Origin of the sequence: Sinorhizobium saheli, from assembly GCF_001651875.1 — a bacterium.
Lineage (GTDB): Bacteria > Pseudomonadota > Alphaproteobacteria > Rhizobiales > Rhizobiaceae > Sinorhizobium > Sinorhizobium saheli.
Map to the genome: position 1 here is coordinate 1 of NZ_LNQB01000052.1, position 52710 is coordinate 52710.

A 52710-nucleotide genomic window follows, 5' to 3' on the forward strand; every position below is an offset into this window, starting at 1 on the left:
AAACTGCTAGAAACTACCTCGCCGTCGTCACTATCGCAGCCATCGTCTTGTGGATCAGATAATTGTCCACACGACCTAGAGCATTTTGCAGTCAGGTGGAATCACCTGACGTCGCACAAATGCGGCAAAAACGTCGGAAAGACTTTTGAACGAAGTCGGGGCCGGGCAACCGGCCCCGACTCTTTTTTGTGGTACGTCAACCGGACGTTGTGCGAGTATGTGAATGATTGCTGCAGCCCTTCTGGAGGGGAAATGAAATCCAGATCAGCAAACTTCGGTTTGATTGTTGCAATTGCGCTCGCAGCCGCAGGGCCGATAACGGCGGGCGCGCAGGAGCGGGCCGCGTTGCAGGACGCGCGACTGGCGCTCGCGGTCGAGGGCGACCCTCAGGCGCAGGTTGTTCTCGGATCGATGTACTACAAAGGCAGCAGTGGGGTACGGCGCGATCATGCCATGGCGGCAAAGTGGTACCGCACGGCCGCCGAACAGGGGCACGTCAACGCTCAGGTCAATCTCGGAAGCCTATACTTCGATGGCGAAGGTGTTCCGCAGGATTGCGCCGAGGCCGTGCGGTGGTATCGCAGGGCGGCCGATCAGGGCAATGTCGCTTTGGCCCAGTATAACCTGGGCGTGATGTATGCTCATGGCAAAGGCGTGGCCCGGGACCAGGGCGAAGCGGCCCGGTGGTTTAGAAGGGCTGCCGATCAGGGCGAAGCGGTAGCGCAGCTGGCGCTGGCACTGATGTACGAAAGAGGCGAGGGCGTTCCCCGCGATCAGGCGCGTGCGGTCGAGTGGATGCGCAAGGCGGCAAAAGAGCTGCCGGAGGCGAGAGAGCATCTGGACCGCTTGCAGAAGGATTAGTAGAGCGGGATGCGCTCACATGCGTTCGGGCCACCGCTCTATTCTTTTGTTTTTGCCGCGTTTGTGTATGCGCCAGGTGATTCCACCTGACTGCAAAATGCTTTAAGGCCGCAGCCCGGTCGCCCGCTCGACGAAATCGGCGATCGCCGCCGTGTCGTCCAGGTCGAAGACGGGAAGGTCGGTGTCCGTGACCGCGTGATCGGCGGCGATGGCAACGATGTGCGGGTCGGTTGGTGCGAGCGGCTCCCGGTTCACCGATTCCTGCCGGCGGGCTTCGATCTTCGGAATGGGCTCGCGCTTGTAGCCCTCGATCAACACGAGGTCGCATGGTGCGAGGCGCGACAGGATCTCTTCGAAGCTCGGTTCGGGCGCGCCGCGCAATTCATGCATGATCGCGAAGCGGGTCGAGGACACGATGGTCACCTCATGCGCGCCCGCCTCGCGATGGCGGTAGCTGTCGGCGCCGACCTTGTCGATGTCGAAGTCGTGATGGGCGTGCTTGACGGTCGAGACCACATGGCCGCGCCGCGTCATTTCGCTGACGAGGCGGACCATCAAGCCGGTCTTGCCGGAATTCTTCCAGCCGGCAATGCCGAATATCTTCGGTTGGCGCATCTTTTCGTTCATGGGTTGCGATCCTCGACATGGTGCAGCCATGCTTCAGCTTGCTGAAGCTCATCCGGCGTGTTGATGTTGAAGAAGGGGTCGAGCGGTCCGGCCCTCGTCGCGATCAATGGAAAGTCCACCGCGGTCGATCGGTGCCGCGCGATGAAGGCGCGCACGCGCCGCTTGTCGTCGGTGCGGATCCATGTCTCGAGGTCATCGGCGAGTGCGACCGGCCACAGCGCGAAGAGCGGGTGCATCGCGCCGTCAGACCATGCGACGGCAATCTCCTCGCCGCTGGTGAGGGCATTGGCGAGCCCGGCCGCAAGCTCGCTAGGGAAGAAGGGCGTATCGGTCGGCACCGTCAGGACGTGCATGGCGTTCGGCGCCGTGCGTTGAACATGCCGCATCGCCGTAAGGATACCGGCAAGCGGTCCGAAAAAGCCCGGAATCGTGTCGGCAATGACCGGGAGGTCGGCAGACAGCGCCGTGGCTGGTTCGGTGTTGAGGTTGAGGGCGAGGCTCGCCACCTGCGGCGCCAGCCGCGCGACGATCCGGTCGAGCATCGGCCGTCCGCCAAGGATGAGCCCCGGCTTGGCGATCCCCATGCGCGAAGACCGACCTCCGGCAATGATGACGGCGGGCGGGGGCGGGTGGCGCCTTTCGGACGGCTTCGCGGGCATCGCCTGAGATCCTATTCGAGCGGGCCGGTGACAGAGCGCTGCGCAACCGCCTGCCGGCCGCGCTTGCTCTCACGATAGAAAGTGTAAAGCCCGGAGGCGACGATGATGGCAACACCGACAAGCATCCAGCGGTCCGGTCTTTCGGCAAAGAAGAAAATGCCGAGCGTGATCGACCATATGAGGCTCGTATAGCGGAACGGCGCGATCACCGAGATATCGCCTTCGCGCATCGCGAGCACGATCGTCTGGTAGCCCAGCATCAGCAGTACGCTGGCGCCGGCGATATGGGTGAAGGCGGTCGTCGACATCGGTTGCCAGCCGCCGAACGGCACGATCAGCGCGGCGCCGAGCAGCGTGGTCACGAATGAGGTCGTCACCGTGATGAACAGCGACGGCACCTCGGTGCCGATGCGACGGGTGCACAGGTCGCGCGTCGCCGTCCAGACGACGCAGGCGACGACGGTCAGCGCCGCCGGGGTGAAGCCCTCCGGTCCGGGGCGCAGGACGACCAGGACACCGATGAAACCGACGAAGATCGCCGACCAGCGTCGCCAGCCGACGGGTTCTCCGAGGAACAGCGCGGCGCCGAGCGTCACGGCGAGCGGCAGCGCCTGCATGATCGCCGCGGCATTGGCGAGCGGTATCTGGCCGAGCGCCGAGATATAGGTCAGCGACGCAAGGGCCTCCATGGCGATGCGCAGCAGGATGGCGGGCCGCAGGATCGTGCGAATCGGCCTGAACGCCTGGAACCGGTAGGCGAGGGCGACCACCATCAGCGTCGTCAGCAGGCCGCGCACGAACATGATCTGGCCGGTGTTCATCGCGCCGGTCACGGACTTGACCAATGCGTCGTTGCAGGCGAATCCGACCATCGCGAGGCACATGAAGACGATGCCGCGGAAGTTGGCTGACGAGCCCATAGGTCGTTCCTGGTGATATTTGTGGCCGATCGGCATCTACCTGATTCGGCGGGTGGCGAATCCCCTATAGGGGCCGCCCTGTTTAAGCATTGGCCGCGGACGCGAGCAAACCTATTCTGATCTGAGCGCGCTCTCTGCGGCGACTCGGCGCAGCCGCTGCACTGGCGATCGACACGTATGTTCGTGGAATCTTAAGTTTCGCTTCCTATCGTCACTACCCATCCGCTGTCCAATCGCATGATGCGATCGGTAGACGACGGCCGTTTGGCCTGATCGTCAATCCGGACGGCGCCTGTCGAAGCCTGGAGGTTGCTTCGGCCGGCCGTCGTTCCAAGGCTTCCCAAAAGCGGAAGCCGACCGTGCGGACATGATCTTCCATAACAAGAATCCGGGGTTCGCAATGTCTGTCATCGATCGTCTTCTGCAGCGCCTGCGTATCGTCACAAAGGTCCTCCTCTTCGTGATCCCGCTCGTGGCGCTGATCGCCGGGATCGGACTGGTCGGCTTTTTCACCGCCCGCACCCTCAATGGCCACATGACCGTGACGCGCGAGACGATCAACAATCTCTCCGACTTCCAGGCCCTGCGCAGCGCGCTCCAGAGCTTCATCGACGATCCGAACGAGGAGACGCGCAAGGCGCTCGCGATGGGGATCGACGACCAGGAGAAGGGTGTGACGGCGCTGGAGGCCCTGCTGACGCGCGAGGCCGACAAGGCGCAGATCGCTTCCGTGGTCGCTCTCGGCGGCACGATGCGCAGCCAGGCGGAGAAGCTCTGGGCCGTGAAGGTCGAGCAGGATGCAGTGACCACGTCGCTGTCGTCGGCGCTTGCCGAAATGACCAAGAACGGCAACAACGCCTACAAGCAGATCGACATCCTGCGTGAGGAATCGGGCGAGAAGGAAAGTTTCGCCAAGGCGCTGCTCTTCGATGCGGCCGCCTACCAGGGGCTCGCCGAGCGGATCAAGAAGTTCCGCCTGCCGGTGACCATGGCCGTCAATCCCGAGGCGAAGATCGAGCAGGCGACCAAGCTGCTGCCGCATCTCATGAAGCAGATCGCGGAATCCGAGAAGATCGCGTCCGACAAGGTCAAGAAGCCGATCAGCGAGCTCAAGGCCCAGGCGGAGAAGATCCAAACGATCCTGGCCGGCACGGAAGACAACGAAAAGAAGAAGAATGCGCTCGTGCCGATCCTCAGCAAATTCTCGAAATACGAGGCCGATTTCGCCAAGGAGGCCGCCAAGAACTCCGATACGGCCGCCAAGCGCTTCGTCAGCATGGACGGCGAAATTTCCACGTTGAAGACCTTGATTGCGCTCATGGACGATACGTTCAAGGGCTTGGACAATACCCGGTTCCATATCAGCGAGTTGCACCGTCAACGCGACCAGGCGAGCCGCGACCTCGTGATGAGCGACGTGAACGTGGTGCGGGAAGCGGCCGGCAAATTGTCTGCGCTTGGCGCCAAGAACGCCGCGCTGCGCGATCTGCCGGCAAAGCTCGGGCCGTCGCTCGACAATATCGAGAAGGGGACCGCGGCGCTGATCGACGTCGGGGCACGCTGGCAGACGGCAAAGAGCGAGGCCGCGGCCCTCGTTGCGGAAGCCAGCGGCACGCTGGAAGGCTTTGTCAGCAACGCCCAGGAAGCCGGCAAGCAGGACAGCCAGCGCTCGGCGACCGTTTCCATCATCGCCATGGTCGCGGGGACGCTGCTCGCCATCGTCGGCGGGCTGATGCTGGTCGAGACGCTGCGCGGCCCGCTGAAGCGCGTCACCGAAACGATGACGCGTCTCGCGAATGGCGACCTCGAGATTCAGATCGAGGGCCGCAATCGCGGCGACGAGATCGGCGACATGGTGCGCTCGGTTGCGGTATTCCGCGACAATGCCTTGGAAAACGTGCGGCTGGAGCGGGAGGCGGAAGCCGCCCGCTCGCTGTCGGCCCAGGAAGAGGCGCGCCGGGCGCAGGAGCGCGCCCGCATCGAGGCCGAGCAGATGCAGGCCCTCAACGCGCTCTCCGACGTTCTCGCCGAGCTTGCGGCCGGCAATCTGGAGGAGGGCATGGCGGAGGACCTGCCGGCCGACTACGTCGTCATGGCCCGGACCTACAACAACGCCGTCGAGGCGCTCCGCGCGACGCTGATGGAGGTGCGGCTCGTGACCGAGGAGATCACCGGCGGCACTGGCAATCTTTCCGCAGCCGCCGACGATCTGGCGCGACGGACGGAGCAGCAGGCGGCGGCGCTCGAGGAAAGCTCGCGGGCACTCGGGCAGCTCACCGAGATCGTTCGCGCTACCGCCGAGAGCGCCCGGCAGACCACCGTCTCGGTCGACGAGACCAATTCCTACGCCCAGCACTCCGGCGAGGTCGTCGCCAAGGCGATCGACGCCATGGCGGAGATCAACCGCTCGTCCGAGAAGATCGGCACCATCATCGGCGTGATCGACGAGATCGCCTTCCAAACCAACCTTCTGGCGCTGAACGCGGGCGTCGAGGCGGCGCGTGCGGGCGAGGCGGGCCGCGGTTTCGCCGTCGTGGCGCAGGAAGTCCGCGAACTGGCGCAGCGCTGCGCCGGTGCCGCGCGCGAGATCAAGGGGCTGATTTCGGCGAGTTCGGCACAGGTGCGCAACGGCGTCGCGCTCGTGCAGGAGACCGGCGATGCACTCACCGTCATCAACAATCACATCGCAACCATCCACCAGCTCGTCAGCAATATCGAGGCGGCGGCCGCCGACCAGTACACCGGCCTCAACGAAGTCAACGCGGCCGTGCACGAGGTCGAACTGATCACGCAGCAGAACGCCGCTATGGTGGAGGAGAACACCGCCGAGATCCACGGCCTGCGCCGCCAGGTGGAGGTGCTCAACGAGCGGATCGAGCGATTCAAGACCGGAACGAGCGGCCAGGGCGCCCTGGACCATGGCGCCTATCGGCCGACCTACGCGGCGTGACTGAGGCCCCTCTCCTCGGATTTAACCCGAGGACTAGCCCCGTTAGGGCACGCTAGGAGAGAGGGGACTGAGGCGGCATCGCGAGTCCCCTTCGCCCCGCCTGCGGGGGAAGGTGCCAGCAGGCGGATGAGGGGCATGATTACAACGTCGGTTGATGGCGCTCAGCCGCCGGTCACGCTCATGTGGCGGGCGACGGCGGGGCGGTTGTGTTCGCGGTCGATGATGAAGTCGTGGCCCTTCGGCTTGCGGCCGATCGCCTCGTCGATGACCCGGCCGAGATAGGCGTCGTCGTCGGTGGCGCGCAGCGCGGCGCGCAGATCGGCCGCGTCGTTCTGGCCGAGGCACATGTAGAGCGTGCCGGTGCAGGTGAGCCGGACGCGGTTGCAGCTTTCGCAGAAATTGTGGGTGAGCGGCGTGATGAGGCCGAGGCGGCCGCCGGTTTCCGCGACCTCGACATAGCGCGCGGGTCCGCCGGTACGGTAGGGGATGTCACTCAACGTGAATTCGCTTCCCAGTCGCTCGCGCATCTCGGAGAGCGGCAGGTAGTGGTCGGTCCGATCCTCGTCGACCTCGCCCATCGGCATGGTTTCGATGAGCGTCAGGTCCATGCCGCGCCCGTGCGCCCAGCGCATCAATTCGGGTATCTCGGCATCGTTGAAGCCCTTGAGGGCGACGGTGTTGATCTTGACCTTGAGACCGGCGGCCTGGGCCGCATCGATGCCTTCGAGCACTTTCGACAGGTCGCCCCAGCGGGTGATCTCGTGGAACTTGTCGGGATCGCGAGTGTCGAGCGAGACATTGATCCGGCGCACGCCGCACTCCGCAAGCTCGGCGGCGAACTTCGACAGCTGCGAGCCGTTGGTCGTCAGCGTCAGTTCATCGAGTCGCCCGGCCGCGACCTCCTTGCCGAGTTCGCGGACAAGAAACATGATGTTCTTGCGCACCAGGGGTTCGCCGCCGGTGAGGCGCAGCTTGCGCACGCCCTTTGCGATGAAGGCGGAACAGAGGCGCTGGAGCTCCTCGAGCGTCAAGAGGTCCTTTTTCGGGAGGAAGGTCATGTGCTCCGCCATGCAGTAGGTGCAGCGGAAGTCGCAGCGGTCGGTGACCGAGACGCGCAGATAGGTGATCGCGCGGCCGAAGGGGTCGATCATCGGAGCGGTCATCCTGTCGAGCGGTTGCGCGTTGGCTTGGTCTATCGCGGCGGTTTTCAAGTCTTTTCTCCCGGGGGCCTCAATGTCGTGGGCAAAACGGGTCGCGTCAAGGCGCATACTGTCGCAAACTGTTTCAAGATATCGGGAAAGTTCTTCCGGGGAGATTCCCGTCGGTTCAATTCTGCTTTACTGGAACGGTGACGAACAGGGAGCAAGACGATGAGCGAAATCTGGCCGACCGAACTGCGCGTATCGAAGGATCGCCACCGGCTGACCGTCAGCTTCGACGACGGCGCTTCATTCGATCTCTCGGCGGAGCTCCTGCGGGTGCTCTCGCCCTCGGCGGAAGTGCAGGGCCACGGGCCGGGGCAGCGCGTGACGGTGCCCGGCAAGCGCAACGTGCAGATCATCTCGGTCCAGCCGACGGGGAACTATGCGGTGCGGATCGGCTTCGACGATTTCCACGATACCGGCATCTATACCTGGACCTACCTGCGGGAACTCGGCGAAAAGGGTGAGGAGCTCTTCCGGGCCTACGAGCAGGAACTGACCGAAAAGGGCATGTCGCGCGACAAGTCCGAAAAGCCGCGCTGACGCGCAGACCTCGATTGCCTCGGCGCCTCAGCTTTCCTCGCCATCTTCCTTGAGCAGCGCGGTGATGATCCGCTCCATAGACTGCGCGATCTTCATGCAATCGTCGAGCGGAGCGCCGCCAAGCGAACTGTCGATCAGTGCCGTCTGGATTTCCATCGCCTCCTCGGTCAGTGCGCGGCCCGTCCCGGTCAAGGACAGCCGGAGCACGCGCTTGTCGCGTTCATCGCCGCGCCGCTCGATAAGCCCGCGCTTCTCGAGTTGCGGCAGCAGCATGCTCATGTTGGAGCGGCCGACCAGCAGCTTGCGGGCCAGTTCCTGCTGCGTGATGCCGTCGAAGCGGTAGAGATTGATCAGGATGTCGAGATGTGGCGGCTTCAGGTCGAGATGGGTGAGTCGCCGCGTCAACGTCTGCTGCATGAGCTGGCAGGCCCGCGCTACGGCGATCCAGCTGCGAAAACGCGGATGATCCCAGGGAAAGTAGTGGTGCTCTGTGGTCACTTGCTTTTTGTTCATCGTTGTACAATTATGTTCATAGTTGAACATTCGAAGAGAGTTTCACTATGGCATCCTTTGCGACCCAGGTCATCCGTCTGTCGCTGAAGGCCGTTTCCGCGATTTCGGCCGAGGCGGCCGGCAAGACAGCGTTCTGGATCTTCTGCCGAACGCCGAGCCGGAGACCGAGAAACGGCAAGGAGGCGGCCCTGCTCAAAGCCGCGGCGCCGGTCATGGCACGGTCGCGAAAGGTCACGCTGTCCTTCGCCGGCGGCTGGGTGGCCGCCCGTCACTTCGAGCGGCGTCCGGGAGGCCGCGGTCCGCGGGTCCTCCTTGCGCACGGGTGGGGATCGCGGAGCGACCATCTCGCCGCCCTCATCGAGGGGCTGCACGCCGCGGGCGCCGAGGTCGTCGCGCTCGACTGGCCCGGTCACGGGGCGTCGCCCGGGCGCTCGCTGACCATGCCGCAGGCGGTGAGGGCGATTGACGCGGCCTGGCGCCATTTCGACGGCTTCGACGTCGGCATCGGCCATTCCTTCGGCGGCGCGAGTCTTGCCTGCGCCGCAGGCGCGGTGCTTTGCGACGTGCCGGCGCGCGTCCCCGCCAAGCTGGTTCTGATCGGCGCACCGAGCGAGATGACCTGGCTCTTCAAGGGGATTGGAAAGATGTTTGGTCTCGCCCCGAGAGCCCAGGTGGCTTTCGAGGGCATGGTCGAGCGCCTCTCCGGGCGCCGCGTCGATTACTATGACGCGACCCGCATTCTTTCGGCCCTCCGCAAGCCCGTGCTCGTCATCCATGCCGAGGATGATAAGGAGGTTCCGGCCGATCACGCGCGACGCTACGGCGAGGCCGGGCCGAACGTGGAGCTGCATTGGGCGAACGGCCTCGGTCACCGCCGCATCGTTTCCGCGGCGCCTGTCATCGAAAAGATCACCGCCTTTCTTCGCGAGGAAGTGAAGGGGGCGCAGCTCAGGAGAATTGCCTGATGCCGTCGTCCGGATGCCGTGCTATGCCTCGCATGATTGCGCCTTCACGGGAGGATGGGATGACGATCATCCGGACGGTCGAGGAATTGCGGACGCTTTACGGCGAAACGAGCGAGGCATCGATCGCCAAGGTGACCACGTCTTTGACGGCCGAATACCGGCAGATGATCGAGGCGTCGCCCTTCGCCGCACTGGCGACTGTCGGGCCGGAGGGGCTGGACTGCTCGCCGCGCGGCGACGACGCCTCCGTGGTCCGCGTCGCCGATGACAGCACCCTGTTGATGCCGGACTGGCGCGGCAACAACCGCATCGATTCGCTTGCCAACATCGTCCGCGATCCGCGCGTGGCGCTGCTCTTCCTCGTGCCGGGCTCGAACACGACGATGCGCATCAACGGCACGGCCGTAGTCAGCTTCGACCCGGCCCTGACCGGCTCGTTCGAGATCGACGGCAAGCATCCGCGCACCGTCATCGTCGTCAGGATCGCCGAGGTCTATTTTCAATGTGCCCGCGCGCTGCTCCGCTCGCAGCTCTGGAACCCGCAGCGCTTCGCAGACCCGGCCTCGCTGCCGACACCGGGCGCGCTGCTCAAGGCCGCGAAAGCCGATTTCGACAAGGACAGCTATGACCGGGACTGGCCGGTGCGTGCGGCAAAGACGATGTGGTGAGGGCGCCTGAGTGTCTTCGAGCAGCCCCTCGACTACCGTAACTTCCAAAGAGTGAGATATCAGGAAGGCTTGCGCGCCGGGTCGTCCAGCGCCGGATTGTAGAAGAGGGCGAGCGTCAGGCTGCGCGCGATGCGCTCTGCCGCGGCCATGAACCACGCCTTCGCCTGCTCGTTCGGTGCGATATCGTCAAGCGTCGCGGCGAAGAGCGTCAGCCATTTCGGGAAAAGGTCGGGTGACATGTTGGCGACGCCGAGATGCGCCTGGACCGGCTCGCCGCCGTAGACGCCGCTGCGGAAGGCAACGGCGGACCAGAAGCTTTTCATCCTCTCCATATGCTCCGGCCAGCGCCCCGAAAGCCTGGCGTCGAAGATCGGCCCGAGGTCCGGATGCGCGCGGACGCGGCCATAAAAGGTCTCGACCAGGGTACCGATGAACGCGTCATCGATGCCGAGCGCCTTCATCTCGGCTTCTGCGCGTTCTCGGACGGCGGCAGATTGCGCAGCCCGGCCCTGCAATGCGTCGTTCATTCCATCACTCGCCTTCAGCCGCTTCCTGCGGCCCAGCTTATATAGATGCCGCGGACGCAGCACCAAGGGCCCGAGCCTGGGAGCGCGGCAATATGTCCAACGTCGGAAGAGGAGCTCCCCGTCAGTGCGAAGAGGGCGGACAACGAAGCGGCTTTCGCTCCCGCGCTGACGCGGGGAGCATCGGTCAGGAGCCGACGGCTCTGGCCTTCCTTCCGTTCCGCGGTGCCGGCCATTGTGACCGCTTTCCGCCCACGGGCCAGGTTTGCCTGTAGCGTTGCAGCGAACCTGAACAAGGAAGTCCGCAACGGCCAGCGGGGAGCGCTGGTCAGCGTTGGTCGAGCAATTTGATCTGGAGATCTTCCCAGTGCTCCTGGAACGCCTCCCGCGCCGTATCGTAGTGGCGGCTTCTCAAGCTGTTGATGAGCCGCTCGTGTTCTTCCGCCATTTCTTCGGCGGTGGCGTAGAAATCCTGCCGCTGTGCGAGGAGAAGCTCGATCTCGCCCTCGAGGTCTGAATAGGTTCGCTTCAGCCGAGGGCTGCCGCTAGCGGCAACGATCGCGCGGTGGAAGTCACGGTCCGCAGCGACTAGCAGGGATCTGTCGGAGGGTAGGGTGGACGTGCGCATAACCTCGACCGCCTCCAGGGCCAGAGGGGGGATCACCCCGGTCAGCACGATCAGACGAATCGCCTCGCCCTCGATCGCCCCGCGCACGCGTGTGATATCGACAATATCGTCGGGTCCGAATTCGGGCACCACAAAGCCGCGGTTCGGTATCTGACGCAGCAGGCCCTGCGTGACGAGCACCTGGGCTGCCGTGCGGAATGTGTGCCGCGAGGTCGAATGCTCCTCGCACATCTTCACGTCGCGCAGGAACTCGCCCGGTCGGAAATCTCCCGACAAGATGCGCCGTCGCAAGGCGTGGGTCAGGATTTCCACCGCGCTTGCGGGCAAGGGCTCGACATTCATCTCGAGATCTTCGGCTTGATTCCTGGCGTGCAGCGTCGGCATGGCTATGGCTTTGCTCGTTGATTTGGCTTGAATACCTACGCCACATGCGGCGGCGTAGGGCAAGCGAGATGATATTGTGCCGGCCGGCTGCACGGTGGCGGGCCCTAGATCTGCACGGATCGAAGCGCCTCGTCGACGCCCTCGAGCAGACGCGCCGCGTTGGCCGATGTGAAGATGAGCGGAGGCCTGATCTTCAGGATATGCGCGTCCGCTCCCGTCGCGGAAATGAGGATGCGCCGGTTGCGCAGGGCATTGACGGCTGCGAGCGCGCGGTCCATGTCCGGCGTTTTCCGGTCTCTATCCTTGACGAGTTCGACGCCGAAATAGAGGCCGGCCCCGCGAACATCGCCGACGAAATCATATTTCTTCTGTAGGTCCCGGAGGCCGTCGAGGATTTCGCCGCCGACCTTGGCGGCGTTGTCCAACAGGCCCTCTTCGAGGATCGTGTCGAGCACGGCCTTTGCAGCGGCGATAGCGACGGAGTTGCCGCCAAACGTGTTGAAGTAGCGCATGCTGGATCCGAATTCGGCGACGAGTTCGGGCCGCAGGACCACGCCGGCAACGGGATAGCCGTTGCCCATGGGCTTGCCCATGGTGACGATGTCCGGATCGACCTTGTGACGGGCGTGACCCCACAAATGGCTGCCGGTCCGCCCGAATCCGGACTGCACCTCGTCGGCGATGAACAGGCCGCCCGCCTTGCGCACCACTTCCGCCACCGGCGCCAATACGTCCGTCGGATCGACGTAGAGACCATCGGAGGAGAAGACCGAGTCGGCGATGAAGGCCGCCAGGCCGCCGCCATGCCGCTCCATGTCGGCGATCTGCCGCGCGACATCCTCCGCCATCCGCCGGCCGATTTCTTCGACTGGCAGGCGATAGGAATCCGGCGCGGCGACCGTGCGGAGATAGGGGTCCAGAGCCGACTTCTTGCCGAGCGAAGGCGAGATTGCCGCGACTGCGCCGCTGTTGCCGTGATAGGCTTCGGCCGTGACGATGACGCCGGTCTTGCGTGTGTGGTAACGCGCGATACGCAAGGCGAGATCGTTGGCTTCCGAGCCCGTGCATGTGAACATCGCGCATCCGGTCCGGCCGAGTTCGCCACCGAACGTATTGATCAGGGCTTCGGCATAGTCCAGCAGGGGTTCCTGCATGTAACGCGTGTGGGTACAGAGCAATTCGAGCTGCTTCTGGATCGCCTCGACGACACGCGGATGAGAGTGACCCAGCGACACAACGTTGTTGTAGGCGTCGAGATATTCGTTGCCGTGCCTGTCATAGAGGAAGACGCCCTTGGCACGGGAGACCTCAACCGGCGACTTGTAGAAGAGCCGATAAGCAGGCCCGAGCAGCCTTTGCCGCCTGGTGATATGCGCCAGATCTTCACTTGTGAGATGAGACGTGTCCTGAGGATTGAAGCCATTTGGCATGTCGCCACGGAAGCCCTTGGGCAGGATAGTCGCTTGCTTGGACATTACGGTTCCTATCGTGTCAGAAGATCGGAAATCTGTGCGGTCGAAATCGAGTGGAACCATTCGAGGTGGGCCCAGCCGGCTTCGGTATTGCGCAGGATATAGCGGCTATTTTCGGGGAAGATTTCGGCGCGCCAGCACGTCAGCAGCGCACGGACCGCAAGACGGCCCATCGACAGGAAGGGGATCAGCCGGAGTTCCTCGTCCGTCAGTTCGGCGTGGCGGAGATAGCCGCGCAGAACGTCGCGCGGTTCGTCGAGCAGGTCACGCCGGTTCCCATGGTCGAACGTTTTCGGCATCTGATTCATCAACGCCGTGGAGACGTCGACCGCGATGGCGGTACGGACCGCATCGCCGAAGTCGATGACGCCGGTCAGGAACTGCGGGCTGGCGTGATCGACGACCAGGTTCGACGTATTGAAGTCGTTGTGGAGCACCTGCCGCCGGCACAGGTCGAGCCTCGGCTTGACTTCGGCAAACCGCTCGACCGCACGGACGGTCCATGCCCGCTTGTCGCCCGCGGGGATGAAGCTCAACAGATCGGTGAGCTCGAGCAGATGGGTGACGTCCCATGCCAGCGCCCGGCCGTCTGCGGGATGCGAGAAGTCGGCCATGGAATGACGCAGCTTTGCCAGGATTTCGCCGATCCGTTCGCGCTGTGGGGCCGTGGAAGTTGTCCGGTCGAGCGGAGTACCGGGGAGGAAGGTGATGAGCCGCACCACCCGCCGCTCGCCGGCACTGGTAGTGACGATGGGCAAATCCGCGCCGTCGACGTCGCGAAGTGCGCGGGGGATGGGTAGATCAGGGGCCCGCTGCTCGAGATGACGCATCAGCGCAACCTGGAAATCGAGCTCCTCCATCCGCTCGGAAGGATGAGCGATCTTCAGCACGAACTTCCCGCGGGCTGCGCAGTCGAGGAGGAACGTGTCGTCTTTTTCGGTTTCAAAGCGCGTGGCTCGGCCGCGCGCGCCATATAGCCGTTCGGCGATTTCTTCGGCTTCCGCAGCCCCCACGGGATGGCACGCCTCGGAAAGCTCTGGAACGCGGGCTGGCCCGCATTGATGCTTGTGATCCATCTTCAACTCATTCAGATCCTGCCTCGAAAATGGGCAGCTCGATGGCCGCCAGTATCTCACACTTCACATTTTGTACAACAATTTTTTCGTCGATGGAGATTTCTTGCCTGTATAATGGCTCTCTTTCTGCCGCATGACGCTTGGCGGCAGCGCGGGGACATGCCGCTGAAGTATCCCTTAAACGCGGATTATGCAGTATTTTCTGATAAATTTGCGCGGTGTGTTGGTGCTTGGATGCGGCACGCTCAAGCTGTCGGCAAGTGCCAAAACGATCGGCCAATCCAAAAATTGTTGGACAATCGCTTGCCATTGCCGCAAAGCTGTGCCAGTGTGCTCGCACTGGCCGGAATGCTTACGATGACCTGGATGGGCACGCTGTGCCGTCAAATTGGAAGGAATACACGCCATGACTCAATTTCGACCGAAGTACGTCACCTTCGATTGCTACGGCACGCTCACCAATTTCGATATGGCCGGCGCTGCGCGACGCTCCTACGGCGAGCGTCTCTCCCCAGAAGCGATGGCCGGCTTTGTCGAGGCTTTCAGAGGCTATCGGCTTGACGAGGTGCTAGGGCCATGGAAGCCTTTCCTCGAAGTGGTGCACAATTCCGTCGAACGCAGCTGCAAACGCATCGGTATCCCGTTCAAACCCGAAGACGCGCAACGCATCTATGATGAAGTGCCGACCTGGGGCCCGCACCCGGACGTCCCGGCCGGCCTGTCCAGGGTGGCCAAGGAAATTCCGTTGGTCATCCTGTCGAACTCGATGAACAGCCTGATCATGTCGAACGTGGAAAAGCTGGGCGCGCCCATTCATATGGTCATCACGGCAGAAGAGGTCGGGACGTACAAACCTCTGATGAAGGGCTTCGAGTACATGCTCGACAAGCTCGGCTGCGGGCCCGAAGACATCACTCATGTGTCTTCGTCCTTCCGCTACGACCTGATGACCGCCTATGATCTGGGCATCAAGAGCAAGGTCTGGGTCAACCGCGGCCATGAGCCGGCCAATCCCTTTTACGAATACACCGAAATCAAGGATATCGGCGGGTTGGCCGCCGCCGTTGGCCTGGAACCGGCCCTTAAGCGCGCCTGAAAATAGCGCTCAGGGTGCTTGCTACGATGAGACCGGGGCGTTCATTCGCCCCTTCTCTTTATCGTTGGTAGAGGAGTAAAGCATGGCCACCGCGGCTGTTTCCTAACGACCGATTTGGGCGCGCGCAGCGGTTGTTCGTCACGTGGCGGAAACGACTGGATCGGGGCGAGCCGCTATGTCGTTCCAGCCCTACCGTCGATAAATTAGCCAGTTGCGGCCGGAATCCTTGCGCATGCCTTCCTCGAAGAGCACCGTCCGGTTGCGGCCGGAATTCTTGGCGGCGTAGAGGGCGATGTCGGCCTTGTTGTAGAGGTCGAGCGGGTCGTCCGCGGCGGTGGCCATGCAGACGCCGACGGAGAGGGTGATCGGGCCGTAGTTGACGCCGGTCCTCGAATTCTTGAAGGGCGTGCTGGCGAGAACGGTGCGGATGCGATCGGCGGCCTGCAGGCATTCCTCCTGGCTGCTGTCGCCGAGGATGACGGCGAACTCCTCGCCGCCGGTGCGGGCGACGAAGGCGTCGCGCCGGATGTTCGCGCGGATGACGTTCCCGACGGTTGCGAGAATCTTGTCGCCGACCGGATGGCCGAAGGTGTCGTTGATCTTCTTGAAATGGTCGATATCGGCGACGAGCAGGCCTGTGAAGCGCCGCAGGTGCTCGTTGTTGTAGACGGCGGCGAGGCTCTCGTCGAAGGCCCGGCGGTTGCCGAGTCGCGTCAGCGAATCGGTGTTGGCGATGCGCTTGTATTCGTCGAGCTCCTGGCGGATCACTTCCATTTCGAAGGACTTCTGGACGACGGTCTGCACGCGCTCCTTGCCCTGGTTCATGGTGTCGGCGGTGGCGTCGCTCAAGAGACCGATGGCGTGGCGCAGGATGTCGGCGCTGGCGGCGCTCTTGCTCGTCATGTTGACATAGGCTTCGTCGAGAACCCTGTTGTAGCTTTCAAGCGCCGATTGCTCCTCCTTGAGCAGGCTGACGAGTTCGGCGAGCTTCGCCGTCAGCGTGCTGTGCGCCCGCTCGATGCCGTGCGGATGGTGGATGTGGCTGAAATAGCGCGCGCCGATCGCGTCCAGCTCCTCCTGCGTCGCACGGCTGCCGAGTGCCGCCAGGTCCTTCGACAGTTGCGCGTTCGATCCGAGATAGGCCTCGTAGTAAAGTTCGTAATTGCGCGGTATCGGGGCGATGCCCATCAGGCGCATCGCATGCGTGATCTGTCCGGCAATATCGGGCGTCGAAGTCCTGCCAGAGGTTGCGCCTTGCATATGCAATCCTCTTAATTCTTTGTTTTCTAATAACTGGTGACTTCTAGGGGAAAATGATTTGCGAAGTCTTAACGATTGCTTGCGGCGATCGATTTAATTTTATCGATCATCAGAATAGGGATGCTGCTTCGGGAGCGAGACAATCGAGCGGAAGCCATGATGGCTCGAAAGAAGAAGGCCGCGGCGCCGGGCCGCGGCCGACTGGCGGTCAGGCCGGGCTGATCATCGTTTCCGGACGGACGATCGCGTCGAACTCCGCATCGGTCACGTAGCCGCCGCCGACGGCCTCTTCGCGCAAGGTCGTGCCGTTCTTGTGCGCGGTCTTGGCGATCTTGGCGGCATTGTCGTAGCCGATCTTCGGTGCGAGCGCGGTGACCAGCATCAGCGAGCGTTCGAGCGCCGCCTTGATGTTGTCCTCGCGCGCCTCGATTCCGACGACGCAATTGTCGGTGAAGGAGACGGCCGCATCGGCGAGGAGCTGCACCGATTGCAGGAAGTTGTAGGCCATCAGCGGATTGTAGACGTTGAGCTCGAAATGGCCCTGGCTGCCGGCGAAGGTCAGCGCCGCATGGTTGCCGAAGACCTGCACGCAGACTTGCGTCAGCGCCTCGCACTGGGTGGGGTTGACCTTGCCCGGCATGATCGACGAGCCCGGCTCGTTTTCCGGCAGCGACAGCTCGCCAAGGCCGGAGCGCGGGCCGGAGCCGAGGAAGCGGATGTCGTTGGCGATCTTGAAGAGTGCCGCGGCGGTCGCGTTGATGGCGCCGTGGCTGAAGACCATCGAATCATGCGCCGCCAGCGCCTCGAACTTGTTCGGCGCGGTGGTGAAGGCGATGCCGGTGATTGCGGCGATTTCTTCCGCGACCTTCTCCGCAAAGCCGACCGGGGCGTTGAGGCCGGTGCCGACCGCGGTGCCGCCCTGGGCGAGCTCGCAAAGGCCGGGCAGCGTCATCTCGATCCGCTTGATCGAGGAGGCGACCTGCGCCGCATAGCCCGAAAATTCCTGGCCAAGGGTCAGCGGGGTTGCGTCCTGCGTATGGGTGCGGCCGATCTTGATGATGTGATCGAAGGCCCGGACCTTTTCCTCGAGCGCCTTATGCAGGTGCTTGAGCGCCGGCAAGAGGTCATGGACGACCCGTTCCGCGCAAGCAATGTGCATGGCCGTCGGATAGGTGTCGTTCGACGACTGGCTCATGTTGACATGGTCGTTCGGGTGCACGGGCTTCTTCGAGCCCATGACGCCGCCGAGCATTTCGATCGCGCGGTTGGAGATGACCTCGTTGGCGTTCATGTTCGACTGCGTGCCGGAGCCCGTCTGCCAGACGACAAGCGGGAAATGATCGTTGAGCTTGCCGTCGATCACCTCCTGCGCCGCCTTGACGATGGCGTCGCCGATCTCCGGGTCGAGCCGGCCGAGCGCCATGTTTGCGCGCGCGGCCGCCTGCTTGACGATGCCAAGCGCACGGACGATCGCCAGCGGCTGCTTCTCCCAGCCGATCTTGAAATTGCCGAGCGAACGCTGGGCCTGGGCGCCCCAGTAGCGGTCGCTTGCTACTTCGATGGGGCCGAACGTATCTGTTTCCGTGCGCGTCGATGTCATCGTGCTACCTGCTTTCATCATGCGGTTCATGAAGCCGAGGCGAGAAACCAGGTCCTAAGCCGGTCTCCTCCCGGTGCCGGGCATTTCTCTGCCCCGAGCCTGTCGGCTTGTAAAGGGGGCCGCCGCGGCGCCGAGCGCCTACAATCGTTTGAAGTGTTGCAGCGCGGCAATCCGTTGCCCACGCGAGCGTCACGCGCTTGCCGCTGCCGGCGATGTGACGTTTCTGTCACATCCGGCGTGTTCCGTGGCCGGGCGCTCTGTGCCGCGGGGAACATCGCCGTGTCGCGGGACGAGATAAAAGGAATGCAAATCAAGTTTTTACCATGCACGCAGCGACTTCGGATGAGCGAAATCGGAGCTGCCGTCCTCTGCGCCGGGAGGATTTTGAGGGCGGTCGTTTCCTTTTCATTCACCATCCTTTTCTATAAGTCTCGAAGCACGAGGGCGTGGCGAGAATCTGGCAGCGGCCGTATTCGGCAGCAACGCGATACGGGGACATTTATTCTTATGAGACTTATCAAATCGGCAGCGGTTGTCGCGCTCATGGGCGCCTGTGCGATCGCAACCATGGATGTGCGGCCTGCGGAGGCCATCACCCTGATGGACTTCATTCGTGGCGGCAAGAAGCGAACGGCGCCGGAGCGGGCCCAGCCCGTCCAGCCGATGCCCGGCTTCGGCATGGCGGTGCCGCCGACCGCAGAAGATCGGGCCGCGGTAAAGCCGCCGCGCGTTTCCAGCCCGCGCTATTACAGCTACAAGGCCGACGCCTTGCGCAAGGTCGCGACCGAGCGGCTGCTCGATCCGGTCGTCACCGGCTCGGTGCGGACCTATGACCTGCCGCCCATGGTGCGTGCGCCGACTTCGAATGCCCGTCAGTTCCTGCCTGAAGTCGATGTGCGCGCCACGGCCGAAGTCGCCAAGGCGGTGGAGGCCTTCTACGCCGGGCGGAGCGATTTCCTGTGGGTCCAGGGCGGTGAGGTGAATGCCCGCGCCAAGTCGGCGCTCGCCGTGCTCAAGGATGCGGCAAGCGTCGGGCTCGATCCTTCGGACTACGCGGTTGCCGTTCCCGCCGACGATTACGACCGTGCCGACATGACTGCACGCCAGAAAGATCTCGCCCGCTTCGAGATCGCCACGTCGGTCGCGGTGCTCACCTATGTGCAGGACACCGTGCGCGGTCGCATCGACCCGAACAGGATTTCCGGCTATCACGACTTCAAGCGCAAGAGCGTCGATCTCTTCGCCTTCCTCGACAAGCTTGCGGCAGGCGGCGATGTTGCCGCCCTCATCGAGGAGCAGAACCCCAAGAGCTCGCAATTTGCGGCCCTGAAGCAGGAGCTCCAGCGGCTCCGGGCGCAGAAGGATGCAAGCCCGCGCGTCGAAATCGCGCCGGGAACGCTGCTGAAGCCGGGCGAGAGCAATCCCGAGCTTGCCAACGTCATTCAGGGGATCATGCTGAAGGGATCGGAGGCGCTGAAGCAGGAGCATGCCGCCGTGCTGGCAGGCTACCAGGGGACGCCCGACTATACGCCCGAACTCGTCACCCTGGTCGAGGCCTTCCAGAAGGAAAACGGCCTGAAGCCCGACGGCGTCGTCGGGCAGGCGTCGATCCGCGTCCTTACCGGCGGCGATACCGTCGCCGACAAGATCAACAAGGTCGAGATCGCGATGGAGCAGGCCCGCTGGCTGCCTGACGGGCTCGGCGACCGCTACGTCTTCATCAACCAGCCGGCCTTCACCGCCTCCTATACGGAGAACGGTGCCGAGCAGTTCTCGATGCGTGTGGTGGTCGGTTCGAAGAGCAATCAGACCTATTTCTTCCAGGACGAGATCCAGACCGTCGAGGTCAATCCCTATTGGGGCGTGCCGCAGTCGATCCTCGTCAACGAGATGCTGCCGAAGCTCAGGAGCGACCCCAATTACCTCGACCGCATGGGCTATCAGGTGGAGGTCGGCGGCCGGGTGGTTCCGTCATCGGCGGTCGACTGGTACGGATCGACTACCTCCGTCGCGGTGCGCCAGCCGCCGAGCAGCGACAATGCGCTCGGCGAGCTCAAGATACTCTTCCCCAACTCGCACGCGATCTACATGCACGATACGCCGTCGAAGAGCTTCTTCAAGCGCGACCAGCGGGCGCTGAGCCATGGCTGCGTGCGGCTCGCCGAGCCGCGCCGCATGGCGGCAGCAGTCCTCGGCGTCAGCGTCGACGAGGTCGGCAAGGAAATCGCCAGCGGCCGCAACAAGGCCCTGCCGGTCCCGTCGAAGGTGCCCGTCTACGTCTCCTATTTCACGGCGTGGCCGAACAAGGACGGAACCGTCGAATATTTCAGCGACGTCTACGGGCGCGACATGTACATGAACCGTGCCTTCGACGCGACGCGCAAGGCGCGGCACCTGGAAGGCTGAAGCGCGGCAAGACAATCAGATAGGGGGTGGCGCGAACGCATGTGAGCGCATCCCGTGCCAACGAGAGGGCCGCGTCAGCGGCCCTTTATCATTTGCGCTTGCGGGAAAGCACGGTCTCGACGAGGTGCGGCGTCAACTCGTCGAAGTGGTGGATGATGCGGTCGGGCGAAAGGCTTTCGATCGGCACGTCGGAGTAACCGAACGGTACGGTAATCGACGGAACGGCCGCGTTCCGGGCAACGAGGATGTCGTTGAGGCTGTCGCCGACCATGACCGAATGCTCGACCTTGCCGCCGGCATTGGCGACCGTCGAAAGCAGATGCTCGGCATGCGGCTTGCGGACGGTGAAAGTGTCGCCGCCGGTAACGGCCGCGAAGCGGCCGAGCAGCCCCAGTCCCTCGAGCAGGCGCTTTGCCAGCATTTCCGGCTTGTTGGTGCAGACGGCGAGCTTCAATCCGGCATCCTGCAGACGGTCAAGCGCGGTCACGAGCCCGGGGTAGGGGACCGATTCACCCGGCATGGTCCCGTGGTAGAATTCGACGAACTCCTTCATCTGCCGGACCAGTTGTTCCTCACTCAGCGCCTTGCCGCGCAGCGCGAAGGTGCGCTCGATCATGGCCCGCGCGCCGTGGCCGACCAGATGGGTGAGATCGGCGTAAGTAACCGGTTCGATACCGGCCTGCGCCACGACATGGTTGAGGCTCGCGACGAGGTCGGGAGCGGTATCGACGAGGGTACCGTCGAGATCGAAGACGACTAGGGGCTGGGACACCGGAACCTCGTGCTGCAAAAGCCTGGTCCGCCGGGGTAGGCGATGTCGTCAGGAAATGCAATGGCGACAAAGGTCGGAGCGCCGCCTGAATCCTCCCGGGGCGGCGCATTTTGGCTTTCGTTTGCCGCGACGGGCGTGTAAGTGTCTCAGCGGAAATCGGGCGGGGACGGCGGATGGCCGGCTGCGCCGACTGGATTAGAGAGGGAGCGATTGGCGCATGGACGCCCGCCAGATGAAGATCAAGGCTGCCGAGGCGGCACTTGAATATGTCGAGAATGGCATGCGGCTCGGGATCGGAACCGGGTCGACCGCGGAGGAATTCGTACGGCTGCTGGCAGAGAAGGTCGCATCCGGTTTCAAGATTACCGGCGTTCCGACGTCGGAGCGCACCGCACGCCTCTGCCTCGAACTCGGCGTACCCTTGAAGTCGCTCGACGAGTTGCCGGAACTCGACCTGACGATCGACGGGGCGGATGAACTCGACGAAAAGCTGCGCCTGATCAAGGGCGGCGGCGGCGCGTTGCTGCGCGAGAAGATCGTCGCGAGCGCCTCGGCCCGGATGATCGTTATCGCCGACGAATCGAAAGTCGTCGACGTGCTCGGCGCCTTCAAGCTGCCGATCGAGGTCAATCCTTTCGGCCAGGTCGCGACCAGGCTGGCAATCGAGAAGGTCGCCGCGCGCCTCGGTCTGACGGGCGATATCGTCGTCCGGGCAGCGGGCGACGGACCTTTCATGACGGACGGCGGACACCTCATTCTCGATGCATCTTTTGGCCGTATTCCTGATGCAGAGGCGCTCGCGGCGGAGCTGAACGCCATACCGGGGGTGGTCGAGCACGGGCTGTTCATCGGGATGGCCTCGATGGCGGTCATTGCCGGCCCGCAGGGCGCACGCAAGCTGACGGCATCCTGAGCCGGCAGGCTCGTGAGGTGCGCGGCGAGAACGGCGCCGCAAAACAGATTTCCGCACTGCCTGCCTGGCGGCGGCTAAAGGGCCGGGCGGTCGGTGCCAACACAGGAGCATGGATAAAAATGAAAAACCTCGCAGGTCTTGCCCGCACATTCGCCACCGTCGCGGTCCTCCTTTCGGCATCGGTCCCGGCGGTCCGGGCACAGGACGTGACGGAAGACCAGATCAAGGCGGCCCGTGCGACGATCGCCGCGCTCGGTGTCACCAACAACTTCGACAACATCCTGCCGAACCTCGCTGAACGGCTGAAGAACACCCTGATCCAGGCTTCGCCGAACCATCAGGAGCTGATCACCGCGACGGTCGATGAAAAGGCGCTCGGCCTCGCCGCCCGCCGCTCCGACCTGGAGCGCGAAGCTGCAACGATCTACGCCAAGACCTTCACGGTCGAAGAGCTGAATGCGATCACCGAATTCTACAACTCGGCAGCCGGCAAGAAGCTCCTCAACGACGGGCCGCTCGTCACCCGGGAACTGCTGAAGGCCGCCGACATCTGGGCAGCCGGTGTTTCGCGCGACCTCACGAACGAAGCCACGAAATCGCTCGACGAAAAGATCGGCAGCGCGCCTGCGGCCAACGCCGCGGCCCCGGCGCCCGCGCAATAATGATCGAAGGCCGGCGGCTCGCCTGCTGATGAAGCCCGGAGCGATCCGGGCTTTTCTTTTTTTGCATCGCAATACTATATCAGGGTGAAAGCCGACTCCGCTCGCGCTTTCGCCCGATGTTTCCAAGCGGTGGCCGCATCCGACATGCCGTTTCCTTTCAGGAGTTTTCCATGAGCGCTTTCGACTATGACCTCTTCGTGATCGGCGGCGGTTCTGGCGGTGTCCGAAGCGGACGGTTGGCGGCGGCGATGGGCAAGAAGGTCGCGATCGCGGAGGAGTTCCGCTATGGCGGCACCTGCGTGATCCGCGGCTGCGTGCCGAAGAAGCTCTATGTCTATGCCTCGCAATATTCCGAGCATTTCGAGGATGCGGCCGGCTTCGGCTGGACCGTGGGCGAGAGCCGTTTCGATTGGCGGAAACTGGTCGCGGCGAAGGAGCAGGAGATCACCCGGCTGGAGGCCCTTTACCGCAAGGGGCTCGCGAATGCAGGCGCGGAAATCCTCGACACGCGGGCCGAACTCGCCGGACCGAACGCGGTTCGGCTGCTCGCCAGCGGCAGGACGGTGACCGCGGAGCGCATCGTCATCGCGGTCGGCGGCCATCCGAGCCCGCATGATGCGCTGCCGGGCCATGAGCTCTGCATCACCTCCAGCGAAGCCTTCGATCTGCCCGAACTGCCGAAGTCGATCCTGATCGCCGGCGGCGGGTACATCGCCGTGGAGTTCGCCAACATCTTCCACGGGCTCGGCGTTCAAACGACGCTGATCTATCGGGGCAAGGAGATCCTGTCGCGCTTCGACCAGGATATGCGGCGCGGCCTGCACGCCGCGATGGAGGAGAAGGGAATCCGCATTCTCTGCGAGGACATCATCCAGTCGGTGTCGCTCGACGCGGAAGGACGGCGTGTCGCCGATACCATGAAACATGGCGAGATCGTCGTCGACCAGGTGATGCTGGCGCTCGGCCGCGTACCGAACACGAAAGGCCTCGGGCTGGAGGCGGCCGGTGTCGCGACCAATGAACTCGGCGCGATCCTCGTCGACGCCTATTCGCGAACGAGCGTTGCGGGCATTTATGCGCTCGGCGACGTCACCAATCGCGTGCAGCTGACGCCGGTCGCAATCCATGAGGCGATGTGCTTCATCGAAACCGAATACAAGAACAATCCGACCTCGCCCGACCACGACCTGATCGCGACGGCCGTCTTCTCGCAGCCGGAGATCGGCACCGTCGGGCTGACGGAGGACGAGGCCGCCCTGAAGTTCGACGAGATCGAGGTCTACCGCGCCGAGTTCCGGCCGATGAAGGCGACGCTGTCGGGCCGCAAGGAAAAGACGATCATGAAGCTGGTGGTCAGTACGTCGGACCGCAAGGTCGTTGGGGCGCATATCCTCGGCCACGACGCTGGCGAGATGGCGCAACTGCTCGGTATCTCACTGAAGGCGGGCTGCACGAAGGACGATTTCGACCGTACCATGGCCGTTCACCCGACCGCCGCGGAAGAGCTCGTGACGATGTACCAGCCGAGCTATCGCGTCAGAAAGGGCGAACGGGTCGGTTGATGCGGGTCGCCGAACCGCGTGCAGCGGCGATTCCCGGCAACGGCGCTGCACTCCATGTTTTCTGGTAGAATGGCTTTCCAAGCCTCCTGTTAACGTTTATAAGCCCGCATCCGCGAAGTGGTTGGCACGTGGCGCGTGGCGGTCGATCGCTGATCGGCGGGGCTGCCGGTGCGGATGCATGGAAATCCGGATGCCGGGCGGCAGAGCCGCAGGGGCGCGGCGCGGCCCTATCCGCGTCAGACAACAGGTGATGGAAATGGCACAGACTTGGACTCCGAACAGCTGGCGGCAAAAACCCATTCAGCAGGTTCCGGACTATCCGGACCTCGCAGCGCTCGAGACGGTGGAAGCACGTCTCGCGAAGTATCCGCCGCTGGTCTTTGCCGGTGAGGCACGGCGCCTGAAGAGCGCCCTTGCCAATGTCGCCGAAGGACGCGGTTTCCTGCTGCAGGGGGGCGACTGTGCCGAGAGCTTCGCCGAGCACGGCGCCGACACGATCCGCGACTTCTTCCGCGCCTTCCTGCAGATGGCGGTCGTGCTCACCTTCGGGGCGCAGCAGCCGGTGGTCAAGGTCGGCCGCATCGCCGGCCAGTTCGCCAAGCCGCGCTCGTCGGGCGTGGAGAAGCAGGGTGACGTGACGCTGCCGAGCTACCGCGGCGACATCATCAACGGCATCGAGTTCACGGAAGAGGCGCGCGTGCCCAATCCGGAACGGCAGATTATGGCCTACCGTCAGTCGGCGGCGACGCTCAACCTCCTGCGCGCCTTCGCGATGGGCGGCTACGCCAATCTCGAGAACGTGCATCAGTGGATGCTCGGCTTCGTGAAGGACAGCCCGCAGGCCGAGCGCTACCGCAAGCTCGCCGACCGCATCTCCGAAACCATGGATTTCATGAAGGCGATCGGGATTACAGCGGAGAACCATCCGAGCCTGCGCGAAACGGATTTCTTCACCAGCCACGAGGCGCTGCTGCTCGGCTACGAGCAGGCGCTGACCCGCGTCGACTCGACGTCGGGCGACTGGTACGCGACCTCCGGACACATGATCTGGATCGGCGACCGCACGCGCCAGCCGGACCATGCGCATGTCGAATATTGCCGCGGCATCAAGAATCCGCTCGGCCTGAAGTGCGGCCCGTCGCTGACGGCGGATGGCCTCCTGGAGTTGATCGATATCCTGAACCCGGCGAACGAGGCGGGCCGGCTGACGCTGATCTGCCGCTTCGGCCATGACAATGTCGCCGAGCACCTGCCGCGCCTCATCCGGGCCGTCGAGCGCGAAGGCAAGAAGGTCGTGTGGTCGTGCGATCCGATGCACGGCAACACGATCACGCTCAACAACTACAAGACCCGCCCCTTTGAGCGCATCCTGTCGGAAGTGGAGAGCTTCTTCCAGATTCACCGCGCCGAAGGCACGCACCCGGGCGGCATTCACATCGAGATGACCGGCAATGACGTGACCGAATGCACCGGCGGCGCACGCGCGCTCTCCGGCGACGATCTCGCCGACCGCTATCACACCCATTGCGATCCGCGTCTCAATGCGGACCAGGCGCTGGAGCTTGCCTTCCTGCTCGCCGAGCGCATGAAGGGCGGCCGCGACGAGAAGAGAATGGTCGTCAACGGCTGATCGTTTCGGAAAAGTCGCTGGTTCAAAAAATCTGAACCTCGAACGCATCGTCTGAATTTGACATTAGCCGGGCCGGCTTCAAATCTGGTCCGGCTTTTTCACGTCTAATGCATGTCGCCCGCAAGTGTGCAGCGGTTTTGGGACAACGACACGCATAAAGCGAGAACCTGAAGCGCATCGCATGAAGACATTCAATCGCGACGCGCTTTGGGCGCCGCCGCGTGTCCGATCAGACGCGTAAATGTCACTGTAGCGCTTCGGTTGCTGCACGTTTTCCTTATCGTTCCGCTTGCGGAACTTATGAGTGGAGTAGGTAATGACGGAAATCCATCAGGGCGGCTGCCTTTGCGGCGCCGTGCGGTTCAAGACGCATGGGGAACTGCGCGAGTTGATATATTGCCACTGCTCGCAATGCCGGAAGCAGACGGGTCTCTATTATGCGGCGACCAACGTCCTCGACAGCGCACTGGAACTGGAAGGCGCCGATCACGTCACCTGGTATCGCTCGAGCGGCGAGGCCCGGCGCGGCTTCTGCCGGCACTGCGGATCTGCGCTGTTCTGGAAAGCGGAGGGCCTCGACTACACCTCGATCCTCGCGGGTGCTTTCGAGACGCCGACCGGGCTCAAACCCGGCTACCATATCTTCTGCGCCGACAAGGGCGACTATTACGATATCGACGACGCGTTGCCACGTTTCGCCGGCTCACGATGAAACGAAAGAGCGACCCAATCGTCAACGCCGATCGGCGGCCTGATCGAAGGCGCTCGCCAGCGCCTCGACCTTGATCGCCTGCCAGGAGGCGTATTCCTCGACCAGCCGCGCGCTCAACCAGAATCGACCGCGCCGGCCGGCGTCGGCCCTTCCGAGATAGCCGCCGGTCTCGGCATAGGCGAACAGCCGCCGGAGATGCGTGTTCGATATCAGGTAGTGCTCGGCGAGTTTTGCCAGATTGACGTCGATCCAGATCTTGCCGTCCACCGGTGCCAGGCTCGGTGGGTGCGCCATCAGATCGTCGAGGATTATGCCGCCCGACTCCGACCAGACGAAGACGGCAATGCCGTCCGGCGGCTTCGTCCACTTCACGTCGGCGAGGAGGCGCCGGGCGGCCAACGGCTGGGCACGCTCGAAAATAGTGGCGTCGTCCTCGACGCGTCGTACCCGGTTGCCGCCGTCGAGGAGATCGAGCGTACTCATCTGGCTCCTGAACCAGAGCTGCATGGCATCGCGGCTGGCCTCGGTCGGCTCGAGCGGGCGCGCTTTCCGGGTGCGCCCGCCGGCCGCCGGGCGGAGCAGCTTATAGGCGACGAGTTCCGCCAGGAAAGCCGCCGTCGTGTTGCGGCTGGCGCCACCCGTATCGCGCATCAGTTTTAGCAGCCTCGCGGCCGTGATGCCCGAATCCGGGTTGTCGGGATCCCGTTCGAGGTGCAGCGCATAGGCGGCCTGGGTGAGCATCCATTTCTGGTGAGAGGCGACGAGGCGGGCGATGCGCGGGAAGAGATCGTTCACGGAAATCAATGTGCGCGCGGCCGCCTGCAGAACCGGTCGGAACTCCGGATTTTGCAGAAGAGCATGCACGGTAAAGCCGGCGGGAGCCGGTTGCTCGACGGGTTGCTTCGCTACGACATGCGGCATCAATTGCGCGTGCCCCCAATCTCCATCGGCCGGGACCGTGTTCGTCGGCCCCGACACCCCTAAAGCGCGTCTCGATTGAATGTCTTCATGCGATGCGCTTCAGGTTCTGTTTTCATGCGTGTCGTTTTCCCAGAACCGCTGCACACTTTTGGGCGACATGCATTTAGCATTCACGCGTTGTCCTTAATGCGCAAGCTCGCGTTTTTGTTTCCGATGCGATTAGGGGGTGCGGGCGGCCGGAGGGGGCGCAGAGAACATAAAGCGCGCCGCGTGAAAGCGCGAGGTGCGGAGGACCTCTCAAGCGGGTTTGCGGAATGGCGCTGTAGGGAGGCGGCCCCGGAACGGTTCATCCGTCCCGAGGCGACAAATCACAAGCCGGCCTGGAGCAGTTCGGCGTGGGACTTGAAGAAGCGCTCGGTGCTGTAGCGCTTGCCGAACATCATGTCGTGCTGCAGGAAGCGATAGTCGCGCAGCGACGGCGGGATCTTCGGCTGGCGGAGCCAGTCCGCGACCTCCTTGCCGTTCTTGCGGATCAGCATGTAGCGGTCGAGCACGCGGAAGTGGTCGTAGACCTTGCCGAGGAAGCCCGTGTAGTAGGGATGCTCGTAGCCTGCCTGCTTCAGGATCTGATAGGACAGGAAGGCGGGGCTGATCGTGCCGATGTCCTTCTTCGCACCAGTCTTGTTCGACCAGACGACAAGCGGCGTCTCGTGCTGGGCCTTCATCTGGTCCTTCGGCCCCTTGCGCTCCGCGGTAACGTCCTTCATGTATCCGGTGCTGGTGTAGACCGTGTTGAGCGGCGGCAAATGGTCGCCGAAGAGGACGATGATCGTCTCGCGATCGCGCTTCTTCGCCCAGTCCATCAGCATCTTCAGGCTATCGTCGGCTTCCTTGACGCCCTGAGCGTAGGTGGCGAGCACCTGACGGTCGGCTTCGGGGATATTGCCCTCGACCTTGATCGTGTTCTTCGCATAGCGGTTCGGCTCGTAGGGGCCATGGCCCTGCAGGGTCACCGAAAAGAAGAAGAACGGATCCTCCATGGCATCCGCCTGCCGGATGATTTCCTTCGTCAGCGCCTCATCCGAAGCGAAGATCCCGCGCTTCTGCATCGCCGGCATGTTCTCTTCCGACCTGAACGTGTCGAAGCCGAATGCCTTGTAGACGGCCGTGCGGTTCCAGAACCAGCCCTGGAAAGGGTGGATGGCGCGCGAAACATAGCCCTCGCTGCGGAAGAAGGTGGCAAGCGACGGGATCGGATTGCGGATATATTGCTGGTAGGGAATGCTGCCATAGGGCAGGAATGCATTGGAGAAGCCCGTCAGCGCCTCGAATTCGACATTGGCCGTCATGCCCCCGAACTCCGGCGAGAAGACGTCGCCGCCCTGCATTTCGCGGATCGTCGGCATCGGATCGGGCGTCAGCTTCACCTTCGGCAGGCGGGTCGGATCCCAGAAGGACTCGCTCATGAGCACGATCACGTCCGGCTTGGCGCGATGCGTCGTGCCGGCGGGAAGCGGCTTCACCGGAATACGGTCGATCGCATCCGCCATGTAGCCCGCCGGCGCGCTGACATTCGCCATCGGGAGATTGATCGCGAAGGCGAGGGCAAAGCCGTTGTGCCGGTAGTTCTCGGTCTGGTCCCACATGATCGGAATGACCCGCAGGCGGTCGCGGACCCAGGAGAACTGGTTGTAGTCCATGATGTGCCAGAAGGCGGCGAGCAGCGGCAGGGCGAAGACGATTCGCGCGAGGCGCTCTCTATGCTTCAGCTTGGGAAAGTTCCGCCAGGCATAGCGAAGAAGCAGGGCCGTGACGACGACCGCGGCAAGGAGGCCCGCGACGACGCCGACGGCGGTCCACGGCCGGTCCTTCACGAGCACCGGCATCAGTTCCATGATCTGCCGGCCGAAGAGGAAGTCGGTCGGATAGAGCGGGTCGGAGAGGAACACCTGCTTCTGCTGGCAGATGAACGCCGGGAGGATGGCAAGCGGCGCGACGAGCAGAGCCCCCTTGTGCTCGCGGCCGAACAGCGCGTCGAGCGCAAGCATGACGAGGAAGAAGGCGGCAACCGTGGTCCAGGCCGGACGCATCGGGTCGAGGAAATAGGCGACGGTGTCGGGGAAGGAACGGCGCACGATCCATTCGACGAAGAAAACGAGCGCCGTCGCGAGGAAAAGCGTAACGAGGGCGCTGCGCGTGCCCGACAGAGTCTGTCTAATGGATGAGCCTGGCCTATCGACGTAGACTTGAGAACGTGACGTGGCGGCAGAATCGATACGGGCCAACGGCTTCTCCAATTTCATAAATATTTCTTCTAACTGTCATACGACTGTCATCTTGAATGGGGGATGAATGATCGAACCCGCACAACCTTCTCCGAGTTCCTCGCGCCGCGAACGATTTCCGACCGCCCGCCGTAACGAACGGAGAACGCAGAGTTTTTTCCGGATTTTCCGTTTTCCTTGCGATTGGGTGTGGGTTTTTTGCCGCCGGATGGGGTAAGAACTGTCGAGGATGCCCGATGCATTCGCGATGAGAGACCGACAGGCCAGCCGATGACTGCACAGAAGACCGCTCCTTCCACGCTACGGATCGCCGTGGCACAGCTCAACCCGACCGTCGGCGATATCGCCGGCAATCTCGCGAAGGCGCGTGAGGCGCGCGCGGATGCGGCGCGCCAGGGCGCCGACCTCCTGCTTTTGACCGAACTCTTCGTCTCCGGTTATCCGCCGGAGGACCTGGTGCTGAAGCCGGCATTCCTGAAGGCCTGTGAGCAGGCCGTCGAGAAGCTTGCGGCGGAGACGGCGGACGGCGGGCCGGGCGTCGTCATCGGCTTCCCGCGCCAGGCCGGCGGCCTCAGGCACAATTCGGTGGCGGTGCTCGACGCGGGCAAGGTCATTGCCGTGCGCGACAAGGTGGACCTGCCGAACTACGGCGAGTTCGACGAGAAGCGCGTGTTCGACGCCGGCGAAATGCCGGGTCCCGTCAACTTCCGCGGCGTGCGGATCGGCATCCCGATCTGCGAGGACATCTGGGGCGAGCTCGGCGTTTGCGAGACGCTGGCGGAAAGCGGCGCCGAAATCCTGCTGTCGCCGAACGGTTCGCCCTATTATCGCGGCAAGGTCGACGTGCGCCATCAGGTGGTCCTGAAGCAGGTGATCGAGACCGGCCTGCCGATGATCTATGCCAACCAACTCGGCGGGCAGGACGAACTGGTCTTCGACGGTGCGAGCTTCGCCTTCAACGCCGACAAGTCGCTGGCCTTCCAGATGAGCCAGTTCGAGGAGGCGGTCGCCGTCTCGCAGTGGAGAAGGGGCGAGGACGGCTGGGTCTCCAGCAACGGCGTCAATTCCCGCATCCCGGAAGGCGAAGAGGCCGATTACCGCGCCTGCATGCTGGGCTTGAGGGATTACGTCAACAAAAACGGCTTCAGGAGTGTTCTTCTCGGCCTGTCGGGCGGCATCGATTCGGCGATCTGCGCCGCACTTGCCGTAGATGCGCTCGGCGAGGAGCGCGTCCGCACGGTCATGCTGCCTTACCGCTACACGTCCGAGCATTCCTTGAAAGACGCTGCCGACTGCGCCAAGGCGCTCGGCTGCCGCTACGACGTCGTTGCGATCGAAGAGCCCGTGGAGGGCTTCCTCAGCGCCCTCTCCGACGCCTTCGAGGGAACCGAGCCGGGGATCACGGAGGAGAACCTTCAGAGCCGTACCCGCGGCACCATTCTGATGGCGCTCTCCAACAAGTTCGGTTCGATGGTCGTGACGACCGGCAACAAGTCGGAAATGTCGGTCGGCTACGCCACGCTCTATGGCGACATGAACGGCGGCTTCAATCCCATCAAGGACCTTTACAAGATGCAGGTTTATGCGCTGGCGCGCTGGCGCAACGGCGCCGTTCCGCCCGGGGCGCTCGGCCCCTCCGGCGAAGTCATCCCGCAGAACATCATCGACAAGGCGCCGTCGGCCGAACTGCGCCCGAACCAGACCGACCAGGACTCCCTGCCGCCTTACCCGGCGCTCGACGATATTCTCGAATGCCTCGTCGAAAAGGAGATGAGCACGGAGGAAATCGTCGCGCGCGGCCATGACGAGGCGACGGTCCATCGCATCGAGCACCTGCTTTACATCGCCGAATACAAGCGCCGGCAGTCGGCGCCGGGGGTGAAGATCACCAAGAAGAACTTCGGGCGCGACCGGCGTTACCCGATCACCAATCGTTTCCGCGACAGGGGATAGCACAGGGGATGGCGATGCGCAGCTCGGTGGAGATCTTCGATGTTGCGACCGGCGAGACGCGCGTCGTCTGGCAGACCGAGCGCCTTGTCGAGGCGCCGAACTGGTCGCCGGACGGCAAGTTCCTCATCGTCAATGGCGATGGCAGTCTCTACCGGCTTGCCCTCGACGGTTCCGGGCCCGCGGAAATCGATACCGGCTTTGCCCGGCAATGCAACAACGACCACGGCATTTCGCCCGACGGCAGGACGCTCGTGATCAGCGACAAGACCCAGTTCGGCATGTCGGCGATCTATGTCCTCCCGATCGAAGGGGGCACGCCGCGGCTCGTCACGCGCAGCCTGCCGTCCTACTGGCACGGCTGGTCGCCCGACGGGCGCCTGTTGGCCTATTGCGGCATTCGCGACCATGTCTTCGACATCTATACGATCCCGGTCGAGGGTGGCGCCGAGCGCCGCGTGACCCAGGGGGAGGGCCGCAATGACGGGCCGGACTGGTCACCGGACGGCCAGTGGATCTATTTCAACTCCAGCCGCACCGGCCGCATGCAGATCTGGCGCACAAGGCCGGACGGCAGCGATGTCGAGCGCATCACCGATAGCCCCTACGGCGACTGGTTTCCGCATCCGTCGCCCGACGGCAGGCATCTGCTCGTGCTTTCCTATGACGGCGACGTCTTCGATCATCCGCGCGACCGCGACGTGCGGTTGCGGCTGATGGATCCCGAGGGCCGCAATGCGCGCATCATTCTCGCGCTCTTCGGCGGGCAGGGGACGATGAACGTCCCGAACTGGTCGCCCTCGGGCACGGCTTTTGCCTTCGTGCGGTACCAGCCGGAAGGGCTGTGAGCCGCTCATCGAAAGCGTACCCAACGACTTTCGCGCGTCCAATCGGTCGTGGGGCGCGCGCTGCGGTGGAAAGTGTTAAGCATTTCAATACCAGCTTTTTTAGTCCAAACTTTTTCATTGGTTTATATGCTCGTCCTCAGTCGGTCTGATTCTCGCGGGCAGCGCCAGACCTGGGCCGCGGGGGCGTGTCGTGATCGAGCAGAAGTTTCAAGACCTTGGGCGAAACAGAACCGTTTGGGCGATTCATGTCGCCTGCGCGCTTGTGGCGGTCCTGATCATTGCCAGTCTCCTCTTCGTGCTCAATCGGGCGGTCGGCGAAGCGGACCGCTTCGGCCTTTCGGCGGAGCGCCGACTGGTGGCAAACGAGTTGCGCCATCAGATGGACGCCGCGATCCAGTACCAGGCGGAGCTGTCCTTCTGGACGGAGACCTATGAGGAACTTGCCGATGGCGAGCTTGGCGACGCGTTCGTCTCCGACCAGTTGATCGACTGGCTTTGGGAGGACTACCGCTTCTCGTGGTTGATCATCACCGATCGCGGGCTCAATGCATCGACGGTCGTTCACCAGGGCGCTTCGGTAGCGGGCGCTGAGGCCCGCCAAATGCTGGCAAGCGTCAGCGATCTCGTCGAGGAGGCCGCGCGTCGCTACGAGAGTGCGTTGCGTTACGACAAGGGCTCCTATGTCCTCGATATCGTTCAGCCCGACAGGCGATCGACGGCCCCGGCCGTCCCCGGAATTCACGCGGTCGACCTGCGTTCGATCGACGGAGAGATGAGCATCGCGATCGTCCAGGCCGTCATTCCCGACAGCCTGGAGATTTCGCGCGAACGCCGCAATCCCGCCTTCATGGTGTCGGTGCGTCCGATCACGGCGATGGCGATGCAGGGCATCGGGACGAAGCTGGGGATGAGCGGGCTCGCCTTCGTGCCGCTCGGACGCCTGCCGGCAGAGAGCGCTCACGTGGCGGCGGGCCGGTGTGCGGATTTCTCCTGTCCGGTTCTCGCCTGGACACCGAAGTCGCCGGGCGGCTTCCTGCGCGCCGAGATCCTGCCGAGCGTCATCATCATGGCGATCACGGCCGCACTGCTGATGGCCTTCGTAGCCTTGCGCTTCTCGGCGGTCTTCGCAGCGCTGCAGCAGAGCGAGGCGCTGAACCGCCATATGGCCACGCATGACCCGCTGACGGGGCTTTTGAACCGCGGCGGTTTCGAGGAGGCGCTGAAAGCGGCCTTCCGCGCCGGCGAACGCTTCGCGCTGGTCTATGTCGATCTCGACCGGTTCAAGGCGGTCAACGACCAGCATGGTCACGCCGCAGGCGACGCCGTCCTGACGGCGGTCGCATCGCGTTTCCGCGCGCGCGTCGCAGAGCACGGCGCCGTCGCCCGTCTCGGCGGCGACGAGTTCGCCGTCATTCTCTCCGGGGCGCTCGACGCCAAGACCGCCCGCGACCTTGCGGCAGGGCTGGTGCACGACGCCGCCTTGCCGGTGACTTTCGACGGCGGGATGCTGCTCGTCGGCGCCAGTGCGGGCATCGCCTTCCATCCCGCTCATGGGGGGACCGGGCGCGATCTCATGGCGGTCGCCGACGCCGCGCTTTACCTCGCCAAGAAACGCGGACGCAACCGTTTCTGCTCCGGTGACGACGTCAGGCCGGCAGACGTGAGCGGGAAGGCGGCAAAGAAGATCGGCTGAGCCCCGTCTTGCCTTTCGTCGGGCCCTGTGACCATATGCGCCCGTCAGGTGCCCGCGCATGCGGGAGAATCGGGAAGCCGGTGCAATTCCGGGACGTGCCCAACGCTGTGATGGGGACGGTCGCGCCAGAGACATGCTCTGAATGATTTCAGGGTATTGCCACTGAATCTTGAAGCGGTTCGGGAAGGCGGCGCGAGCGGATGATCCAAAGTCAGAAGACCGGCCTGGCGAGATGGACCGCCCCGCGCGGACGGCGGGAGGTTGTGCATTGTTGGGGATCGAACGATGCTGCCTGACCAGAACGGCTGCCTTGCGGCGGCCGCAGCCTTTTCGCCGGACGAGCGCGCCGCCGTCTACCGCGCCATCGAGACGCGCCGGGACGTGCGCGATGAATTCCTGCCCGAACCATTGCCCGAGGAACTGATCGCCCGCCTGCTCGGCGCCGCGCATCAGGCGCCTTCGGTCGGTTTCATGCAGCCCTGGAATTTCATACTCGTGCGGCAGAGCGAGACGCGCGAGCGGGTGTGGCGAGCCTTCGAGCGCGCCAATCAAGAGGCGGCGCTGATGTTTCCGCAGGAGGCGCAGGCGAAATATCGCTCGCTGAAACTGGAAGGGATACGCAAGGCGCCGCTCAGCATCTGCGTGACTTGCGACCGCAGCCGCGGCGGCGCGGTCGTGCTCGGGCGCACCCACAATCCGCAGATGGACGTCTATTCGACCGTCTGCGCCGTGCAGAACCTGTGGCTGGCGGCGCGCGCGGAAGGCGTCGGCGTCGGCTGGGTCAGCATTTTCCACGAAAGCGAGGTCAAGGCGATCCTCGGGATACCGGAGCACATCGAGATCGTCGCCTGGCTCTGCCTCGGCTTCGTCGACCGGCTTTACCGGCAGCCGGAGCTCGCCGTCAAAGGATGGCGCCAGCGCCTGCCGCTCGAGGAGCTCATCTTCGAGGAGGGATGGGGGCGGCGCTAGAGCATTCTGCAGTCAGGTGGAATCACCAGGGCGGTGGCGCGAACGTAGGTGAGCGTTTCCCGCTCGAAGCGTTGCCGTCAGTTGCCCTGCACCGGCTGATAGCGCGGGCCGAGCGGATGCTCGAGGTCGATCGCGCTCTCTTCCTTCGGAAGGAAGGTGGGGCCGACCACGCGGACCTTGCTGTTTGCCGGATCGTAGGGACGTTCCGCCACGGGCTTGGGCGGGGCCTTCTTCACGTCGCCGAGAGTTACGACCGAGGGGCTCACGACCGTGAGCTTGCCCGCGGGCGCGGCCTCGCCGGCATCGGTCTCGGCGGCCTGCGCAGGCTGGCAGCCGCAAATGCCGGGCGTGCCGACGTCGCGGGAGCGATAGGCGAAGGCCGTCGGGAGCTCCGTGTAAGGACGGCCGGTCGATGCCGAGACCATCTGGTCGGTCTCTTCCGTCGCCAGTTCGTGATAGTAAAGCTCCGTCTCCGCCCCGGGGCAACGCGCCCGGCAAAGTTCGGCATCGCGGCCGAAATCCGCCGGCGTGGCATTCGAGGAGATCGGAAAGAAGGCGCCATCGCAGGTGCGCACGCACATCGTCCGCAGGCTGCCCGCCATGCCGCCGTCCCAAAGGGGGAAATCGTCCATGCGCGGCTCGTCCATGAGCAGCGGGTAGTCTTCGCTGTCCGGCGGCAGATCCCGCAGAATGTTGCGGGGGAGGTCGGTCTCCTCGGCCGTCATGCGGGCGAACTCGTCCGCCCGCGGGGTCGTGCTCCACGCATTTTCTGCCTCGTGTGAGCAGTCGTTGATCTCCATCGCGGCGAGAATGCGCTGGCGCTTCGCCTCGTCGTTGCCGCCGATCAACTGCTGCCGCTGCGCCTTGAGCCTTCGGAGGTTCTCCTCCATGCGTGCGATCGTCTCGTCGATCTCGGCACAGGCAGCATCGCTGGTGCCGCCGATGACGACGACGCTGCCGTTGCTGCAGTCCATACGGCGGCGATCGTTCTTCGCGCGGCGCAACTCGATGTTCTGGCGCGAGACCGCGCCGGTGAAGTCGCGCAGGCTGGCGTTCGTGGTGACGCGTGCGGAAAGGTCGGCGAGGCGGGCACTAAGCCGGCTGCAGACGTCCGAGGCGGCGGCCGGTACGGCCGTCGCCAGCAGCAACGGCGCCAGGCCAGCCGCAATGCATCTCATCCTCCGGGACGCCGTTTTCCGGGATACTGGCACGCGCTCCGTCCTGCCTTGCGGCGGACCTTTTCGAAGAATGGCCCGCCTCTACTTTTCCATCATAGGACGTTGCGCGGACGGTGCAACGGCGGGCAAGCTTTTGCGTTAACGGCTGATCGCACCACGGCGCCGCACGCCTCATCGGATGCGCAAAGGCCGCCGTGGCACTTTGGAATGGCGTGCCGGGCCGCCGCAGCGGCCCGGAAAGGTCGTCAGGCCGCGCGGGCTGTCTCGAGAGACATCGGGCGCTCGAGCACGGTGCCTTCGATCGCGGCGACCGCCTTCATCGTTTCGAGCAGCTTTCTGCTGACCTCCCAGGCGATCGCCACCGCGTAGACGGAGCCGATCCTCTGCGGGTCGGCAATGCGCTCTCCAGGGCAACCCATGCGGCGGAACATGCGTTCGAGGAAGACATCGGTGACCGTGACGATGTGGCTGATGCCGGAGGCGAGGCTGAGCTCGCCGACCCCGCACATGAGTTCGGCGGCCGCGACCGTCACCTGGTTCGAGGACCGGTCCTGCGAGATCTCCGGCTCGATGCAGAAGCGGCTCGATTCCCATACCGAAGCGCTGCGTATTTCCGGATTATCGCCGAGCAGGATCGGGAACGTGTCGTCGAGCATGTTCGGCCCGAGCGTCGGCAGGAGCCTCAGGGAGCCGCGGAGCCTGCCTGTTTCCGGCGAATAGGACATGACGTAGAGCGGATTGGCCTGGTCGTAGTGATCGATTTCCCAGTCGCCCTCGGTCTTCACGTCCCATTTCAAGAAGTCGTGGAATACGCGCTTGCGCAGTCGGAACATCTCGTCGATGGCTTGGGGATTCCGGCTGCGAGCGTTTCCGTTCACTATCCTGATCATTTCTCGCTCCATGCGTTCTAGTTGCGCGATGGAGAGATGCTGTCAGGCTCGTGTGACACATGTAACTGTCGATTGTGACAGTTTAATCCCGCATCTTTTCCCGGTAGATTTGTGGGGCTTCGGTCCTGCGGAGGGGCGGGCCGGAGAAGCAACCCGTCAGATGGTGGGGATCAGGGCGTGGCGCACGGCCTGTGCCACGGCCTGCGTGTTGGAGACGACGTTGAGCTTGCGGCGGGCATTGGTCATGAAGAAGCGCACGGTGCGCTCGGAGATGCCGAGGATCGTCGCGATCTCCCAGTAGCTCTTGCCTGCGGCCGACCATGTCAGCACCTCGGTCTCGCGTCCGGTCAGTCGCAGGTCCCGCTCGTCAATGGCGCCGGCCATGGCCGAATGCTCGATCATGGAGGCATGGAAAAGATTGGCGGCGAGTTGGAAGTCGCGCAGGTGGCAACGGCGATAGGTAGACCACTCGGCCGGCGACATGTTGGCGCTGATCGCCAGCATCGCCATGCGCCCTGCAGGTGACGGCAGCGGCAGCGCCACGCCCTCGGTGGAAAGGCCAATTTCTTCGGCCGCCTCGAAGAGCGGCTCGCATTCCGGAAAACGCCGCCGGGCGGTTGCCCACTCCACGGGCCTGACGCCCCCGAGCGCAAGCCTGAGGATCGGGTCGATCCGGTGGAGCCCTTTCGAGACGTAGATTTCGGCGGCATAGGCGCCGAAGGTGTGATGCAGGCGGCAGATGTTCAGGCCGTCGGGCAGCGGCTCCGCCTCGAGATAGAGGAGATGCGCGATATCGAAGGTACGGCGCATCAGGGTGAAGAAGCGCTCCGGTTCCGCGCAACCTCCGTATTCCACGATATCCAGCAGATCGAGGACAGCCTGTTGATTAGTCATGCCGCAACACCGATTCATGCCCCTAGATAAACATGGTTTAGGGTGGCGGGTTTTGTCTAGTGCTATATTTCGTAAACCGTGAAACTATCCTGCGCCTGCAAGCCATAGTAGAATTCCAGGCGAACAAAACCGGGATTTTTGGCCAATTCCCAGCCTAGAGGTCGAGAAAACACGCGCTCCGCGCGAGAACTGGCCGAAAAGTCGCCACCCCTCAAACGGGGTGGCTTGCCTCGACGACGGCAAGCGCCGCCATGTTGACGACGCCGCGCGAGGTGACGGACGGCGACAGGATGTGAGCCGGGAGCGCCGAGCCGAGCAGGATCGGCCCGACATGGAGGCTGTCGGTCATCGTCTTGACCACTCCGAGGGTGATGTTCGCTGCATCGAGATTGGGGAAGACGAGCAGGTTGGCTTCGCCGTTCAGCGTGCTGTCCGGCATCACCCGCTGGCGCAGCATTTCCGAAATCGCGGCGTCACCGTGCATCTCGCCGTCGACTTCGAGGTCCGGCGCGAGCTCGCGCACGAGCTGCAGGGCGGCGCGCATCTTCGAGGCGCTTTCGGAATCGCGCGAGCCGAAGTTCGAATGGGAGACGAGGGCGGCGCGCGGCGTGATGCCGAAGCGCCGGATCTCGCTCGCGGCCATGACGGTCGTCTGGGCGATCGCCTCGGCGCTCGGGTTGTAGCTGACATAGGTATCGGTGAAGAAGGTCGCCCCGCGCTGCGAGATCAGGAGGCTGAGCGCCGAGAAGTCATAGACGCCCTGGCGCTTGCCGATGATCTGGGAAACGTCGCGCAGATGCTTGCTGTAGCGTCCTTCGACGCCGCAGATCAACGCGTCCGCCTCGCCGCGCTTGACCGCGAGCGCCCCGATGACCGTCGTATTGGTACGCACGATCGTGCGGGCGGCTTCGGGGATGACGCCGAGGCGGCCGACGAGGCCGAAGTAGTCGTCGACATAGTCGCGGTAGCGCGGGTCGCCTTCGGGATTGACAACCTCGAAGTCGACATCGGGCCGGATCCTCAGGCCGTAGCGGCGAAGGCGGGTTTCGATGATCTGCGGGCGGCCGATGAGAATGGGTTTGGCGGTCCCTTCCTCGAGCAGCACCTGGGCCGCGCGCAGCACGCGTTCGTCCTCGCCCTCGGCGAAGATCACCCGGTTCCTGGCGGCGTTCTTGGCCGCGGCGAAGACCGGCTTCATGATGAAACCGGAGCGGAAGACGAAGCGATTGAGCTTGTCGAGATAGGCGTCGAAATCCTGGATCGGGCGCGTCGCGACGCCGCTTTCTGCCGCGGCCCTGGCCACGGCCGGCGCGATGCGCAGGATCAAGCGCTGGTCGAAGGGCGACGGGATGAGGTAATCCGGTCCGAAGACCGGCGTCTCGCCGGAATAGGCGCGGGCGGCGACGTCCGACGGCTCCTCGCGCGCAAGTCCGGCGATCGCGCGCACGGCGGCCATCTTCATTTCCTCGTTGATCGTCCGCGCGCCGCAATCGAGCGCACCGCGGAAGATATGCGGGAAGCAGAGGACGTTGTTGACCTGGTTCGGGAAGTCGGAGCGTCCGGTGCAGATCATGGCGTCGGGCCGGGCGGCGCGGGCCACTTCCGGCATGATCTCCGGCGTCGGGTTGGCAAGCGCCATGATCAGCGGCTTCTCGGCCATCTGGGCCAGCAGCTCGGGTTTGAGGACGCCGGCGGCCGAGAGCCCGAGGAAGACGTCGGCGCCGCCGATCGAATCGGCGAGAACGCGGTTGTCGCTCTCCTGCGCATAAACCGCCTTCCACTCGTCCATCAGGACCTCGCGCCCCTTGTAGACGAGGCCTTCGACGTCGTGGACCCAGATGTTCTCGCGCTTGGCGCCGAGGGTCACGAGGAGGTTGAGGCAGGCGAGCGCCGCGGCGCCGGCACCGGAGGCGACGATTTTCGCCTTGGCGATATCCTTGCCGGCGAGCTCGAGACCGTTGAGGACGGCGGCGGCAACGATGATCGCGGTCCCGTGCTGGTCGTCGTGGAAGACGGGTATTTCCATCTTCTCGCGCAGGCGCCGCTCGACCTCGAAACATTCGGGCGCCTTGATGTCCTCGAGATTGATGCCGCCGAAGGTCGGCTCCAGCGCCGAGATGACGTCGACCATGCGATCGACCGTCGGCGCATCGATCTCGATGTCGAAGACGTCGATGCCGGCGAACTTCTTGAAAAGAACGGCCTTGCCTTCCATGACGGGCTTGGAGGCGAGGGGACCGATATTGCCCAGGCCGAGCACGGCCGTGCCGTTCGATATCACGGCGACGAGATTGGCGCGCGCGGTGAAGTCGGCCGCGGTTTCGGGATTGTCCTTGATGGCGATGCAGGGCGCGGCGACGCCGGGGGAATAGGCCAGCGCCAGGTCGCGCTGGTTGCCGAGCGGCTTGATCGGCTGGATCTCGAGCTTGCCCGGGCGCGGATAGCGATGGAAGAAGAGTGCCTGCTGGTCAATATCTCCGCTCGTCGGAACGGTTTGCGATTTCGCTTTGTCGCCCGTGTTCATGCCTTGCATCCCTTGCGTTCAAGATCGAGGCCTTTTGGCACGATTTGCTGGGCGCGTACAGTTTCGCGACGCTTCTTTTCACGGTAGCGCCTTCGCCCGCCGTCCGCCCTTGTCATCTTCCTGAAACACGAGTCTGGTTTTGACGGTCGGCAAACGGCTTGGACAAGGCGAGGCTGGCATGGCGTCAACCAATCAGGAACCGGCACGGAAACTGCGAACGCTCTTCATTTCCGATGTCCATCTCGGCTCGAAGGCGGCCAAGACCGATTATCTCATCGATTTCCTGCGCCATCACGAGGCGGAGACCATCATCCTTGTCGGCGACATCGTCGACGGTTGGCGGCTGAGGCGCAGTTGGTATTGGCCGCAGCCGTGCAACGACGTCGTCCAGAAGCTTCTGCGCAAGGCGCGAAAGGGCGCCCGCATCATCTACATCCCGGGCAATCACGACGAGTTCCTGCGGGATTTCCCCGGCGTGCATTTCGGCGGCATCGAAGTGGCCCCGCGCCATGTCCATCAGGGCGCGGACGGACGGACCTACCTGGTGCTGCATGGGGACGAGTTCGACGTCGTGGTGCGCAACGCGCGCGTTCTCGCCTATCTCGGCGACTGGGCCTACGATATGGCGATCGCCATCAATATCGGCCTCGCGGCAATACGACGGCGTCTCGGCATGCCCTATTGGTCGTTTTCGTCATGGGCCAAGCTGCAGGTGAAGCACGCGGTGAACTTCATCGGCGAGTTCCAGAAGGTCGTGGCGGAGGAGGCGCGCCGCCATGATGCACAGGGTGTCATCTGCGGCCATATCCATCATGCTGTCATCGAGGACATCGACGGCATCCGCTACATCAATACGGGCGACTGGGTGGAAAGCTGCACAGCGATCGCCGAACACTATGACGGTACGATGGAACTGGTCACCTGGCGCCGGATGCGCGGCGACACGGCCGTGGGGGAGCGCGCGAGCGCAACCGAAGAGATACCGGCGCGGCGCCTTGCACAGCGGGCGGCCGCCTGATCGGCAGGCACGGGGCGATGCCGGGGCAGGCGTGGCGCTGTAGCGAAAACTAGCCGATGGCGGGAGGACGCGCCGTCGTGCTAGGTGTGGCAGACAGCCATCAGGTCTCTCCCCATGATTCCCTCATCAGTTCCCGCCGTCACGGTGGGGCCGCCGCCGTGTCATTTCGCGCTCCGCCTCGCGCTGCTCTTCAGCGCGCCGTTGATCGTCAACGGCTTCGCGATGCCGTATTTTCCGGTCTGGCTGAGCACGCTTTCGTTGAGCGATTTCGAGATCGGCATGGTGCTCGCCGTGCCGATGTTCGTCCGCGTCATCACGGCGCCGCTGGCGGGACTTCTCGCCGATCGCCTCGGCGAGCGGACGATCGTCCTGATCTGGTCGGGCTGCCTGTCGCTCGCGATCGCCATGGCCCTGTTCTTCGTCAAGGATTTCTGGCCGGTGCTCGTCATCTACGCGCTGCAATCGGCGGTCTACTCGCCCTATCTGCCGATCGTCGAGGCGATCGCGCTTTCGGGCGTGCGGCGCTGGGGCTTCGATTATGCACAGATGCGTGTATGGGGATCGGTCGCCTTCATCGGCGCCACGATGCTCGGAGGCTGGCTGATCGGCCTCGTCGGCGGGGCGATGGTCCTGCCGGCGATGGCGGTCGGGTTCGGGCTCACCATCGTGATGGCGCTTGCGGCGCCGCGGGTCGGCCGGCCGCGGCGGCCGTCGCCGATCACGGCGCTGACCGAGCCGCCGCCGCAATCGCTCCGGCAAACCGACCTGCAACTGCTTCTGGTGGGCGTCACGCTCGTCAACAGCAGCCACGCGATGCTTTTCGCCTTCTCCGCCATCTACTGGCAGCACATCGGCTACAGCGGCACCCAGGTCGGCGGGCTTTGGAGCGCCGGCGTCGCCGCGGAAGTGATCATGTTCTTCTTCGCCAAGGCGATCATCCGGCGCTTCAGCGTCTGGACGATGATCTTCTCCGGCTGCCTGCTCGCAGTCGTGCGCTGGCTGATTTTCCCGATGGATCTTGGATTTTCGGGCTACTTCGTTCTCCAGTGTTTCCACGCCTTTACCTACGCCATCATGCATACGGGCATGCAGTTGAAGCTGGTCGAGCGCGTCGCGGAGGAACAGGAGGCTGCGGCCCAGGGGCTCTATTTCTTCTACACCGGCATCTTCACAGCGATCTTCACCCTGCTGTCCGGCTATTTCTACGCCTGGTTCGGCGTCCAGGGCTTCTACTCCATGTCCGTCGTCGCCCTGACGGGGTGCGGTTTCGCGTTCGCCGGCTGGTCCCTTCAGCCCCAGAGGCTGGTCTCCGGCGGAAAGACGAGCGAGGCCTCGTAGCGCAGGCCCGGCGCGCGGTCCTCGGCAAGCAGCAGCGGCCCGTCGAGATCGACGAAATCGGCGCCCTGGGCGAGGAGAACCGCCGGTGCCATGGCAAGCGAGCTTCCGACCATGCAGCCGACCATGATCTTGAGGCCGAGCGCCTCGGCCGCGCGTCGCATGCGCAGCGCTTCCGTAAGCCCGCCGGTCTTGTCGAGCTTGATGTTGACGGCATCGTAGCGGCCGACCAACCGTTCAAGGTCTTCGGTCGCGTGCACGCTCTCATCGGCGCAGACCGGAACGGGCCGCGGCACCGAGGCGAGAATCTCGTCCCGGCCGGCCGGCAGCGGCTGCTCGACGAGCGCGACCCCGTTTTCGGCGCAGGCGGCGAAGTGGGCGGCGAGGTTCTCCGCGGTCCAGCCCTCGTTGGCATCGAGGATGATGCGGCTTTCCGGCGCGCCACCCCGGACGGCGCGGATGCGGGAGGTGTCGTCAGCCGTGCCGACCTTGACCTTCAGCAGCGCGCGATGCGCATATCTGGCTGCCTGGGCCATCATCTCTTCCGGTTCGGCGAGCGAAATGGTGTAGGCGGTGGTCAGCGGTACGGGGTCGGCAATGCCGGCAAGTGCGGCGGCGGTCGTGCGGCCCCGTTTCGCTTCCATGTCCCAGAGAGCGCAGTCCACCGCGTTGCGGGCAGCGCCGGGCTTCATCGCCCGCTGCAGCGCGGCGCGGCTGATGCCGGCCTCGATGAGCGGGCGGGTCGCCTCAATGGCGCCCGTCACCTGTTCGATCGATTCGCCGTAACGGGCATAGGGCACGCATTCGCCCCGGCCGGATATCTCTCCGTCGGTGATGCGGCAGGTGACGACGCTCGCCGTCGTCTTCGAGCCGCGGGAAATGGTGAACGTCCCGGCGATCGGGAAATGTTCGACGGTGACTGCAAGTGAAATCGGCATCGGGTGGAAACCTGTTGACTAAATCGGTCGGCGCGCCTGCGGCGGCGTATGCGTGCCTCGCGGCATAATGTGTCTTTTCTGCCGCATTTGCAGCGCCGCGCGCCCATTTAGACGCATAAGGACGACCGCCGCACTTTGAATCGCTGCATGATTCCTTAAATTCCGATATAAGGATCATCGAGTGGCGCCGTCTACGACTTTGAATTTCTGGACGATTTCGTCCTAAAATCGAATCTGGCTTTAATGATTATGCGAATGACGAACCGGAAGACCAAGATCACGTGACGCGCGCCGAAAAACAGATTGCTGCCGATGTCGTCCTTGACGCGGGTGCCGGGGGACCCGGCCGGCGCTACGTGTTCCGCGGTGCCTGGCGCCACGAGACGGCGGAAGCCATGGCGGCCAAGCTCAAGCGCCTCGGCAAACCCGCGGGCGGCCAGAACGAGTTCGATTTCTCCGGCATCACGGCAATGGACACGGCCGGCGCGTGGATCATCCGGCGCTTCATGAAGGGGCTCGGCAGCGAGGAGGGCGGCGAGGTCCGCTTCAGCGGCGGCGGACAGCGCTATGTCGAACTCGTCCGTGCGCTGCCGGAGCAGCTGCGGCAGCCGGAACGCGACACCACCCGGGCGCCGCTGTTCCAGCGACTGTTTGCGCCCATAGGCGAGGTGACGGTGTCGATCTGGACCGACACGGTCGCCGCCATGTACATCCTCGGCTCGGCGGTTCGCGGCGCGCAGATGAAGCTCGGGCGCCACGCCGGCGTGTCGCCGGCGGCGATCGTCCACCAGATGGACCGCATGGGCGTCATGGCGACCCCGATCATCATGCTGATGTCCTTCCTGATCGGCGCCATCATCGCGCAGCAGGGCGCCTTCCAGCTCCGTTCCTTCGGCGCAGAGATTTTCGTCGTCGATCTGGTCGGCATCCTGCAGCTGCGCGAAATCGGCGTGCTGCTCACGGCGATCATGATCGCGGGCCGCTCGGGCAGCGCGATCACCGCCGAAATCGGCTCGATGAAGATGCGCGAAGAGGTCGACGCGCTGAAGGTCATGGGCTTGAGCCCTGTCGGCGTTCTCGTCTTTCCGCGCCTCGTGGCGCTGACGGTCGTCCTGCCGCTCCTGACGATCATCGCGAACTTCGCCGCGCTGACCGGCGCCGCCATGGTGGCCTGGGGCTATTCCGGCATCACGATACCGACCTTCCTCGCCCGATTGCAGGAGGCGGTCGATTTCTCGTCAGTGGCGGCGGGCATGATCAAGGCGCCCTTCATGGCGCTGATCATCGGCGTCGTCGCCGCGGTCGAGGGCCTGAAGGTCGGCGGCAGTGCCGAGTCGCTCGGCCGGCGCGTGACCTCGTCGGTCGTCAAATCGATCTTCGTCGTGATCCTGGTCGACGGCTTGTTCGCCATGTTCTACGCGGCAATTGATTTCTGAGGCGGGCGAAACATGGTTCAGGCGGTCATGGAGAAGGAGCCGGATGTGGCGGCGGAGCGGCGCGAGGCCGTGCTTTCCGTTCGCGACCTGACGGTGGGCTTCGGCGACCATATCGTTCTCGACAAGCTCAATCTCGAAGTGCTGCGCGGCGAGATCCTCGGCTTCGTCGGCGCTTCGGGCACCGGCAAATCGGTGCTGATGCGCACGGTGCTGCGGCTCTTGCCCAAACGGAGCGGCGCGATCGAGATCCTCGGCGCCAACTACGACCAGGTCAGCGAGGTCGAGCGCATTGCGCTCGACATGCGGCTCGGGGTGCTGTTTCAGCACGGCGCGCTTTTCTCGGCGCTGACGGTGCGCGAGAATATCCAGGTGCCGATGCGCGAGTATCTCGACCTGCCGCAGGACCTGATGGACGAACTGGCGCGGCTGAAGATCGAATTGGTCGGGCTGGCGCCGGAGGCGGCGGAGAAATATCCGTCGGAGCTTTCGGGCGGCATGATCAAGCGCGCGGCGCTCGCCCGCGCGCTCGCCCTCGATCCGGACCTCGTGTTCCTCGACGAGCCGACCTCGGGCCTCGACCCGATCGGCGCGGCGGAGTTCGACGAATTGATCGCGAAGCTCCGCGACACGCTTGGATTGACCGTGTACATGGTCACTCACGATCTGGACAGCCTGTTTTCCGTCTGCGACCGGATTGCGGTCCTCGGCAACAAGCGGGTTCTGGTCGAGGGGACGATCGAGGACATGCTCGCCTGCGACGAGCCCTGGGTGAGATCCTATTTCCGGGGCAAGCGCGCAAGGGCGGTCGTGCGCGAGCACGGCTGAGGCAAGAGATTGGACAGGCAAGCTTCGCGCAAGCCCGATTGCGGAAGCAGCCATGAAGGCGGCATGGGCCGCAAAGGTAGGCAAAGCCGATGGAAACGAGAGCGAACTATGCCATTGTCGGCTTCTTCACCGTCCTGGTCATCGCCGCCGCCTTTGGATTCGTCTATTGGATGGCGCAGTATGGCCGAAGCGGCCAGATGGTCGAACTGATCGTCAACATACCGGGATCGGCCAACGGTCTCTCGGTCGGATCGCCGGTGCGCTTCAACGGCATCAATGTCGGCACCGTGCGCAATCTCGCGATCGACGCGAACGATCCGCGCTATTCGATTGCGATCACCGAGGTCTCCGCCGACGCGCCGGTTTTGAAGTCGACCCGGGCGACGCTGGAGGTGCAGGGCCTGACCGGCGCCGCCTATATCGAGCTCAGCGGCGGGCGCAAGGGTGACGAGAACATCCTCAGGACGGCGCTGGAAAATGGAACCCAGGCGCATATCCTCGCCGACCAGTCGAGCGTCACCAGCCTGCTTGCGACCGCAGATCAGATCCTCGACCGCGCCAACACGGCGATAGGCGATATCCAGGGCTTCGTCACCGACGTGCGCGGCCCGCTGACGGCGACGATCGGCAATGCCCAGCGTTTCTCCAAGGCGCTCGCTGACAATTCCGGGGCGATCGATCAGTTCCTGAAGAGCGTCGAGGAGCTTTCGGGCTCGGTCAGCGCCGCGTCGAAGAAGCTCGATGCGACGCTTGCGAGCGCCGATGCGCTGATCAAGTCCGTCGATCCGAAGAAGATCGACACCATCGTTAGCAATGTCGAACAGCTGAGCAAGGATCTCAAGGCGGCCTCCGGCGGGGTCTCCGACGCGATCGCCGGCTTCCGGCGCACCGTCGATACCTATGACCAGTTCGGCAAGAATGCGCAGCAGACGCTGAAGCGCGTCGACACGCTGGTGGCTGCCGTCGATCCCCAGAAGGTCGGGATGGTCGTCAACGACATTTCTGCCGCAAGCGCCGAGGCGCGCGAGACGGTTGCCCGGATATCCAGCTTCGCCGAGAAGATATCGGCGCGCCAGGAGGATATCGACCAGACGATCACCGACTTCACGCAGATGTCGAACAAGCTCAACGCCGCATCGAACCGCGTCGACGGCATTCTCGTGAAGATCGACGGCTTCCTCGGCGATGCGGATGCCCCGTCGCTTTCGGCGGAGGCGCGCTCGACACTCGAAGCGTTCCGCCAGATGGCGAACAATCTGAACGCTCAGATCGGCCCCATCGCCGACAATCTGAAGCGCTTCTCCAATTCCGGCCTCAGGGACGTGGAGACGCTCGTCACCGAAACGCGGCGGACGGTACAGAGCCTGCAGACGACGATTTTCAATTTCGACAGAAATCCACAGCGCCTCCTATTCGGCGGTGAGACTGTCAAGCAATATGATGGCCGCACGCGACGGTGATTCGCGGGCGGTCCGCGGTCGCGATCAAGGTTGCGCCTGCTACAGCGCCGCGCGTCCTATCAGACGCGCAAAGGTCGCTGTAATACTTTGAATTGCTGCATGTCTCCTCAATCGAGGTCGATTTGAGGAGATATGCAGCAGGGATCGCCTCTCGCGCGGCGGGGTTGGTTGGGGACGTTGGCAGTATGAAGTTTTCGGGTCTGGTAGCTGTGCGTAAGACGGGGGCGACCCGAACTGCCGTTATCTTCTCATTGGCGCTCACTGTGGCGGGTTGCGGCACGCGTGCTGCAGTCAACGATACCTTCAGCCTGTCGTCCACGCCGATCGTCGAACGTCCCGCCCCGACGAACCGGCAAATACTCGTGCCGGAGCCGACGGCGCTGCAGACGCTTGCCAGCGATCAGATCGTTGTCCGCCTTTCCAGATCGGAACTGCAATACCTCGCCAAGGCCCAGTGGGGCGATCGCCTGCCGCGGATGGTCCAGGACAGGCTCGTGCAGATATTCGAGAACACCGGCCGGGTCGGAGTCGGCAAGCCGGGGCAGGGGCTGGCCATCGACTACCAGCTCATCACCGAGATACGCTCCTTCGAGATCGTCACCGACGGCGGGCAAACGGCTGTCGTGGAGATTTTCGCCAAGATCCTGAACGACCGGAACGGCACTGTTCGGACGCAGAAGGGGTTCCGCGCCGTGGCCCCGGTCAAGGGCACCGGAAATCCGGCCTTCGTCGCCGCCCTCGACGCGGCCTTCGCCAAAGCCGCAGCCGACATCGTGAGCTGGACGCTCGCGTCGATGTGAAGCTCTGGCTTCGATCCCCGCACGATTCTGCCCCTCATCCGGCCTGCCGGCCACCTTCTCCCCGCATGCGGGGCGAAGGTGACTCGCGGCGCCGTCTTCGCCATTTCTTCTCAAGTGGGGGACGGAGGAGCCGGCGGCTTACGCTCTTCTCCCCGCATGCGGGGAGAAGATGCCGGCAGGCAGATGAGGGGCAGGTCGATGACCGCGAGCGGCGTCGGGCGCTCAGCCCGTGCCGCGCTTTGAAACGCCGATCCGGTTGATGACATCGGCAACGCCGTCGACGGCCCTTGCCGCTTCCTCGGCGCGCGCAATTTCATCCTCATCCGGCCTCCCGGCCACCTTCTCCCCGCAAGCGGTCGCAAGCGGGGCGAAGGCGACTCGCGGCGCCGTCTTCGCCATTTCTTCTCAAGTGCAAGGGGGACAGAGGAGCGGGCGGTTTACGCTCTTCTCCCCGTCATGAACGGGGAGAAGATGCCGGCAAGCAGATGAGGGGCAGTCCGGGACCGCGAGCGGCGTCAAGCACGGCTCAGCCCGTGCCGCGCTTTGAAACCCCGATCCGGTTGACGACCTCGGCAACGCCGTCGACGGCCCTTGCCGCTTCCTCGGCGCGCGTAATTTCCTCCTCCGTCGCGACCGTGCCGCACAGGAGGACGGTGTTGCCGGTAGAGGTGACCGTGACGTCGACGGCATCGAGGCCCGGCGCTACCGCAAGGACGTGCGCGACGCGCCGCTCGAGTTCGGCCGGCTCGTTTGCGGGCACTCTCTCCGGCTCTCCGCCGAAGAATGTCCGTTTCTTGAAAATCATGCGGGCGTTCCTTCTCTTTTGCGGAAGTAACGCCGGCCGTCGGAATTTGTTCGGCGAGCCTTCCCCGGTCCGGATCAGGGCCAGCGGACGAGCGGGGGCAGGGAAGAGAGGATCGATTCGACGTTGCCGCCGGTCTTGAGGCCGAAGATCGTGCCGCGGTCGTAGAGGAGGTTGAACTCGACATAGCGGCCGCGGCGTACGAGTTGCTCCTCGCGATCCTCCTCCGTCCAAGGCGTGTTGAAATTGGTCCGGACGATCTTCGGATAGACCAGCGCAAAGGCTCTGCCGACGTCGCGGGTGAAGGCGAAATCGGCCTCCCAGCCGCCGATCTCCTCGCGAGAATGCAGCCAGTCGTAGAAGATGCCTCCCGTGCCGCGCGGCTCGTTCCTGTGCTTCAGGAAGAAATAGTCGTCGCACCATTCCTTGAACTTGGCGTGGTCGGCGACGGGATGCCGGTTGCAGGTGATCTCCATCGCCCGGTGGAAGAGCACCGTGTCCGGATCGGTCATCACGCGGCGGCGATCGAGAACCGGCGTCAGGTCCGCCCCGCCGCCAAACCAGTTGCTCGTGGTCACGACCATGCGCGTGTTCATGTGCACGGCCGGCACGTTGGGGTTCACCGGGTGGGCGATCAACGAAATACCGGAGGCCCAGAAGCGCGGGTCTTCGTCCGCCCCAGGAATCTGGCCCCGGAACTCCGGCGAGAACTCGCCGAAGACGGTCGACGTGTGGACGCCGACCTTCTCGAACACGCGGCCCTCCATCATCGACATGCGGCCGCCGCCGCCCGCACCTTCCTCGCGCAGCCAGTCCCGGGCGACGAAGCGTCCAGCCGGCCGGTCCGCCAGCGGCCCGGCGAGATCGTCCTCGATCGCTTCGAAGGCGGCGCAGATCGTGTCTCGCAGGCTTTCGAACCAGGCTTTCGCCGTGGCCTTCTTGTCTTCTATGTCGGCCGGCAGGCCCGCTGGGAGTTGCGGTCTTTCCATGAGTGAGCTTCCATTCGCGGCCTCCATGCGGGAAGACCGCCGATTCTGTCGTCGCTGCCACAGGCCATATTTTTACCCGGATGGCAACGGCGACGCGATGTCGGACGACAGCCTGCAGCAAGCCGCGCCCGTGCGGGCGATCAGGTTCGTCCAAGCCCGAAGGACTGGCAATAGCGCCGCGTACATCCTATCTTTTCGTCAGAGGTATAGCCCATGGCGAAGATACCCCCAGGACCGCCGCTCGACGGCTTGCGGCGACAGATCGCCCGGCACCGCCGGGACAATCCCGCACGAAGCGACGGTCTTTTCGTGCGCGAGACATACCGGCTCGAACGCAACGCGGCCCGCGCCAAGGCGCGCGAATGGTTCGAGACCTGGCCCAAGGCCGCCTATTGGACGGAGGTGGAGAGCTGGCGTCAGCTCGAAGGCGACGAGATCGAGTTCACGATGCGACGCCTGCCAAGCGCCGACTGACACGCTCGACGGCAAGAAAATCCTCTTTCGGCTGGGCGCTTTCCATTGCGCTGTTCTGCTCCCTTGGCACTCTGGCGAGCATGGTTCTGCTGAAGGGCATGAGGCCGGAGGCGGTCGACGGTCCTGATAGGGACCGACCGCGGCCTGTCGCACCGGATTAGGTCCTCAGCCCAGGCCCTCGTGTTCGGTTTCGTCCGCGATCAGCCGCGGGCCAGCGCCCTCGATGCCGAGCACGTCATGGGGGTTGCGCAGGGGGCAGTCGCGCATCGACAGGCAGCCGCAGCCGATGCAGCCGGTCAGTTGATCGCGCAGCGCCGTCAGGTTGGCGATCCGGTCGTCGAGCTGCTGGCGCCAGTTCTCTGACAGCTTCCCCCAGTCTTCCACCGTCACGGGGCGGTCGTCAGGAAGGACCGAGAGCGCCGAGCGGATTTCGGCGAGCGGGATACCGGTGCGCTGGGCAACCTTGATCACGGCCACCCGCCGCAAGACGGCGCGCGGATAGCGCCGCTGGTTGCCGCGGCTGCGGTTGCTGCGAATAAGCCCCTTGCTTTCGTAGAAATGAAGCGTGGACACGGCAAGCCCGCTGCGCTCGGCGACCTCGCCGACCGTCAGTTCGCGCTTGATATCACTGTCTTTTTCTTTTTTCACGGTTGCTATTGACCTCAACTATAGTTGAGGTTCTATAGCATGAGCTCCCCGTGACCGGCAACAACACGACCGACAACAAGGAGCTGATACGCATGACAGAGAAGATGACCCTGGCCTTGATCTACGGCAGTGCGCGGCAGGGCCGCTTCTGCGATACCGTCGCGAGTTGGCTCATCCGGGAGCTCGAGACATCGAGCGTCTTCAGCCTGACTATCATCGATCCCTTGCGGTTGAGGAACTCGCGCGGCGAGAAAGCCGCCGATCCGGCCGAGTGGATGGAGCGCAAGGTCGCGAAGGCGGATGCCTTCATCGTCATCACGCCCGAATACAACCACGGCTACCCGGCCGCGCTCAAGGAAATGATCGACGCGGTCTACGAGCCCTGGCACGCCAAGCCGGTTGCCTTCGTCTCCTATGGCGGCGCATCCGGTGGCATCAGGGCCGTCGAGCAGCTGCGCCAGGTGTTCGGGGAACTGCACACGGTGACCTTGCGTGACGGCATCTCCCTCCCGAAGGCCTGGTCGAAGTTCGACGCGGCGGGGAATCTATACAAGCCCGAAGAGATGCGTGCGCCGCTGTTCCTGATGGTGGACCGGCTCGTCTGGTGGGCGCGTACGCTGAAAAACGCCCGGAAGACCACACCTTACAACGAGATCGCCGCATGACGTTGCGGGCGCCCGGCTCAGAACGCATCGATCTGCCGCATCGCCTCGCCGACGATCATGGCAGTGGCGATCGCGATGTTGAGCGAACGCTGGCCGGGCGCCATCGGAATGAGGACGCGCCCGTCGGCGCGCTCGTGCACGTGATCGGGTACGCCGGCGCTTTCCCGGCCGAAAAGAAGGATGTCGTCGGTGCGATAGCTGAAGCGCGTGTAGGGCTCGGCCGCCTTGGTCGAGGCGAGCACCAGGCGGCGGCCGGTCTCTGCCCGCCACGCGTCGAAGCGCTCCCAATTGACATGGCGGGTGAGGGTCACGGCTGCGATGTAGTCCATGCCGGCACGCTTCAGGTTGCGGTCCGACAGATCGAAGCCGGCGGGCTCGATGATGTCGACCGCCAGGCCGAGGCAGGCGGCGAGCCGGAGGATCGTGCCGGTGTTGCCCGGTATGTCGGGCTGGTAGAGGGCGATGCGCAGGCCGTTCATGGGTCTAGCAGGCTGCTGAAAATCGTGTTGCGTTACCGCAAGCCATCGCGGTTGGTGCGATTTTTTGGCGGATTTCGGCAGGAT

General features: G+C 64.0%; 49 protein-coding genes and 1 riboswitch. Of the genes, 24 read left to right on the top strand and 25 right to left on the bottom strand.

What is annotated here, in order from left to right; genetic code table 11:
* Positions 1 to 252 precede the first annotated feature (252 nt).
* Positions 253 to 861, top strand: coding sequence for a tetratricopeptide repeat protein (locus tag ATB98_RS03240; protein WP_066868938.1), 609 nt, complete (start codon positions 253 to 255; stop codon positions 859 to 861).
* Positions 862 to 963: 102 nt separating this feature from the next.
* Here the strand turns inward: ATB98_RS03240 and mobB are convergent, their stop codons facing one another.
* Genes mobB through ATB98_RS03255 form a run of 3 tightly spaced genes read right to left on the bottom strand, consistent with a single transcriptional unit; the run spans position 964 to position 3067 of the window.
* Positions 964 to 1488: a molybdopterin-guanine dinucleotide biosynthesis protein B gene (gene mobB, locus ATB98_RS03245; protein WP_066868941.1), complete on the bottom strand. Its 525-nt coding sequence runs from the start codon at positions 1486 to 1488 to the stop codon at positions 964 to 966.
* A complete protein-coding gene (gene mobA, locus ATB98_RS03250; RefSeq protein ID WP_066868944.1) occupies positions 1485 to 2147 on the bottom strand; it encodes a molybdenum cofactor guanylyltransferase MobA in 663 nt (220 codons plus the stop codon). Before mobA ends, mobB begins: the two co-directional genes overlap by 4 nt.
* An 11-nt stretch (positions 2148 to 2158) precedes the next feature.
* A complete protein-coding gene (locus ATB98_RS03255) occupies positions 2159 to 3067 on the bottom strand; it encodes a DMT family transporter (RefSeq protein ID WP_066868947.1) in 909 nt (302 codons plus the stop codon).
* A 400-nt stretch (positions 3068 to 3467) separates the two neighbouring features.
* Here ATB98_RS03255 and ATB98_RS03260 point away from each other — a divergent pair, with 400 nt between their 5' ends.
* Positions 3468 to 6017, top strand: coding sequence for a methyl-accepting chemotaxis protein (locus tag ATB98_RS03260; protein WP_066869045.1), 2550 nt, complete (start codon positions 3468 to 3470; stop codon positions 6015 to 6017).
* 161 nt (positions 6018 to 6178) lie between these two features.
* On the opposite strand, the gene moaA is transcribed toward ATB98_RS03260, so the two are convergent.
* Entirely contained in the window at positions 6179 to 7228 is a 1050-nt protein-coding gene (moaA, locus tag ATB98_RS03265) for a GTP 3',8-cyclase MoaA (RefSeq protein ID WP_084435268.1), read from the bottom strand.
* Positions 7229 to 7387: 159 nt separating this feature from the next.
* On the opposite strand from moaA, the gene ATB98_RS03270 reads away from it, so the two are divergent.
* Positions 7388 to 7762 carry a gamma-butyrobetaine hydroxylase-like domain-containing protein gene (locus ATB98_RS03270; RefSeq protein WP_066868950.1) on the top strand — a complete coding sequence of 125 codons (375 nt, stop codon included), beginning with the start codon at positions 7388 to 7390 and terminating at the stop codon, positions 7760 to 7762.
* Positions 7763 to 7789: 27 nt separating this feature from the next.
* Here the strand turns inward: ATB98_RS03270 and ATB98_RS03275 are convergent, their stop codons facing one another.
* Positions 7790 to 8275 carry a MarR family winged helix-turn-helix transcriptional regulator gene (locus ATB98_RS03275; RefSeq protein ID WP_066868953.1) on the bottom strand — a complete coding sequence of 162 codons (486 nt, stop codon included), beginning with the start codon at positions 8273 to 8275 and terminating at the stop codon, positions 7790 to 7792.
* Between the two features lie 47 nt (positions 8276 to 8322).
* On the opposite strand from ATB98_RS03275, the gene ATB98_RS03280 reads away from it, so the two are divergent.
* Together ATB98_RS03280 and ATB98_RS03285 are read left to right on the top strand one after the other, a co-directional pair.
* A complete protein-coding gene (locus ATB98_RS03280; RefSeq protein WP_066868956.1) occupies positions 8323 to 9240 on the top strand; it encodes an alpha/beta fold hydrolase in 918 nt (305 codons plus the stop codon).
* 59 nt (positions 9241 to 9299) lie between these two features.
* Positions 9300 to 9908, top strand: a complete 609-nt coding sequence (locus tag ATB98_RS03285) for a pyridoxamine 5'-phosphate oxidase family protein (RefSeq protein WP_066868958.1) — start codon at positions 9300 to 9302, stop codon at positions 9906 to 9908.
* 59 nt (positions 9909 to 9967) lie between these two features.
* On the opposite strand, the gene ATB98_RS03290 is transcribed toward ATB98_RS03285, so the two are convergent.
* From ATB98_RS03290 to ATB98_RS28695, 5 genes are all read right to left on the bottom strand, one after another.
* On the bottom strand, positions 9968 to 10435 hold the full coding sequence (locus ATB98_RS03290) for a group III truncated hemoglobin (RefSeq protein WP_066868961.1): 468 nt from the start codon (positions 10433 to 10435) through the stop codon (positions 9968 to 9970).
* Between the two features lie 325 nt (positions 10436 to 10760).
* Positions 10761 to 11444 carry a GntR family transcriptional regulator gene (locus ATB98_RS03295; protein WP_066868964.1) on the bottom strand — a complete coding sequence of 228 codons (684 nt, stop codon included), beginning with the start codon at positions 11442 to 11444 and terminating at the stop codon, positions 10761 to 10763.
* A 104-nt stretch (positions 11445 to 11548) separates the two neighbouring features.
* Positions 11549 to 12919 carry an aspartate aminotransferase family protein gene (locus ATB98_RS03300; RefSeq protein WP_066868967.1) on the bottom strand — a complete coding sequence of 457 codons (1371 nt, stop codon included), beginning with the start codon at positions 12917 to 12919 and terminating at the stop codon, positions 11549 to 11551.
* 8 nt (positions 12920 to 12927) lie between these two features.
* Positions 12928 to 13929, bottom strand: a complete 1002-nt coding sequence (locus tag ATB98_RS03305) for a phosphotransferase (RefSeq protein WP_157111018.1) — start codon at positions 13927 to 13929, stop codon at positions 12928 to 12930.
* 70 nt (positions 13930 to 13999) lie between these two features.
* Entirely contained in the window at positions 14000 to 14302 is a 303-nt protein-coding gene (locus ATB98_RS28695) for a hypothetical protein (protein ID WP_153435539.1), read from the bottom strand.
* 96 nt (positions 14303 to 14398) lie between these two features.
* On the opposite strand from ATB98_RS28695, the gene ATB98_RS03310 reads away from it, so the two are divergent.
* The gene (locus tag ATB98_RS03310) at positions 14399 to 15088 is read left to right on the top strand and encodes a haloacid dehalogenase type II (RefSeq protein ID WP_066868973.1); all 690 of its coding nucleotides are present in this window, start codon (positions 14399 to 14401) and stop codon (positions 15086 to 15088) included.
* Positions 15089 to 15277: 189 nt separating this feature from the next.
* Here ATB98_RS03310 and ATB98_RS03315 read toward each other — a convergent pair whose 3' ends face one another.
* Together ATB98_RS03315 and fumC are read right to left on the bottom strand one after the other, a co-directional pair.
* Positions 15278 to 16348, bottom strand: a complete 1071-nt coding sequence (locus tag ATB98_RS03315) for a GGDEF domain-containing protein (protein WP_066868976.1) — start codon at positions 16346 to 16348, stop codon at positions 15278 to 15280.
* A gap of 208 nt (positions 16349 to 16556) precedes the next feature.
* A complete protein-coding gene (fumC, locus tag ATB98_RS03320; RefSeq protein ID WP_066869051.1) occupies positions 16557 to 17948 on the bottom strand; it encodes a class II fumarate hydratase in 1392 nt (463 codons plus the stop codon).
* A 507-nt stretch (positions 17949 to 18455) separates the two neighbouring features.
* On the opposite strand from fumC, the gene ATB98_RS03325 reads away from it, so the two are divergent.
* Complete coding sequence (locus tag ATB98_RS03325) at positions 18456 to 20354, top strand: L,D-transpeptidase family protein (protein WP_066868979.1); 1899 nt, start codon at positions 18456 to 18458, stop codon at positions 20352 to 20354.
* A gap of 88 nt (positions 20355 to 20442) precedes the next feature.
* On the opposite strand, the gene ATB98_RS03330 is transcribed toward ATB98_RS03325, so the two are convergent.
* Positions 20443 to 21126, bottom strand: coding sequence for an HAD family hydrolase (locus ATB98_RS03330; protein WP_066868982.1), 684 nt, complete (start codon positions 21124 to 21126; stop codon positions 20443 to 20445).
* A 217-nt stretch (positions 21127 to 21343) separates the two neighbouring features.
* Here ATB98_RS03330 and rpiA point away from each other — a divergent pair, with 217 nt between their 5' ends.
* From rpiA to ATB98_RS03355, 5 genes are all read left to right on the top strand, one after another.
* Positions 21344 to 22039, top strand: coding sequence for a ribose-5-phosphate isomerase RpiA (rpiA, locus tag ATB98_RS03335; protein WP_066868985.1), 696 nt, complete (start codon positions 21344 to 21346; stop codon positions 22037 to 22039).
* A gap of 119 nt (positions 22040 to 22158) precedes the next feature.
* The gene (locus ATB98_RS03340; RefSeq protein WP_066868988.1) at positions 22159 to 22701 is read left to right on the top strand and encodes a DUF2059 domain-containing protein; all 543 of its coding nucleotides are present in this window, start codon (positions 22159 to 22161) and stop codon (positions 22699 to 22701) included.
* A gap of 170 nt (positions 22702 to 22871) precedes the next feature.
* On the top strand, positions 22872 to 24263 hold the full coding sequence (gene gor, locus ATB98_RS03345; RefSeq protein ID WP_066869053.1) for a glutathione-disulfide reductase: 1392 nt from the start codon (positions 22872 to 22874) through the stop codon (positions 24261 to 24263).
* Positions 24264 to 24519: 256 nt separating this feature from the next.
* On the top strand, positions 24520 to 25893 hold the full coding sequence (locus ATB98_RS03350) for a class II 3-deoxy-7-phosphoheptulonate synthase (RefSeq protein WP_066869056.1): 1374 nt from the start codon (positions 24520 to 24522) through the stop codon (positions 25891 to 25893).
* A gap of 316 nt (positions 25894 to 26209) precedes the next feature.
* Positions 26210 to 26605 carry a GFA family protein gene (locus ATB98_RS03355; RefSeq protein ID WP_066868990.1) on the top strand — a complete coding sequence of 132 codons (396 nt, stop codon included), beginning with the start codon at positions 26210 to 26212 and terminating at the stop codon, positions 26603 to 26605.
* Positions 26606 to 26626: 21 nt separating this feature from the next.
* Here the strand turns inward: ATB98_RS03355 and ATB98_RS03360 are convergent, their stop codons facing one another.
* Both ATB98_RS03360 and ATB98_RS03365 read right to left on the bottom strand, forming a co-directional pair.
* Complete coding sequence (locus ATB98_RS03360) at positions 26627 to 27526, bottom strand: hypothetical protein (RefSeq protein WP_084435269.1); 900 nt, start codon at positions 27524 to 27526, stop codon at positions 26627 to 26629.
* A 368-nt stretch (positions 27527 to 27894) separates the two neighbouring features.
* Positions 27895 to 29811 carry an LTA synthase family protein gene (locus ATB98_RS03365; protein ID WP_084435271.1) on the bottom strand — a complete coding sequence of 639 codons (1917 nt, stop codon included), beginning with the start codon at positions 29809 to 29811 and terminating at the stop codon, positions 27895 to 27897.
* Positions 29812 to 30081: 270 nt separating this feature from the next.
* Here ATB98_RS03365 and ATB98_RS03370 point away from each other — a divergent pair, with 270 nt between their 5' ends.
* The 4 genes from ATB98_RS03370 to bluB all read left to right on the top strand — a co-directional run bounded on the left by ATB98_RS03370 (position 30082) and on the right by bluB (position 35271).
* Positions 30082 to 31764 (top strand): NAD+ synthase, encoded by a 1683-nt coding sequence (locus tag ATB98_RS03370; RefSeq protein ID WP_066868995.1) that lies wholly within the window; start codon positions 30082 to 30084, stop codon positions 31762 to 31764.
* Positions 31765 to 31778: 14 nt separating this feature from the next.
* Complete coding sequence (locus ATB98_RS03375) at positions 31779 to 32609, top strand: TolB family protein (RefSeq protein ID WP_066869062.1); 831 nt, start codon at positions 31779 to 31781, stop codon at positions 32607 to 32609.
* Between the two features lie 190 nt (positions 32610 to 32799).
* A complete protein-coding gene (locus tag ATB98_RS03380) occupies positions 32800 to 34302 on the top strand; it encodes a diguanylate cyclase domain-containing protein (protein WP_066868997.1) in 1503 nt (500 codons plus the stop codon).
* Between the two features lie 29 nt (positions 34303 to 34331).
* Positions 34332 to 34544, top strand: a riboswitch (cobalamin riboswitch).
* Positions 34545 to 34587: 43 nt separating this feature from the next.
* Complete coding sequence (gene bluB / locus ATB98_RS03385) at positions 34588 to 35271, top strand: 5,6-dimethylbenzimidazole synthase (RefSeq protein ID WP_066868999.1); 684 nt, start codon at positions 34588 to 34590, stop codon at positions 35269 to 35271.
* A gap of 77 nt (positions 35272 to 35348) precedes the next feature.
* Here the strand turns inward: bluB and ATB98_RS03390 are convergent, their stop codons facing one another.
* The 4 genes from ATB98_RS03390 to ATB98_RS03405 all read right to left on the bottom strand — a co-directional run bounded on the left by ATB98_RS03390 (position 35349) and on the right by ATB98_RS03405 (position 40757).
* Positions 35349 to 36449, bottom strand: a complete 1101-nt coding sequence (locus ATB98_RS03390) for a DUF2865 domain-containing protein (protein ID WP_066869002.1) — start codon at positions 36447 to 36449, stop codon at positions 35349 to 35351.
* 245 nt (positions 36450 to 36694) lie between these two features.
* Complete coding sequence (locus tag ATB98_RS03395; protein WP_066869004.1) at positions 36695 to 37339, bottom strand: acyl-homoserine-lactone synthase; 645 nt, start codon at positions 37337 to 37339, stop codon at positions 36695 to 36697.
* Between the two features lie 156 nt (positions 37340 to 37495).
* Positions 37496 to 38233 carry a helix-turn-helix transcriptional regulator gene (locus tag ATB98_RS03400; RefSeq protein ID WP_066869006.1) on the bottom strand — a complete coding sequence of 246 codons (738 nt, stop codon included), beginning with the start codon at positions 38231 to 38233 and terminating at the stop codon, positions 37496 to 37498.
* A gap of 211 nt (positions 38234 to 38444) precedes the next feature.
* Entirely contained in the window at positions 38445 to 40757 is a 2313-nt protein-coding gene (locus ATB98_RS03405) for an NADP-dependent malic enzyme (RefSeq protein ID WP_066869065.1), read from the bottom strand.
* Between the two features lie 178 nt (positions 40758 to 40935).
* Here ATB98_RS03405 and ATB98_RS03410 point away from each other — a divergent pair, with 178 nt between their 5' ends.
* Both ATB98_RS03410 and ATB98_RS03415 read left to right on the top strand, forming a co-directional pair.
* Entirely contained in the window at positions 40936 to 41775 is an 840-nt protein-coding gene (locus ATB98_RS03410; protein WP_066869009.1) for a UDP-2,3-diacylglucosamine diphosphatase, read from the top strand.
* 114 nt (positions 41776 to 41889) lie between these two features.
* Entirely contained in the window at positions 41890 to 43113 is a 1224-nt protein-coding gene (locus tag ATB98_RS03415; RefSeq protein ID WP_066869012.1) for an MFS transporter, read from the top strand.
* Here the strand turns inward: ATB98_RS03415 and dgcA are convergent.
* On the bottom strand, positions 43065 to 44048 hold the full coding sequence (gene dgcA, locus ATB98_RS03420) for an N-acetyl-D-Glu racemase DgcA (RefSeq protein ID WP_066869015.1): 984 nt from the start codon (positions 44046 to 44048) through the stop codon (positions 43065 to 43067). The two genes, ATB98_RS03415 and dgcA, sit on opposite strands and share 49 nt — an antisense overlap.
* Positions 44049 to 44329: 281 nt before the next feature.
* Here dgcA and ATB98_RS03425 point away from each other — a divergent pair, with 281 nt between their 5' ends.
* From ATB98_RS03425 to ATB98_RS03440, 4 genes are all read left to right on the top strand, one after another.
* On the top strand, positions 44330 to 45484 hold the full coding sequence (locus ATB98_RS03425) for an ABC transporter permease (protein ID WP_066869018.1): 1155 nt from the start codon (positions 44330 to 44332) through the stop codon (positions 45482 to 45484).
* Between the two features lie 12 nt (positions 45485 to 45496).
* Complete coding sequence (locus ATB98_RS03430; RefSeq protein ID WP_066869021.1) at positions 45497 to 46309, top strand: ABC transporter ATP-binding protein; 813 nt, start codon at positions 45497 to 45499, stop codon at positions 46307 to 46309.
* Between the two features lie 89 nt (positions 46310 to 46398).
* Positions 46399 to 47769: an MlaD family protein gene (locus ATB98_RS03435; RefSeq protein ID WP_066869024.1), complete on the top strand. Its 1371-nt coding sequence runs from the start codon at positions 46399 to 46401 to the stop codon at positions 47767 to 47769.
* Between the two features lie 185 nt (positions 47770 to 47954).
* Entirely contained in the window at positions 47955 to 48569 is a 615-nt protein-coding gene (locus ATB98_RS03440; protein WP_066869027.1) for an ABC-type transport auxiliary lipoprotein family protein, read from the top strand.
* 222 nt (positions 48570 to 48791) lie between these two features.
* Here ATB98_RS03440 and ATB98_RS30520 read toward each other — a convergent pair whose 3' ends face one another.
* The 3 genes from ATB98_RS30520 to hemF form a co-directional block, all read right to left on the bottom strand.
* Positions 48792 to 48968, bottom strand: coding sequence for a hypothetical protein (locus ATB98_RS30520; protein ID WP_234781858.1), 177 nt, complete (start codon positions 48966 to 48968; stop codon positions 48792 to 48794).
* Between the two features lie 127 nt (positions 48969 to 49095).
* On the bottom strand, positions 49096 to 49374 hold the full coding sequence (locus tag ATB98_RS03445; RefSeq protein ID WP_066869030.1) for a BON domain-containing protein: 279 nt from the start codon (positions 49372 to 49374) through the stop codon (positions 49096 to 49098).
* Positions 49375 to 49448: 74 nt separating this feature from the next.
* A complete protein-coding gene (gene hemF, locus ATB98_RS03450; protein WP_066869033.1) occupies positions 49449 to 50360 on the bottom strand; it encodes an oxygen-dependent coproporphyrinogen oxidase in 912 nt (303 codons plus the stop codon).
* A 213-nt stretch (positions 50361 to 50573) separates the two neighbouring features.
* Between hemF and ATB98_RS03455 the strand changes: the two genes are divergently transcribed.
* The gene (locus ATB98_RS03455; protein WP_066869036.1) at positions 50574 to 50834 is read left to right on the top strand and encodes a hypothetical protein; all 261 of its coding nucleotides are present in this window, start codon (positions 50574 to 50576) and stop codon (positions 50832 to 50834) included.
* 165 nt (positions 50835 to 50999) lie between these two features.
* Here ATB98_RS03455 and soxR read toward each other — a convergent pair whose 3' ends face one another.
* The gene (soxR, locus tag ATB98_RS03460) at positions 51000 to 51482 is read right to left on the bottom strand and encodes a redox-sensitive transcriptional activator SoxR (protein WP_066869039.1); all 483 of its coding nucleotides are present in this window, start codon (positions 51480 to 51482) and stop codon (positions 51000 to 51002) included.
* Positions 51483 to 51574: 92 nt separating this feature from the next.
* Between soxR and ATB98_RS03465 the strand changes: the two genes are divergently transcribed.
* Positions 51575 to 52147, top strand: a complete 573-nt coding sequence (locus ATB98_RS03465; protein ID WP_066869067.1) for an NADPH-dependent FMN reductase — start codon at positions 51575 to 51577, stop codon at positions 52145 to 52147.
* Positions 52148 to 52164: 17 nt separating this feature from the next.
* Here the strand turns inward: ATB98_RS03465 and ATB98_RS03470 are convergent, their stop codons facing one another.
* Entirely contained in the window at positions 52165 to 52626 is a 462-nt protein-coding gene (locus tag ATB98_RS03470) for a tRNA (cytidine(34)-2'-O)-methyltransferase (RefSeq protein WP_066869042.1), read from the bottom strand.
* Between the last annotated feature and the right edge of the window lie 84 nt (positions 52627 to 52710).

Bases quoted from the DNA above. Each gene is read 5' to 3' on its own strand.
- ATB98_RS03465 (WP_066869067.1), top strand. From the start codon at position 51,575: ATGACAGAGAAGATGACCCTGGCCTTGATCTACGGCAGTGCGCGGCAG.
- ATB98_RS03400 (WP_066869006.1), bottom strand. From the start codon at position 38,233: ATGACTAATCAACAGGCTGTCCTCGATCTGCTGGATATCGTGGAATAC.
- ATB98_RS03370 (WP_066868995.1), top strand. From the start codon at position 30,082: ATGACTGCACAGAAGACCGCTCCTTCCACGCTACGGATCGCCGTGGCA.
- ATB98_RS03430 (WP_066869021.1), top strand. From the start codon at position 45,497: ATGGTTCAGGCGGTCATGGAGAAGGAGCCGGATGTGGCGGCGGAGCGG.
- ATB98_RS03260 (WP_066869045.1), top strand. From the start codon at position 3,468: ATGTCTGTCATCGATCGTCTTCTGCAGCGCCTGCGTATCGTCACAAAG.
- ATB98_RS03455 (WP_066869036.1), top strand. From the start codon at position 50,574: ATGGCGAAGATACCCCCAGGACCGCCGCTCGACGGCTTGCGGCGACAG.
- ATB98_RS03395 (WP_066869004.1), bottom strand. From the start codon at position 37,339: ATGATCAGGATAGTGAACGGAAACGCTCGCAGCCGGAATCCCCAAGCC.
- ATB98_RS03270 (WP_066868950.1), top strand. From the start codon at position 7,388: ATGAGCGAAATCTGGCCGACCGAACTGCGCGTATCGAAGGATCGCCAC.
- ATB98_RS03340 (WP_066868988.1), top strand. From the start codon at position 22,159: ATGAAAAACCTCGCAGGTCTTGCCCGCACATTCGCCACCGTCGCGGTC.
- ATB98_RS03300 (WP_066868967.1), bottom strand. From the start codon at position 12,919: ATGTCCAAGCAAGCGACTATCCTGCCCAAGGGCTTCCGTGGCGACATG.
- ATB98_RS03295 (WP_066868964.1), bottom strand. From the start codon at position 11,444: ATGCCGACGCTGCACGCCAGGAATCAAGCCGAAGATCTCGAGATGAAT.
- ATB98_RS03375 (WP_066869062.1), top strand. From the start codon at position 31,779: ATGCGCAGCTCGGTGGAGATCTTCGATGTTGCGACCGGCGAGACGCGC.
- ATB98_RS03355 (WP_066868990.1), top strand. From the start codon at position 26,210: ATGACGGAAATCCATCAGGGCGGCTGCCTTTGCGGCGCCGTGCGGTTC.
- ATB98_RS03445 (WP_066869030.1), bottom strand. From the start codon at position 49,374: ATGATTTTCAAGAAACGGACATTCTTCGGCGGAGAGCCGGAGAGAGTG.
- ATB98_RS03325 (WP_066868979.1), top strand. From the start codon at position 18,456: ATGAGACTTATCAAATCGGCAGCGGTTGTCGCGCTCATGGGCGCCTGT.
- ATB98_RS03360 (WP_084435269.1), bottom strand. From the start codon at position 27,526: ATGCCGCATGTCGTAGCGAAGCAACCCGTCGAGCAACCGGCTCCCGCC.
- gor (WP_066869053.1), top strand. From the start codon at position 22,872: ATGAGCGCTTTCGACTATGACCTCTTCGTGATCGGCGGCGGTTCTGGC.
- ATB98_RS03405 (WP_066869065.1), bottom strand. From the start codon at position 40,757: ATGAACACGGGCGACAAAGCGAAATCGCAAACCGTTCCGACGAGCGGA.
- rpiA (WP_066868985.1), top strand. From the start codon at position 21,344: ATGGACGCCCGCCAGATGAAGATCAAGGCTGCCGAGGCGGCACTTGAA.
- ATB98_RS30520 (WP_234781858.1), bottom strand. From the start codon at position 48,968: ATGGCGAAGACGGCGCCGCGAGTCGCCTTCGCCCCGCTTGCGACCGCT.
- ATB98_RS03415 (WP_066869012.1), top strand. From the start codon at position 41,890: ATGATTCCCTCATCAGTTCCCGCCGTCACGGTGGGGCCGCCGCCGTGT.
- ATB98_RS03315 (WP_066868976.1), bottom strand. From the start codon at position 16,348: ATGCAAGGCGCAACCTCTGGCAGGACTTCGACGCCCGATATTGCCGGA.
- ATB98_RS03255 (WP_066868947.1), bottom strand. From the start codon at position 3,067: ATGGGCTCGTCAGCCAACTTCCGCGGCATCGTCTTCATGTGCCTCGCG.
- ATB98_RS03390 (WP_066869002.1), bottom strand. From the start codon at position 36,449: ATGAGATGCATTGCGGCTGGCCTGGCGCCGTTGCTGCTGGCGACGGCC.
- hemF (WP_066869033.1), bottom strand. From the start codon at position 50,360: ATGGAAAGACCGCAACTCCCAGCGGGCCTGCCGGCCGACATAGAAGAC.
- ATB98_RS28695 (WP_153435539.1), bottom strand. From the start codon at position 14,302: ATGGCAAGCGATTGTCCAACAATTTTTGGATTGGCCGATCGTTTTGGC.
- ATB98_RS03310 (WP_066868973.1), top strand. From the start codon at position 14,399: ATGACTCAATTTCGACCGAAGTACGTCACCTTCGATTGCTACGGCACG.
- mobA (WP_066868944.1), bottom strand. From the start codon at position 2,147: ATGCCCGCGAAGCCGTCCGAAAGGCGCCACCCGCCCCCGCCCGCCGTC.
- bluB (WP_066868999.1), top strand. From the start codon at position 34,588: ATGCTGCCTGACCAGAACGGCTGCCTTGCGGCGGCCGCAGCCTTTTCG.
- ATB98_RS03285 (WP_066868958.1), top strand. From the start codon at position 9,300: ATGACGATCATCCGGACGGTCGAGGAATTGCGGACGCTTTACGGCGAA.
- ATB98_RS03470 (WP_066869042.1), bottom strand. From the start codon at position 52,626: ATGAACGGCCTGCGCATCGCCCTCTACCAGCCCGACATACCGGGCAAC.
- ATB98_RS03350 (WP_066869056.1), top strand. From the start codon at position 24,520: ATGGCACAGACTTGGACTCCGAACAGCTGGCGGCAAAAACCCATTCAG.
- dgcA (WP_066869015.1), bottom strand. From the start codon at position 44,048: ATGCCGATTTCACTTGCAGTCACCGTCGAACATTTCCCGATCGCCGGG.
- ATB98_RS03280 (WP_066868956.1), top strand. From the start codon at position 8,323: ATGGCATCCTTTGCGACCCAGGTCATCCGTCTGTCGCTGAAGGCCGTT.
- ATB98_RS03275 (WP_066868953.1), bottom strand. From the start codon at position 8,275: ATGAACAAAAAGCAAGTGACCACAGAGCACCACTACTTTCCCTGGGAT.
- ATB98_RS03240 (WP_066868938.1), top strand. From the start codon at position 253: ATGAAATCCAGATCAGCAAACTTCGGTTTGATTGTTGCAATTGCGCTC.
- mobB (WP_066868941.1), bottom strand. From the start codon at position 1,488: ATGAACGAAAAGATGCGCCAACCGAAGATATTCGGCATTGCCGGCTGG.
- fumC (WP_066869051.1), bottom strand. From the start codon at position 17,948: ATGACATCGACGCGCACGGAAACAGATACGTTCGGCCCCATCGAAGTA.
- ATB98_RS03440 (WP_066869027.1), top strand. From the start codon at position 47,955: ATGAAGTTTTCGGGTCTGGTAGCTGTGCGTAAGACGGGGGCGACCCGA.
- ATB98_RS03290 (WP_066868961.1), bottom strand. From the start codon at position 10,435: ATGAACGACGCATTGCAGGGCCGGGCTGCGCAATCTGCCGCCGTCCGA.
- ATB98_RS03435 (WP_066869024.1), top strand. From the start codon at position 46,399: ATGGAAACGAGAGCGAACTATGCCATTGTCGGCTTCTTCACCGTCCTG.
- ATB98_RS03410 (WP_066869009.1), top strand. From the start codon at position 40,936: ATGGCGTCAACCAATCAGGAACCGGCACGGAAACTGCGAACGCTCTTC.